Here is a 55897-nt window from a genome sequence, read left to right as displayed (position 1 = left end):
GTCGGCCTCGTCCTGGCCGCCGTCCTGCACTTCCTGCGCGACGAGGACAAGCCCCATCAGGCGGTCGACACACTGATGGACGCGCTCCCCTCCGGCAGCCACCTCGTCCTCTCGCACGGCACTGCCGACTTCATCCCCGCCGAGGTCCGCGACCGCGTCACCGGCATCTACGACAAGGCCACCGCCCCCCTCGTCGGCCGCACCCGGGACGAGGTCCGCGCCTTCTTCGACGGCCTCGACCTCCTCGACCCCGGCATCACCACCGTCCCCCTCTGGCGCCCCGACACCGCCCCCGCCTCCGGCGCCGACCGCGTCAGCATCTACGGCGCGGTGGGTCGCAAGCCCTGACAGCTCCCCGGAACGAATATACCGACCGGTCTACAGATTCATCCCGGGGCGACGGCGGGGGCGACGGCGGGCGCGGGTAGGCCCAGGTGGGGGTGGGTGGAGCGGCGCCGGGGGGCTGGCTGGAGTCGCTTTAGGGGGGTTAATACCACCGACCGGGGCCACCACGTGCGGTTACTGTCGTCGGGACGGCTCCGGACGGGGGCGGTCATCAGGGGCTATCGCGCAACAAGCAGCGCAGGACACATGGGGGACGAACATGGGCAGGTACCACCGTTTCGCGGGGGCTCTCGTGGTCGCCGGGCTCTCCGCCGGGGTGCTCAGCGCCTGCAACCCGATCGGGACCAACTTCACCGACGACGCCACCGTCACGGACAAGATCACCGGCATCCGCCTGGACAGCGACGCCGGGGAGGTGACCGTGCGCGGCAAGGCCGGCGCCACCCAGGCCGCCGTCCACCGCAACATCACGTACCGGAGCGGCAAGCCGGGCGCGAGCACCCGGGTGGACGGCGGCCTACTGGTGCTCGGCGGCTGCGGACGCAACTGCTCGGTGGACTACACCGTCGAGCTGCCGCCGGGGCTGCCGATCACCGGGGGGACGTCGGCGGGCGGGATCAAGCTCACCCAGGTCGGCGACGTCTCGGTGCACACCAGCTCCGGCGACATCACGCTCGACGACGTGGCCGGGCCGGTCGACGTGCGCACCGACAACGGTGAGATCAAGGGCACCTCGCTCAAGGGTGACCGGGTCAGCGCCAAGACCGACAACGGCGGGATCAAGCTCACCCCCGGCAAGGCCCAGAACATCACGGCGAAGACCTCCAACGGCGAGATCAACGTGACCGTGCCGACCGCCTCCTACCACGTCACCGCCTCGACCGACCTGGGCGAGAAGCACATCGGCGTCCAGAACGACCCGAACGGCCAGTACAAGCTGGACCTCGGGACGAACATCGGCGAGATCACCGTCAAGACGGGCTGACCGCCCCGGCCCCGCCGGGGGGCGTAGCGGGGCCGGGGGCAGGGGTGGTCAGAGACCGACCTGGACCTCGGCGCGGTGCCGGATGTACTCGTCGGGGTGCGCCCTCGCGATGGCCACCGCGGCCTCCACCAGGGCGTGCAGCCGCGACGGGTAGGCACGCGGCACCAGGGGCAGCCCGGGGAGGATGCAGCGCCGCACGTCCAGGTCCTCGTTGGCGACGAACTCCCGCAGCGCGGCCTCGTACCAGGCGTCCCGCACGGTCGACCCCTCGTCGGCGGCGGCCGTGCTGCGGCCGTCCCCGACCGACAGGGACGTCCAGTACCAGGCCCGGGCGGCGCCGGCGCGCTCGGCGTCGGTGCCGGTGTGCAGGTAGCCGAGCAGGGTCAGCCGTACCCGGCGCTGGCCGAAAGCGAGCAGGGCCGGCTCGACGAAGCGCCGGTTGAAGCTCGGGTTGGGGTCGTAGACCGCCGCCTCCAGCAGTGCCTCGAAGTACTCCTCGGGCAGGTCGGTACGCCCGGAAAGCGCCTTGTGGACCTCCCACCGGGCCGCGCTCGGGAAGTCCGCCCCGTGCGCGGCCTCAGCCCCGAGCAGGCGGAGCAAACGCGTCAACCGCAGGTCGAACTCCTGCGATCCGTCCGCCGTGCGCCCGGGCAACGGCTGGAGAATCCGCACCTCGCCTGCCGTGTCCTTGGTTTCCACGAACACCCTCCTCATCCTGAGTCATCGGCAGACTACTCGCTGATACACCAGTTCGGAGGTCGTTTTCGGGCAGGCTGGAATTCAGATCACCGACATATGGCCGGAGTTTGACGGTCGATCAGTCCTGCTACCGCCGCAAACCAGGCGAGTTGGACGGACGGATCGGCAGGCGGGCCGGCGGACGGGTCGGCGGGCGGGCCTTCGCCGGTCAGGCCGGACGGCCCGGCGGGACCAGGCCGGACTGGTAGGCGATCGCGACGAGTTGGGCCCGGTCCCGGGCGTCCAGCTTGGCCATCGCGCGGTGGACGTGGGTGCGGACGGTGAACGGGCTGACGAACATCCGCTCGGCGATCTCCTCGTTGGTGAGGCCGGTGGCGGCCATCGACATCACCTCGCGCTCGCGCGCGGTGAGCACGGACAGCCGCTCGGCGGTGCCGCCGGCCGCCGGATCGGGCTGGGCGAGGAGTTGGTCGATGACGGCCCGGGTGGCGGCGGGCGAGAGCAGGGCGTCCCCGGCGGCGACGGCGCGGACGGCCGCGAGCAGTTCCGCCGGGTCCGCGCCCTTGCCGAGGAAGCCGCCGGCGCCGGCCCGCAGCGCCTGGGCCACGTACTCGTCGATCTCGAAGGTGGTGAGGATCAGGACCCGGGTGCCGGCCAGTTCCTCGTCGCCGCAGATGGCGGCCGTCGCGCCGAGGCCGTCGGCGCCGGGCATGCGGATGTCCATCAGGACGATGTCGGGGCGGGTGGCGCGGGCGAGTTCGACGGCCTGGTGGCCGTCGGCGGCCTCGCCGACCACCTCCATGTCGTCCTCGGCGTCGATCAGCACCCGGAACGCACCGCGCAGCAGCGCCTGGTCGTCCGCGAGCAGTACCCGGATGGTCATGCGTGGTCCTTGTCTACTCGAACGGCACGGTCTTCCCGGCCGGCCCGGTCCGCCCGTACGGCACAGCCACCGCGACCGGCGCCGTCGTCCCGGGCGCCGGTGCGCAGCGGAAGTTCGGCGGTGACCAGGAAGCCGCCGTCGGGCCGGCTGTCGGCGGTGAGGCGGCCGCCGACCGCGCCGGCCCGTTCGCGCATGCCGATCAGTCCGAAGCCGCCCTCGCCGGGGGCCGGGTGGGGCAGCAGGGCCTGCCGGGGGCGGGCGCTGGTCGGCGGGCGTCCGTTGGCGACGCTGACGGCGACCCGGCTGCCGCTGTAGGCGAGGGTGATCTCGGCGCCGGCGCCCTGGGCGTGCTTGGCGACGTTGGTCAGGGACTCCTGGACGATCCGGTAGGCGGTGAGGTCCACGCCGGGCGAGAGCGCGCGAGCCTCGCCCTCGACGGTGAGCCGCACCGGCAGGCCGGTGCGTTCGAAGGCGTTGATCAGCTCGGGAAGCCGGTCGAGGCCGGGGGCCGGTTCGAGTGGCGCGGGCTCCTCGGCTCGGCGCAGCAGGCCGACGGTGGCGCGCAGCTCCTGGAGCGCGGAGCCGGTGGCGTCGGTGATGTGGCTGAGCACCTCGCGCGCCTGGGTGGGGTGGCGGTCCATGAGGTAGACGGCGATGCCGGCCTGGGCATTGGCGAGGGCGATGTGGTGGGCGACGACGTCGTGCAGGTCGCGGGCGATCCGGATCCGCTCGTCCGCGACCCGGCGGCGGGCCTCCTCCTCGCGGGTGCGTTCGGCGCGTTCGGCGCGTTCCTCGATGGCGGCGAGGTGGGCGCGGCGGTTGCGGATGGAGTCGCCGAGGGCGCCGGGCAGCAGGGCCCAGGCGAGGACACCGATCCGTTGGCCGATCGGGCCGCCGCCGTCGCCGATCAGCGACGTGCCGGTGAGCAGGACGGCGGAGGCGATCGAGGCGCGCAGGGCGGTGGCGCGGTCGGTCCGGACGGCGAGGAAGTAGAGGGCGAGCAGCAGCGGGGTGGCCAGCCCGGGGGTGAGGCGGGGGGTGGTGAGGATGAGGGCCATCGTGCAGATCAGCGTGATGACGACCACTGCCCGCGGGTGCCGGCGGTGGGCGAACACGGTGACGGCGGAGACCAGCGCGATGGTGGCGCTGAGCGGCCTGAAGGAGATGACGTGGCCGGTCTGGTCGACGGTGACGCCGATGCCGGTCATCGCGATCAGCACGGCGCCGCCGACGGCGTCGAGCAGCCGGGGGTGGTCGCGGCGCAGCCGCTGCCAGGTGTCGCTCATCGTGGTGCTCTCCGGGTCGGGGGTGCCCTGGCGGCACCCTCGCCGGGTTCTGCCAGTTCGTGCCGAACCGCGCCCTGCCGGGCGGGGTGGGCCGGGTCGGGGGCCGCCGTGTGCGTGGCGGACCCCGACAGCAACGGTAACGGTAGGGATCGAACCATTGTCCGGGCCGGGGCCCGCCCCGTGGATCGGGACGGGCCCCGGCTGGTCCGCGGGGGGTCGGCCCTAGACGCCGACGGACTCCCGGACCGGGGCCGGTTCGGGGGCGGCGGTCTGCAGCTTGCTGCCCTCGACGTCGATGTCCGGCATGAGCCGGTCCAGCCAGCGCGGCAGCCACCAGGCGTGGCGGCCGAGCAGGGCCAGGACGGCCGGGACGATGGTCATCCGGACCACGAAGGCGTCGAAGGCGACGGCCGCGGCGAGGCCCAGACCCATCATCTTGATCATCGGTTCGCCCATGCCGATGAAGCCCGCGAAGACGGCGATCATGATGAACGCGGCGGCGGTGACCACCCGGGCGTTGTGCCGGAAGCCGGTGACGATGGCCTCGTCGGGCTGCTCGCCGTGGACGAAGCCCTCGCGGATCCGGGTGACCAGGAACACCTCGTAGTCCATGGCGAGGCCGAAGACCACGCCGACCATGAAGATCGGCATCATGCTCATCACCGGGCCGGTCTGTTCGACGCCGATCAGGTTGGCCAGCCAGCCCCACTGGAAGACCGCGACGACCGCGCCGAGCGCGGCGGCCACCGAGAGCAGGAAGCCGAGCGCCGCCTTCAGCGGGACGAGCACCGAGCGGAACACCACCAGCAGCAGGACGACGGCGAGGCCGACGACCACCGCGAGGTAGGGCACCAGCGCGTCGGTGAGCTTCTGCGAGACGTCGATGTTCATCGCCGTCGTGCCGCTGACCAGGATCGTCGCCCCGGTGGCCGTCTTGAGGCCGGCGGCGTGGCCGCGGATCGCCTGGACCAGGTCCTTGGTCTCCGCGGCGCTCGGACCGGTGGACGGGACGGCGTTCAGCAGGGCGGTGTCCCCCGCCTTGTTGAACATCGGCGGGGTGACGGAGACCACGCCGGGCAGCGCGGAGACCGTCTTGGCGACCTCGCTCGCGGCGGCCTTCGGGTCGGGCGTGCCCTTGACGTCGACCATGACGGTCAGCGGCCCGTTGAAGCCGGGGCCGAAGCCCTCGGACAGCAGGTCGTAAGCGCGGCGCTGGGTGGTGGAGGTCGGCTTCGACTCGTCCCCGGGCAGGCCGAGCCGCAGGTCGAGCGCGGGGGCGGCGAGCACCCCGAGGCCGATCACGCCGCCGAGCAGCACCGCGAGCGGGCGGCGCAGCACGAACTTGGCCCAGCGGGAGCCGCCGTTCTCCTTCTTCGGCTGGACGGCGCCCTTGCGGGCCTTGCGGGGCAGCACCCGGCGGCCGATGAAGCCGAGCAGCGCGGGGACCAGGGTGAGCGCGACCAGGACGGCGATGACCACCGTGCCGGCCGCGGCCATGCCCATCTTGGCGAGCATCGGGATGCCGACCACCGAGAGCCCGGCCAGGGCGATCACCACGGTGAGCCCGGCGAACACCACGGCGGAGCCTGCGGTGCCGACGGCCCGGCCGGCCGCCTCCTGCGGGGTGCGGCCCTCGGCGAGCTCGGCCCGGTAGCGGGAGACGATGAACACCGCGTAGTCGATGCCGACCGCGAGTCCCAGCATCATCGCCAGCGTGCTGGTGGTGGACGACAGGCCTAGCGTGCTGCCGAGCCCGGTGATCAGGGCCATGCCGAGGCCGACCCCGATCACGGCGGTGAGCAGCGGCAGGCCTGCGGCCACGAGTGAGCCGAAGGTGATCACCAGGACGACCGCGGACAGCGCCATGCCGATCATCTCGCTGCTGCCGCCGGCCTCGGGCTTGGCCATCAGCGCGTTGCCGCCGACCTCGACCTTGAGCCCGGCGTCCCGCCCGTGCTGGGCGGCCTGTTCGAGGGCCTCGGTGGCGCCCTTGGACAGCTCGCCCGCCTTCACGGAGTAGCTGACGGTCGCGTACGCGGTGGTGCCGTCCTTGGAGACGGTGTTGGCCTTGAACGGGCTGACCGCGCCGGAGACCTCGTCGGCGTGGGCGAGCTCGGCGACCGTCCGCTCCACCGCCTGCTGGTTGGGCTCGGCGGTGATCTTCTGCCCGGACGGGGCGACGAACACCAGGCGGGCCGAGGCGCCGTCGGCGTGGCCGCCGGGGAAGCGCTCGTTCATCAGGTCGAAGGCCTTCTGCGCCTCCGTACCGGGCATCGCGAAGCCGTCGTCGGGTGCGGCGGGCGCCTTGGCCGCCAGGACTCCGCACACCGCCAGCACGGCGACCCAGAGCAGGGTCACCAGCCGGCGTCGGACGAAGGCCCAGCGGCCCAGGCGGTACAGGAACGTGGCCACGGAAGAGTGGACTCCTTCGAATCTCGGTCAGAGTGCGCACCGCGGCCGCCCCGGCGCCTTTCGGCGCGGACCGCCCGCAGCATGACCCATCCTTGACGGCCGGCCCCTCCTCCGTCGTCGTCCCTGCGCAGGCCGTTTGCGTACTGCGGACGCAGTACGGCCCCTCCCCGGACGGCGGAAGCGCATCAGCTGTGGTGGGAGCGGTCGGGCGCACTCCCGGCGGTGGCGACGGGGCGGTGGCGGGGCAGCGGCAGGGCGGCGACGGGGCCGGGCGTCGTCACCCGGGCGGGCGGCGACGACGGGCCGCGGCCCGGCGGGCGAAGTAGCGTGATGTGCCGGGACCGACACTTTTCGTACGGTTCGGACCCATCTGACCCGATCGGTGCTGACCCCAGCCCGCCGCCGGAGGTGCCCATGGGCGTTCCAGCCGCCCGCATCGTGTTCGACGAATCCGACCGCGCGGCCGTCGCCGAGGCGGTGATGGAGATGCTCACCACGGGCGCCCTCACCCTGGGCCCGTGGACCGAGCGCTTGGAGCAGGCCTTCGCCGCCGAGCACGGCGCCTCGCACGCCGTCGCGGTGAGCAGCGGCACCGCGGCGCTGGAGGTGATCCTGCGCACGGTCGACGTCCGGGGCCGCGACGTCGTCGTACCGGCCGTCACCTTCTACGCGACCGCCGGCGCCGTCCTGCACGCCGGCGGGCGCCCGGTGATCGCCGACGTCGACCCGGCCACCCTGGCGCTCTCCCCCGAGACGCTGGAGGCGGCCCTCACCCCGGATACCGCAGCCGTCGTACTCGTCCACATCGGCGGACTGATCACCCCCCGGGTCGAGGAGCTGCGCGCGCTCTGCGACCGGCACGGCGTCCCGCTGGTCGAGGACGCCGCGCACGCCCACGGCAGCAGCCTCGACGGGCGCTGCGCCGGGACGTTCGGCCTGGCCGGGGCCTTCTCGTTCTACCCGACCAAGGTCACCACCAGCGGCGAGGGCGGCCTGATCCTCACCGAGTCGCCCGAGCTGCGCGACGAGGCCCGCACCTACCGCGACCAGGGCAAGGGCTCCTTCACCACCAACCACCACGTCCGGCTCGGCCACGCCTGGCGGATGAGCGAGCTCAGCGCGGCCGTCGGCGCCGTGCACCTGCGCCGGCTCAAGGAGTTCATCGAGACCCGCCGGGCCGTCGCCCGCCGCTACGACGAGGCGCTGGCCGGGCTCGACGGCCTGGAGCCGGTGCTCGAACCGTCCGGCTGCCGCGGCAACTACTACAAGTACGTGGCGCTGCTGCCGCCCGGGGTGGAGCGCGCCGCGTTCAAGCGGGCGGTCGCCGAGGAGTACGGCGTGCGGCTTTCCGGCGAGGTGTACGACCTGCCGCTGCACCTGCAGCCCGTCCTCGCCCCCTACCGGCGCGGGCCGCTGCCGGTCGCCGAGGACGTCTGCGCGCGGCAGGTGTGCCTGCCGGTGCACTCCGACATGACCGGGGACGAGACGGAGCAGGTCATCGAGGCCGTCTCGGCGGTGCACCGGAGACTCGCCGGATAGCCGGGGCGGGGTCGACCCGACCAGGCGGGCGCGCCGAGGCGCTCGACACGGAGTGCGAGAAGGCGCTCGACACGGAGCCCGACAAGGAGAGAGATCGTGCGGATAGCCGTCACCGGGGGATGCGGATTCATCGGGTCACACGTCGTGGACCACCTGATCGCGGCCGGCCACGACGTCCTCGCGGTGGACACGACCGACAAGTACCTCAACCCCGACGCCGAACACGCCCGGCTCGACATCCTCGACCTCGCGGCCCTCACCTCCGCGTTGGCCGGCAGTGAAGTGGTGTACCACCTCGCCGCGATGGCCGACGTCGAACAGGTCTCCGCCGACCCGGTGCGGGCCGTGCGGACCAACATCGACGGCACCGAGGCCGTCCTGGAGGCCGCCCGGCGCAGCGGACTGAGCCGCACCGTGCTGGCGAGCACCGTCTGGGTCTACGGCGCCGCTCTCACCGACGAGCAACTCGACGGCGGAGAGCAGGAGTTGGACGAGCACGTGCCGATCGAACTGGAACACAGCGGCCACCTCTACGTGGCCACCAAGCTCGCCGCCGAGATGCTGGTGCACAGCTACCGCGAGCTGTACGGGCAGCACTTCACCATCCTGCGCTACGGCATCCCGTACGGGCCCCGGATGCGCGACGAGCTGGTCGTCGCCCGGTTCGTCCAGGCCGCGCTCACCGGGCGGCCGATCACCATCGCCGGCGACGGGCGGCAGAGCCGCAACTTCGTCTACGTCGAGGACCTCGCCGACGCCCACGTCCGGGCCCTGTCCCCCGCCGCCGAGGACCGGACCTTCGCCCTGGAGGGCTCCACCGCCGTCTCGGTGCGCGACATCGCCGACACCGTCGACGACCTGCTGGGGCCGGTCTCGATCGAGCACATCGACGGCCGCAAGGCCGACTACACCGGGCGGCGGATCTCCTGCGCCCAGGCCAAGCGCCTGCTCGGCTGGTCTCCGCACACCAACTTCGCGGACGGCGTGCGGAGTTACGCCGACTGGTACCGGGCCGCCGCAGCCGCCTCCGCCGCCTCCTGAGCGGGCCGCCCGATGCCGCACGCCCTGCTCGTCTCCGGCTCCCTAGGCCAGGGCCACGACGTGATGGCCCAGGCCTGCGCCGACACCCTGCGGGCCCGCGGCTGGACCACCCACACGGTCGACGCGATGGCCCTGCTCGGGCAGCGCTCCGGCGCCGCCGGGGAGGCCGTGTTCCGGCGGCTGCTCGACCTGCCCGGCGTGTACGACGCCTTCCACTTCTCGGCGTTGCGGCCCGGCGCCCGGCTCGCGCTGCTCGCCGACGCGGCCGCCCGCAGCCGGCTCGTCCCGGCGCTGCGCCAACTGGTCGCGGCGCAGCGGCCGCAGCTGGTGGTCTCCGTGTTCGCCACCGCCACCTCGGCCGTCAACCGGCTGCCGCGACGGGACTTCCGGCACTTCGTGTTCTGCACCGACGTGACGCCGCACCGGCTCTGGGTGCAGGAGGGCACCGACCTCTTCCTGGTCACCTCCGAGGTCGCCGCCTGCGCCGTGCGCCGCTACCGGCCGGACGCCGCCGTCACCGTCCTGCCCGCTCCGCTGCGGGAACCGTTCTACCGGCCGCCCGGCCGGGCCGAGGCGCGTGCCGAACTGGGCGTCCCGGCGGGCGGGCGGTGCGTGCTGCTGATGTCCGGCGCCTGGGGGCTCGGACCGCTCGCCCGCACCGCCGCCTCGCTCGCCGCCGCCGGTCCGCACGTGCTCGCCGTCGCCGGGCGCAACCGGGAACTGGAACGGCGGCTGCGGGCCGCCGCCCGCCGGGAGCCGCGCCTGCACCCCTTCGGCTACACCGACCGGGTCCCCGCCCTGATGGCCGCCGCCGACCTCGTCGTCACCAGCTCCGGCGACACCTGTAGCGAGGCCCGCGCCCTCGGACGGCGACTGCTGCTGCTCGACGTCGTCCAGGGCCACGGCCGCGACAACCTCCAACACGAGCTGGAACTCGGCCACGCCGACGTCGCCTCCGCCCACCCCGCCGAAGTGGTCCGCAACGCCCTCGCCGCCCTCGCCCGCCCCGCGCCCGCGCCCTCCCCCGGCGCCACCCCGGAGCGCTGGCGCACCGGGTTCACCGCGGCCCTGGCGCAGGTGGGGCTGGCGTAGCCGAGCGCCGGGGCGAGCCATACGGGAGTCCCGGCCGGGGTGGAGCCGTGCACCCGGGCGGGGGCCGGGGCCGGAGTTCGCTACCTGGCGCATACCTGTTCCATACGAGTCCTTTACACTCTCCGAAGCCTCCGGACGGCCCCGGACAGCGGCCTCGCCCGTCGGCAGCGGCGGCCGTCCAGCCCAGGCCGGAGCACCCACCCCGGGGTGCCGCTCTCCCCGGGGACACACTCCTGCTCGAAGGAACCCCCTCGTGACCCCCGACCCGCACCGGCCGCCCGGGCCCCAGGCCGTACCGCCCCGCACCACGGCCAACCGGCTCGTCCGAGCCGCCACCCTGCTGTTCGTACCGCCGCTCGCCGCGATCTGGCTGTGGCGCTCCCGCCGCCTGCACGTCGCCGCCAAGGTGGCGCTGACCTTCTGCTGCCTGATCGGCTCGCTCTTCTGGTTGGGCGTCATCACGGGGCCGAAGCCGGAGAAGGCGCAGCCGGTCGCGGCCCCGGCGACGACCGCCGCTCCGGCTCCGACCGCTACGGCTACGGCTACGGCTACGACGGCGGCCACCCCGGCCGACGCCGGGTCCCCGACGCCGGCCCTGAGCGCGACTCCGACTCCGAGCGCGACTCCCACTCCCACTCCGACTCCGAGCGCCGTGTCGGGTGTCATGCCCGACGTCGCCCAGCACACCGCCGGGGAGGCGCGTGCCCTACTGGTGGCGGCCGGTGTCGCAGCCGACCGGATCCAGGAGCACAGCCGCTACCTGGACCTAGCGCTGCCCGCCGACCACGACGCCTGGGTGGTGTGCGCGAACGTGCTCCAGCCCGGGAGCAAGCTGTACCCGGCGGCCTCTCCCGCGCTCCAGCTGGTGAAGCCGGGGGCTTCGTGCCCGGCGGACCGGTACGCGGCGCTCTACGCGGACGAACGCAACGACCCGTCCAGCCCGAACCACCAGGGCAACGCCGGCGGCAGTTCCACTGGCGGGTCGTCGGGCGGAACGTCGGGCGGAACGTCAGGCGGGGGCTCGGACGCGAACTCGGACGGGGCGTCGGGTGGCGGTTCCCAGGGCGGTGCCGGCGGCAGCGCCTACTACAAGAACTGCGACGCGGTGAAGGCCGCCGGCAAGGCCCCCCTGCACCGGGGCGACCCCGGGTACCGATCCGGCCTGGACCGCGACAACGACGGCGTCGCCTGCGAACGCTAGAAGACGCCGAGCAACGCCACACGGCGAAGCCCCGCCTCGGTCGAGGCGGGGCTTCGCCGTCCGCCCGGCGCTCGGCGGCGGGCGCGATGCCGTCAGCCGCGGGCGGCCCCCGGGACGGCGTGGTCGCGGAGCGGGCCGAGGGTGAGGGAGTGGGCGCGGCAGTGGGCGGCGATCAGCGGAAGGGCGGCGAGGGTGGCCCGCCAGGAGTCGGGGGCGGAGGTGCAGTCGGAGTCGTGCAGGAGGAGGGTCGCGCCGCCGGTGAGGCCGGGGCGGGCGGTCGCGTAGACGGAGGCCCCGGTCGCCTCCGCCGTCCAGTCCCGGCCCCAGGCCGTCCACAGCACCGGGCGCAGGCCCAGCCGCCGGGCGGCCAGGGCCGGGCCCGCCGTCAGCACCCCGTACGGCGGGCGGTACCAGTGCGGGCGCACCCCGCACAGCGCGGTCACCGCCTCGGTCGCGTGGCGCAGTTCGCGCAGGTCACGGGCCGGGGCCGGGTACCACTGCGGCCGGTGGTGCCAGCCGTGGACGGCCACCTCGTGGCCGCGCAGCACCAGCTCCCGGCCGAGGGCGGGGGCGCGCTCCAGCATCGAGCCCAGCAGGAAGAAGGTCGCCCGGACACCGTCCAGGGCGTCCAGCGCGTCCAGGATCTCCGGGGTGCTGCGCGGGTCGGGGCCGTCGTCGAAGGTCAGGGCGACATGGTGCGGGTCGGCGCCGTGGCCGGCGGTTCGGCGGGCCAGCGTGCGGCGCAGCGCCGGGAGGCGCACCGCCGCCGGGGCCAGGTGCCCGAACTCCGCCGCAGCCGCCGTCACGGTTGCCGTCGCGAGCACCCGGGTGGCCGTGTTCACCGGGCTCACCCGAAGCGGGAGGCCATGCGCCGGAACACGCCCGGTGCCACGCCGTGGATCCGGGCCGGGAAGCCGAGCCAGTGCGGCACGAAGAGCCGGTCGCGCCCGGTGGTGATGGTCGCGACCACGGTGTCGGCGACCCGCTCCGCCGGGACGGGCCGTGGCCGCTCCCGCTGGTAGGGGGTGCCGCGCCGGTCGAAGAACGGGGTGTCCACCGGGCCCGGCAGCACCAGGCGCACCCCCACCCCGGTGCCGCGCAGCTCGTACCAGAGGCTCTCCGCGAACATCGCCAGCCCGCCCTTGGTCGCCGCGTACCCCGACTCGTCGCGCACGCCGACCTGGCCGGCCATCGAGCCGAGCAGCACGATCCGGCCCCGGCGGCGCTCCAGCATGCCCGGCAGGAGCAGGCGGACCAGCCGCAGCGGGGCGGCGAAGTTGACCTCGATCATCCGGTCCAGGACGTCCGAGGGGGTGTCCGCGAACGGTCCGCGCCACCCCAGGCCCGCACTGGCGACCAGCGCGTCCACCCGGCCGGCCTCCGCGAGGGCCGCCTCCGCGAGCCGGCTCGGGCCGTCCGGCTTGCTCAGGTCCTCGGGCAGGACGCGGCCGCCGGTCCGGGCGGCGACCTCGTCCAGGCGGGCGCCGTCCGTACCGGACAGCAGGGTCCGCCAGCCGGCGTCGGCCAGGCGGACGGCCGTGGCCAGGCCGATGCCGGAGGACGCGCCGGTGACGAGCACGACCGGAGGGTCGGCGGGCCCCGGCCGTCGGGGGCCCGGCTGGGCTTCGTCCGCCATCGCGCACCTGCCGCTCCGTGGGCGTGTCACCGTCCGATTTGTCCGGCAAGTCACCTTCGCACGGCGGCGCCACCCGGGCTACCGGGGCGGGACGGCCGGCTCCGCGTCCGCCTCCGGGTCCGGGCCCGGTTCAGGGTCCCGGTCCGCCGAGCCCGGCCGCGCGGCGGCCACCTCCGCGGACTGCCCCTCCAACTCCCCGAACCTGGACAGCAGGAAGGTGCCGCCCACCGCCACCGCGAAGCCCGCCAGCGCGCACCACTCGAACCCCGGACGCGCCGCGTCGCCCAGCGCCGCCACGCCCACCAGCGCCGGGCCGAAGGTCTCGGCGACCGTCCCGGCGGCGGTCGCGGCCGTGACCGTGCCGCGCTGAAGCGCCAGCGCGTACGCCAGGTAGCCGCCGAGGCCGCCCACCGCGAGCGCGTACGCCGCCGGGTCGGTGAGGACGGTGACCAGGCTCGACGCGTCCATCACCCGCACCGCCAGGCTCGTCACCCCGAACCCCACCCCCGCCAGCAGCCCCAGCCCGGCCGCCGCCACGGTACCGGCCCGGCGCACCAGGACGAGGGTCAGCAGCAGCATCACGGCGGTCGTCGCGAGCAGCGCCCAGTGGAACAGCGGCGGGGCGTGCTCCCGGCCCTCCCGGCCCGACCCCGACGCCAGCAGCGTCAGGCCGACCACCACGGCGACGATTCCCGTCACGTCCCCCCGGCGCAGCCGCGCCCCGAGCAGCCGGACGGCGGCGAGCGCCGTCACGGCCAGGCTCGCGTTGGTGACGGCCTGCACGAGGAACAGGGGCAGGCTACGCAGCGCCACGATGCTCAGCGCGAAACCGACGATGTCCAGCACCGTGCCGAGCAGGAACTCCCACGACCGCGCCAGCGCGGCCAGCAGCCCCGCCCGCACCCGGTCCGCCTGCGGCGCCGACCGCGCCCCGCGCGCCTGGAACACCGCCCCGAACCCGAAGCAGACGGTCGCGACCAAGGCGGTGGTGAGTCCCAGCAGCATGCCTCTCCCAGCCTCACGGGCAGCATCGATCCACCACCAGTCTGTCCCCGGGACGGCGGGGCCGCACGGGTGGAGGGGGTTGGGTGGCGACCGGGCAGGGGCGACCGGGCGGGCGGGGTCAGGGCTTGAGCGCCACGGCCGCGTAGGCGGCGGCCTCGGGGGCGGTGGCCGGCGGGTCGGCGGGGGTGGGCCGCCAGTGGGGGGTGGGGACGGTACCGGGGGCGATGAGGCTCCAGCCGTCGAAGAAGCGGGTGAACTCGGGGAGCGTGCGGGCCTGGGCGGCGGTGCCGGCGGATTCGTAGATCCGGACCAGGCCGGCGATCTCGGTCGGGGCGAAGTCGGGGGTGACATGGGTCATCACCAGGGCGCTGCCGGGGGCGAGGGCCGCTTTGAGGTGCTCGACGAGCTCGTGGGCGCCACGGGTGTCGGGGACGAAGTGCAGGAGGGCGTTGAGGGAGAGCGCGACGGGCCGGGTGAGGTCGATGGTGTCGCGCAGGCCGGGCGAGGCGAGGAGGCGGGCGGGGTCGGTGACGTCGGCCTCGACGTAGGCGGTGCGGCCTTCGGGAGTGCCGGTGAGCAGCGCCTGGGCGTGTGAGAGCACGATCGGGTCGTTGTCGGCGTAGACGACGCGGGCGCACGGTTCGACGCTCTGGGCGACCTCGTGGAGGTTGGGCGGGGTGGGGATGCCGGTGCCGATGTCGAGGAACTGGTCGATGCCGGCCCGGGCGAGGGCGCGGGTGGAACGGTGGACGAAGGACCGGTTGGCGCGGGCGGCGACGCGCAGCCAGGGTGCGACCGCGAGGGCGTGCCCGGCGGCCTCGCGGTCGGCGGCGAAGTTAGTGAAGCCGCCGAGGTAGTAGTCGTACATCCGGGCCGAGTGCGGCATGTTGAGCCGCAGGTCGACTCCGTCGTAGAGGCTCATCGCGTTCCCCCTCGGCGTCGCGGACACCTGTCGATTGGTGCCCACCGTATCCGGAGGTCGAGCGCGGACCGCCGCGCTCCAACCAGTCGGGCGATCCCATGGGATGACGATCTGTATTCGGGATGCGGCCTGGAGTGACGAGCCGGATGGACTGAGGATGGGCGCAGACAGCCCGAACCTCGAGTGGCCCGCCGAGCTGCCGGCGGCCACGGAAAGCAGGCTCGATGACGATCGACAGGGACGCCCCCGTGCGCGGGTACCGGGGAGGGCCGACGCTGGAGCGCGCCGACGGCGCGGAGTCGGACCGGGAGGCCGGTGGCGACCTCGGCCTGCGGCTGGACCTCACCTACGCGTCGTTCTGCGAGACCCATGAACCCGCTTGGCACGCTCTCGCGTTGACCAGGATAGGCGGCCAGGCGGACGCCGCACTGGTGGTCGAGGCCGTGAAGGCGGACCTGGCCCGCTGCTGGCCTCAGGTGCTGCGGTTCGAGGAGCCGGCCGCGTACGCCTGGCGGTTGGCGAACCGGCACGTCTCGGACTGGATGTCCGCCGAGGAACCGGTGGCGGTGGAGGCCGTCACCTTCGCCGCGGTGATCGGCGCGTTCAAGCAGGTCGCGAACGGGCTGCTGCACAGCGAGGCGGACGAGGTGCGGCTGTACGCGGCGATCCTCGAACTCCCGGACCGACAACGGGATGTGATCATCCTGCGGTACCTGCTGGGCCTGCACGTCAAGGTGATCGCGGCCTACCTGGGGCGGCCGGTGGCGACGGTGCACTCCAACCTGCGGCACGCGCGGGAGCGACTGGCGCGCCGGCTCGGCGTGGGCGAACTGCCCGACCGCTCGGGCGAACCGGCCGACCGAGCGGGTGAACCGGCCGACCGAGCGGGTGAACTGCCGGACCACGCGGGTCAGCTGTGACGCCCGGGCAGGAAGCGGACCCGCCCGACGGGGCGGGCACGAGCGACAGGACGGGTACGAGCGGCGAGGCGGGTACGAGCGGCGGGGGGCGTGCGGTGGTCCACGTGCCCCGGCCGGAGCGCGCGCACGCCGAGCGCATCGCAGCACTGCGCCAGGCCCGGCTCACGGCCGCGCCGACACACCTGCCGTCGGAGTTCGAGCAGGCCGCCTTCGAACTGGGCCTGGTGGTGGCCCTGGTACTGGGCGCACCGGACGCCTCCCGGGGGCTCGACCTCCTGGTGAACGCCCGCCGGATCCAGCCCGAGGGCGCGGAGGTGTTCGCCGCGCTGCTCTACGCGACCGGGCGGGAGGAGGGCGCCGAGTTCTGGTGGCGCTTCGCCGCCGGATCGGGCTGCGGCACGGCGGCGTACTGCCTGCACCTGCACCATCTGAAGCTCGGCGAGAACGACGACGCCGACTACTGGCGGGCCTGGTCGGACCAGCTGGTTGCGGCCGGACGCCCCTCCGGGCCGATGCCGTTGCGGATGACCAGGCCGCTACTGCCGGACGACGTGCGGCGCGACATCCTGTCCCGGGTCCACCACGGGCTGGCGCCGCAACTGCCGCCGCGGCTGGTCGCGGTGATCGACCGGCTGCCGTTGCAGGGCGACGAGGACGAGGAGGAGGTGCCGAGCCCGTGGGGGCTCACCTCGGGGGCGACCTCGGAGTGTTCGTGGGATGTCCGGTGGGACGGCGAGGACCCGTTGGAGTGAGCCCGCCCGCGCCTGCCCGTGCTCCCCCGTTCAGGTGAGCACCGCCTGCCGGGCGGCGATGTCCGGGTCGCGGCCGCCGCCGGAGGTGACGGCCTCCGCCCCGGAGCCGGTGTGCCGGACGACGTAGTGGTGCGGCGCCATCGCCGTGTCGCGGCCGGGCAGAGCGGCGACCACCGCGTGGTGGGCGACGGCCGGGGTGAGTTCGCGGTCCGCGCTGGTCAGCCTGGCGGTCAGCCTTCCCTCGTCCAGCGCCAGCTCGATCTCCGCCCGCGCGCCGAGGGCGGCCTCCAGCAGGTCGCGAACGGCGGCCAGGTCGATCCAGGAGCCGTCGACCAGGTGCCACTCCCCGCTCCGGTCGGGGGTCGGCACGCCGCCGACGCCGGGCAGGGCGTCGAGCGGCACGGGCCCGCGGGCGGCGGCGGCCAGGACGGCGAGCAGCGCCCGCGCGAACCGGTCGGTCTCGTCCGGGTCCAGCACCTGCGGGCAGCTGATCAGGGCGAAGTCGAGGCTGCCGCTGATCCGCAGGATGGTGAACATCAGCCGGATCGGCAGCTGTGGGGCGGGCAGCCGGGTCAGTTCGGGGTCGGCGGTCGCGGCGGGTTGGGCGTCGGCGACGGCGGCGGGGATGGTCAGGCTCAGGTCGTTGACCACGACGTGGCGGGGGAACCGGCTGCCGCGCAGGTGGGCGCAGTCCTCGATGAGCCGCCAGACCTGTTCGGCGTCCAGGGTGCTGTGCCAGTAGGCGCTCAGCGAGGCCGCCTTGGCCCGGCCGATCAGCTGGTCGAGGTCGGCAGTCCCGGTGTCGAGCAGGATCAGGGCGTCCTGCGCCAGGGTGCCGACGTGGTCGACCAGGGCGGCGCGCTGACGGTTCGCGGAGAGCGCCGAGAGCGCCAGCCCGGTGCGGCCCGACCGGTGCGCGACGAGCGCGGCGAAGGCGGCGAGCAGGACGACGGACGGGCTCGCGCCGGTGCGGCGGCAGACGGCGGCGAGGTCCTCGGCGGCGGTGCGGGAGCGGACCAGGACGGCGGAGAGGTCGTGCGGGGGGCCGGTGATCCGCGCGTCGGCGAACACCACCTGCGGGCCGGTGGCGAGGCTGCGGGCCCAGTACCGCAGGGCGGCGGCCGACTTGCGGCGGCCCTGCGCGCTCCGTTCCGCGTCCGCGATCCGCAGCGGGGTCGGGGCGGTGACCGGCGGGAGGTCCTTGCCGGCGGCGAGGTCCAGCCAGTCCTGGATCAGCAGCACGGTGGCAGCGCCGTCGGCCCCCGCGTGGCAGACCACCGCGACCAGCCGCAGCAGTCGCTCCCCGTCCGCGACGAGGGTGAAGCGCAGCCGCGGGGCGGCCGCCAGGTCGAACGGAACGGCGACGTCGGCCCGACCCAACTCAGCTGCGAGCGCGTCCAGTTGGAGGTCGCTGCGGTCGCCCGCCTCGATCACGGTGACGGTGAACCGGCCTTCCGGGTGCACCACCTGGCGCTCCGGGAAGCCGTCCGCGCCGGGGCCGGCGGGGAAGGAGGTGCGCAGCGACTCGTGCCGTTCGACGAGTCGGCGCAGGGCGGCCAGCCCAGCGGACACCGAGGTGCCGTCCGGGACGGGCCAGAGCGAATCCTTGTTGATCTGCTCGGGGGCATCGCGCCCGATGCACCGGATCATGTTGTCCTGGCCGAGCGTGAGCGGCCCCGAATCGACAGCCGCACCACCGGCCGAGCCGTCGGCCGAGGCCGCGTACCGGACCTCGATCCGTCTACTGGTCTGTGTCTCGCCGTACGGGGTCACGTCGTACGCGCCTTTCGGCTCGCCGGGGAAGGGTTCAGCGGGGGTGCGATCGGGACGCTACCAGCGACCTCGCACACTGGTCCAGCACACCGATGGTTCGTCAATTCCCGTGCGAGACAGGAGAGTTGGCATGAACCGAACCATGACTACGGAAGGGTCAACGCGCTCAGCACGCCGAGCCTGCGGTCCAGGTCGGCGACCAGGACGGGGCGCCCCTGCGCCCGCCAGGCGGGCAGCTGCTCGGCGAGCTGCGCCCAGGCCCCGGTGAACGGCTGGGCCGCCGAGCCCTCGGCACCGGCCAGCCCGGGGCCGAGCACGAGCGCCGGGTCGGGCCCCAGCTCGGCGGCCCGGGCCCGCACCACCGCATCCGACAGCTCGGCACCGGGCATCTGGTGGACGGTCATGTCAGGCCCGGGGGCCTCCTCGCAGACCAGCACCACCACACCGTGCCGCTCCGGCAGCGCCACCGGCGCGGCCGGCTCGTGGTGCAGCGCGGTCTGCTCGGCGAGCACCACGACCGCCCGGCGGCAGGATCCGGTGCGGTGGTAGTCGACCGCGAGGCGCAGCGCGGTGAAGGCCGCTGCGACGCCCTGGTCGCAGACCGCGAAGGCGAGCGGCGTGCCCGGACAGGATCGGCTAAGCGCCAGCGAGGACGGCGCACCCGGTCGGACGTCCGGGGTGTCGAAGGCCAGGATCAGCAGGTCGACGGGCTCGTCCTCGGCGAGCGCCTCGCGCACCAGGCCGGCGGCCAGCTCCTCGTAGGAGTGGCCGACGCCCTCGCTCAGCAGGTCCTCGCGCAGCGGCAGGCCGTAGGGGCGGACGAGGTCGGAGACGAACACCCGCAGGTCCGGATGGAGCGAGGCCTCCGAGCGGCCGTCGAAGCGCCGCGCGAGCGCCCGGGTGATCCGCAGGCCGTGGTCGGCCACCTGGTCAGTCCTCGGGGATGACGTGTCCGGCGACGTAGTCGGCCAGCTTGGCGACCGAGCGCAGGTCGTCCTCGGTGATCTGCTCGACGTCCACCTGGATGTCGAGCGACTCCTCCAGCTCCAGGATGAGCTCGATGGTGCCGGCGGAGGTGAGGCCGAGGTCGTCGAAGAGGCAGGCGTTCTCGGGGATCTCGGGCAGTTCGCGCTTGAGGACTCGGGGCAGCAGCTCGCCGATGCCGGTGCGGATCCGCTCGCGCAGCTCGGGGTCAGTGGTCTGGACCACAGGTTCTGACATGGGTGTCCCGTCCCGTCGTACGTGGGAGAGTGGTCTGGCGTGGGAAAGACGGACGAAGCCGACGCTTCGTCAGCAGCGGACCGCCATCGCGGAGAAGGTGGCTCCGACACCGGCGGCGGCGATCAGGTAGTGGTCGCCGCGGCGCAGCAGCCCCCGCGTGGTGGCGGTGTGAAGATTGATGAGGCTGTCCGCAGCGAAACTGTGCCCCACCGACAGCACGTTGTCCAGCACCACCTTGTCGAGCGGATAGCCGATCCGGCGCGCTATCATCCGCCACGACGCCTGGTTGACGTTGTGCGGAAGCACCGCGGCCAGGTCGGAGAGGTCCAGACCGGCCTCGTCCAGGGCGGCCTCGATCGCCTCCACCATCACGTTGGGGTACTCGCGCTGGTAGCGGGCCAGGAGGTCCGCGTCCTCGGCCAGCCGGCCGTCGAACTCCGGGCGCTGGCGCACCGCGAAGGAGAGCACCCGGTGGCGCTCGCCGTCGGCGCTCACCAGACAGGCGGCCGCGCCCTCGGCGAAGATACCGGTCTCGGGCACCACCTGGGCGTCCTTGGTGAAGGTCTTCTCGCCCGCCAGGATGAGCGCCAGTGCCCGCGGGTCGGGCTCGGCGGCGAGCAGCCGGCCGGCCAGGTCGATGGCCAGCAGGCCCACCGCGCACGCGTGGTGGGTCACCGTGAAGGCGTTGGCGTGCGCGAGGCCGCGCGGGGCGAGCAGGTCGTGCAGTGGGTTGAGCGGGTAGGGCACCGCCACCGGCATGCTGCGCGCGTGGATCACGAAACGGACGTCCCGTTCGCGTCCGCGCAGCTCAGGCAGGTTGTCGAGGGCGGAGTCAAGCAGGTCGGGCAGCGTCCCGGACGGGTCCAGACGTAGCTGGTCCAGTCCGTGGAAGCGGCGGAAGAGTCGAAGTTGACGTGGGGTCAGGCCGATCCGCTCACCAACCGCCTCGATGGGCACGGCGTGCGGGGGGAGGTGAACGGCCACTGCCTCCAGTGCTGTCACGCGGGCTAGTATTCCGACGCCCGCCTGGTCGCACAAGTGATCTCGGGCCCTTCACCGTCGCGTTCGTCTCCGAGGCCGCCGGATCCGCCTGCGGGGCCTACGCGTTCACCCCCGTGCCGTCGAGCAGGTGGGAGACCCCTTCGATGTCCGATGCCATTTCTCACACGTCGTCCGACCGTGAACCGCAGCACCCCGCCGCGCCGTTGCACCCCGAGCTGGCCGCGCTGCTGGCCGAGGCCGCCGGGGCACCGCCCGGCTGGGCCGACCGGCTGACCCCGGACGCCCGGCTGGACGGCGACCTGCTGCTCGACGAGGGCGAACTGGCCGCGCTCGCCGGGCGCCTGCGCGAACGCTTCGGCCCGGCGGCCGACCTGGCCCGGCTGCGCGCCGGGCTGGACCTGGCCGCCCTGGAAGCGCTGACCGTCGCCGACCTGCAGAAACTGATCCCCGAGGAGCGTGCGCGATGACCCGGTTCCTGCTGGTGATGCCCCCGTTGACCGGCCACGTCAATCCCGCGGCGGGCATCGCCGCCGAGTTGACCGCGCGCGGACACGACGTCGCCTGGACCGGCACCGAGTCGGTGCTGCGCCCGCTGCTCGGTCCCGGGGCCCAGGTGCTCGGCACCGGCACCCGGGCGTTCCGGGCGCAGGGCGGGCACGGGCTCGCCGCGCTGCGTTCGCTCTGGGAGGGCTTCATCGTCCCGTACGCGCGGTTCACCGCGAAGCCGCTGGACGCGATCGTGCGGGAGTTCCGACCGGACGTCCTGCTCGTCGACCAGCACACCCCGGCGGGCGCGCTGGCCGCCCACCGGCACGGCCTGCCGTGGGCGAGCTTCGCGCCCGGGGCGATGGAACTGGGCCGCCCGTACCGGGCGCTGCCGCAGGTGGAGGCCTGGATGACCGGCCTGCTGCGCGGGTTGTGGGAGCGCGCCCGGCTGCCCGTGCAGGAGTACGTGGACCCGCGTTTCTCCCCCGCCCTGGTGCTGGCGACCACTGGTCCCGCGCTGACCGGTGACGACGCGCCGCCCCCGCACCACGCGCTGGTCGGGCCGGTCCACTCCGTTCGGCCGGCCGATCCGGACTTCCCGTGGGAGCGGCTGCTGCCCGGGCGCCGGCGGGTGCTGGTCACCATGGGCACACTGGCCGGCGAGCTGGGCGCGGACTTCCACGCGCGGGCCGCCCGGGCGCTGGAGCTGTGCGGCGACGACGTGCAGCCGGTGTTCGCCGCCCCGCGCGAGCTGCTGCCCGAACTGCCGCCGCAGGCCGTCGCGGTGGACCGGGCGCCGGTGCTGGAGCTGATGGCGCGCGGCGCGCTGGACGCGGTGCTGTGCCACGGCGGGATGAACACCGTCGGCGAGGCCCTGACGCACGGCCTGCCGCTGGTCACCGCACCGATCCGGCACGACCAGCCGTTCGTCGCGGCGCAGGTGGCGGCGGCCGGGGCGGGGCTGCGGGTGCCGTTCGCCCGGGTGACGCCGGAGCGGCTGGCGCGGGCCCTGCGGGCCGTCCTGGACACGGCCGACTACCGGCGCAGCGCGGTTCGGGTCGGCGAGGCGCTGCGCGCGGGCGGCGGGGCGGCCACTGCCGCGGACCGGCTGGAGGCCCTGGCGGCCCGAGCCGGGCAGGACTTCCGACAGCCGCTGCCGGGGACCCTGTAGCAGACCGGAAGATCAACGTCCATTGGTCTAGGCCATTGTCTCCGGGCCTGAGTTCGGCCTAGGGTGGCGCCCAGCACCGCCTTCGCAGGTGCCGAGCACCGCCTTCCCAGGTGCCGTGGCAGCCCATCCCCGCACGGGAGTTCCGGTTGATCGAGACCACGGGACTGCGCAAGTCCTATCGCAAGAAGACCTCCCGCAAGAGCGGCGAGAACCCCACCGTCGACGCTGTGCGCGGCATCGACCTGTCCGTCGACGCGGGCGAGATCTACGGTTTCCTCGGGCCCAACGGCGCCGGGAAGACCACCACCCTGCGCATGCTGGCCACCCTGATCCGCCCGGACGGCGGTCAGGCCAGCATCGCCGGGGCCGACCTCTTCACCGACCCGGCCGGTGTACGCCGCCGGATCGGCTACGTCGCCCAGGGCGGCGGCACCACCGACACCGTCAGCGCCCGCGAGGAGCTGGTGCTCCAGGCCCGGATGTACGGCGTCGCCAAGGCGCAGGCCGTCCAGGCCGCCGAGGGCGCGCTCAAGGCCTTCGACCTGGCCGAATTCGGCGACCGCCCGTGCGCCACCTACTCCGGCGGCCAGCGCCGCCGGGTGGACATCGCGCTCGGCGTCATCCACGAGCCCCGGGTGCTGTTCCTGGACGAGCCCACGGTCGGGCTGGACCCGGCCAGCCGGGCGTACGTGTGGGAGGAGATCCGCCGGCTGCGCACCGAGGGCATGACCGTCGTCGTCACCACGCACTACCTCGACGAGGCCGACGCCCTGTGCGACCGGGTCGCGATCGTCGACCACGGCCAGGTGGTGGCCGAGGGCACGCCCGAGGTGCTCAAGCGCGAGATCTCCGGCGACGTCGTGCTGCTCGGGTTGGAGCCCGGAGAGGGCGTCGCCGAGCGGGCCGCCGAGGTGCTGCGCCCGCAGCCGTACCTGCACCGGCTGGAGTTCAGCGGGGAGGACGGACTGCGGCTCTACCTGGAGGACGGCGCGGCGGCCATCCCGCAGCTGCTGCGCGCGCTGGACGGGGCGGGCGTGACGCCCGGCACCGTCCAGCTCCAACGCCCCAGCCTGGACGACGTGTTCCTGGCCCGCACCGGCCGTTCGCTCCAGCAGTCCTGATCCGCCCATTCCTGGGGAGACCATGAAGCTCGCCCGCGACACCTGGCTGGTCTTCCAGCGCCAGGTGCTGCTGATGATCCGCACCCCGATCTGGATCGCCGTCGGGATCATCCAGCCCGTGTTCTACCTGCTGCTGTTCGCCCCGCTGTTGAAGAAGGTGCTCGCCCCCGACGGTGCCAGCAGCTACGCCGACGCCTACCAGGTGTACGTGCCGGGCCTGCTGGCGGTGCTGTGCATCTTCGGCGGGCTGTTCACCGGCTTCAGCCTGCTCGGCGAGCTGAGGGCCGGCATCATCGAGCGCTCCCGGGTGACGCCGGTGAGCCGGCTGGCGCTGCTGCTCGGGCGGGCGCTGCGGGAGATGGTGGCGCTGCTGGTGCAGGCCGTCCTGATCACCCTGATCGCGCTGCCGTTCGGGCTGCGGGTGAGCCCGCTGAACCTGCTGCTCGCCTACCTGCTGCTCGGGCTGCTGGCGCTGATGACCTCGGCGATCTCCTACGGCATCGCGCTGATGGTGCCGACGGACGCGGCGATGGCACCGGTGGTGAACACCATCGCGCAGCCGATCGCGCTGCTCTCGGGGGTGCTGCTGCCGCTCACCCTGGCGCCGCACTGGCTGCAGCAGACCGCCAAGTGGAACCCCTTCTACTGGGCGGTGGAGGGCATGCGCGCGCTGTTCTCCGGCCACCTCGGGGACAGTGCGGTGTGGCAGGGCCTGCTGGTCGTCGTGGTGATGACCGTGCTGTCGGTGTACTGGTCGGCCCGGTTGTTCTCCACCCGGGTGCGCTGAGACACGACGCACGAGGACGGGGACACGTGCACGAGGAGGGGCCCGGCTCACGAGCCGGGCCCCTCCTGCTGTTGCGAGCGTCGTTCAGGAAGCGATCGCCCGGGAGGCGATGAACGCTGCCAACTTTGCCACACCGTCGATAATCTGAGTCTGTGTCAGCGAACTGATCGAGAGCCTCAGGCGGTGCTCCCCGCCGCCCGCCGGGTAGAACGGCGCCATCGGCGTCCACAGCACCCCGTACCCGCGGGCACAGCGCTCCATCGCCGCGTCGTCGGCGGCGAACGGGACGGTCAGCACGGCGAAGAAGCCGCCCTCGGGCCGGTTCCAGGACACGCCCGAACGGCGCCGCTCGGAGGCCGGGAAGTGCCGGTCCAGCTCCCGCAGCAGGGTGTCCATGCCCGCCGCGTAGTGGGCCGTGGCGGCGGCGTTGGCGGCGCGCAGCCGGCAGTCGTGGCGCAGCAGCATGCCGCCGATGACGGCCTGGCTGAGCGCGGGCGTGTTGACCGTCGTCATGCTCTTCAGCTTGGCCAGTTCGTCCGCCAGCAGGGTGCGCCGCCCGCCGGGGCCGGCCACCTCCTGGTCGGCCACGACGTAGCCGAGGCGGGCGCCGGGGAAGCAGGTCTTGGCGAAGGAGCCCAGGTAGACCACCTGGCGGCGGCGGTCGAGCGCCTTGAGCGTCGGCCGCTCCCCCGGGTCGCGGGCGAAGAAGCCGTACGGGTTGTCCTCGATGACGAGCAGGCCCTCCTCGGCGGCCGTCTCCAGCAGCCGGGTGCGGGCCGCGACGGGCATGCTGGTGCCCGAGGGGTTGGCGAAGTCCGGGACGACGTAGAGGGCGCGCGGGCGGCGGCCCTCGGCCCGCACCGCCCGGGCGGCGGCGCGCACGGCCTCCGGGTCGGGGCCGCCGGCCGGGCCCTCGGGGACGGGGAGGGTGGTCAGGTCGAGCAGCCGGGCGGCGCCGGTGACCCCGACGTAGCAGGGCGAGCTGACCAGCAGGACGTCGTCCGGGCCGGCGCACAGCGCGCGCAGGGTGAGCAGCATGCCCTCCTGGGCGCCGACCGTCAGCACCAGGGCCTCGGGGGCCACCGCCAGGCCCTCGTCGTTGGCGAGGGTGCGGGCGACCAGGTCGGCGATGATCCCCTTGGTGGGGCCGTACTGGAACAGCGCGGTGCGCACGGCGTCCCGGTCGAGGCCGCGGGCCGCCAGGTGGGCGAGGTAGGTGTCCAGGTAGGCGGGGACGTCCTCGGGTTCGAAGAAGCCCTCGTAGGGGCGGCCGGGGGCGAAGGAGACGGCGTCGGGGTAACGGGTGGTGACCTCGTTGAGGAAGGTCATCGCGTCCAGCAGCGGGTCGGCCAGGCTGGCGTGCAGGTCGGCCAGGGGCAGGGGCTCGGGCGCGCTCACCGCAGGGCCTCGCGCAGCCGCTCGGCGGCGTAGCGCTGGGCGTCGGCGGCCGCGTCCAGGGTGCCGGTCATGGCGAAGAAGCCGTGCGGCATGCCGGCGTAGCGGCGGCGCTCCACCGGGACGCCGGCCGCGCGCAGCGCCTCGGCGTACTGCTCGCCCTCGTCGCGCAGCGGGTCGTACTCGGCGGTGATGACGGTCGCGGGCGGCAGTCCGGCCAGGCCGGGGGCGCGCAACGGGGAGGCGTGCGGGTGGGCGCCGTCGGCGGGGTCGGCCAGGTAGTGGCCCCAGTACCAGGCCACCGAGCGGCGGTTGAAGAGCATCGGGTCGTCGTGCTCGCGCAGCGAGGGGGTGTCGGCGGCGTGGTCGGTGTTCGGGTAGACGAGCAGTTGGTGGCGCAGGGCCGGGCCGTTCTCGTCGCGGGCGATCAGGGTGAGGGCGGCGGTGAGGTTGCCGCCGGCGCTGTCGCCGCCGACGGCGAGCCGACCCGGGTCGACGCCGAGCTCGCCGGCGTGTGCGGCGAGCCAGTACAGCGCGGCGCGGCAGTCGTGGACGGCCGCGGGGAAGGGGTGTTCGGGGGCGAGCCGGTAGCCGACGGAGGCGGTGACGCAGCCGGCCGCGTTGGTCAGCCGGCGGCAGATCGCGTCGCTGGTGTCCGGCGAGCCGAGGGCCCACCCGCCACCGAACAGGTACAGCAGGGCCGGTAGTTGACGGCCGGGCGGCTCGGGGCGGTAGAGCCGCAGGGCGAGTTCGCCGCCCGGGCCGGGGATACGGTGCTCCTCGACGGCGGCGACCGGCTCGGGGCTCCCGGCCGCGGCGCGGATGTCGGCGAGGTCGGCGGCGCGGGCCTCGGCCAGGGTGAGGGTGTAGAGCGGCGGCGCACCGCCGCTCGCGCGCCGGGCGCGCAGCGCCTCGGCCTGGGGGTGCAGGGGCATGGGTGGTCCCGTTCGGTACAGATCCGGTGCGGAGGCGTCGGCGGGCGGACTCAGGGCCTGAGGACTTCAGGATCCAGGGGTCCATGGGCCTGAGGACACGAGGGCCTAGCGGTCGGCTTCGACGTAGACGGTCTCGTCGGTGCGGAACGCGGTGTCGAGGTCGGCGACGTCGGGGCGGGCGCCCTGGCGGTAGGCGCAGTGGCGGATCCGCTCGGGTTCGAAGCCGGCGAGGGTGAGGACGTGGCGCAGCTCGTCCAGGTCGTAGATCCACTGGTGCCCGTAGTGGCGGAAGATCTGGTTGACCAGGAAGGCCGGGCGGGCGGGCATCGGCGGGCCGAAGCCGAGGGTGGTGAGGCGGCGGCGGTGCTTGGCGAGGAAGCCGTCCTCGTTGGCGTAGCCGGCCAGGTAGCGGGCGAGGTCCGGGGTGGTGAGGCGCAGCACGCCGCCGGGGCGCAGGACGCGGCGCACCTCGCGCAGCCAGCCGACCGCGACCGGCATGGTGACGTGCTCGATCAGGTGCTCGGCGTAGACCCAGTCGACGCTGGCGTCGGCGAAGGGCAGCGGCCGGCCGATGTCGAGCTGGGTGAACCAGCGGTCGCCGTCGACCCGGTAGAGGGTGCCGGGTTCGGTGGCGGCGTCGGGGCTGCGCAGGGTGGTGAGGTCGGTGCCGAGTCCTTCCGGGTGGGCGGTCCGGAAGGCGGCGAACTCGATTCCGGTGAGGCCGAGTTCGCGGAATCCGGCGTGGTCGCGGGGCAGCCCGCCGGGGTGCGCTTCGAGCGTGTCGCAGGTGGCGACCTGCTCGCTGAAGGCGTCCAGGCGGGTGGCGAGGCCGTCGGGGTCGTCCCAGTCCCAGCCGGGGAAGGGGTCGTTGCGTTCGGTCTCGGGGGTCGGTTCGGTCATCTGTTGTTCTCCATCCAGTACGGACAACGTGGTGCAGGCGGTGCGCGGTTCAGCCGGCCGGGCAGGGCCAGGGGGCGAGGGCCGTGCGGTCCAGGTCGGCGAGCCGGGGGCGGCCCAACAGGGCCATGGTGTGCTCCAGTTCGTCGCGCAGCAGGTCGAGGACTCGGTGCACACCCGCCTCCCCCTCGGTGGCGAGGCCCCAGAACACCGGACGGCCGACCAGGACGGCGCGGGCGCCGAGGGCGAGCGCGACGGCGATGTCGGCGCCGGTGCGCACCCCGCCGTCGAGCAGCACCGGCAGGTCGGCGGGTACGGCGTCGACGACCTCGGGCAGTGCGGCCAGGGAGGGCAGAGCGCCGTCGAGTTGCCGCCCGCCATGGTTGGAGACCACGACGGCGTCGGCGCCGTGCTCGGCGGCGAGCCGGGCGTCCTCGGCGGTCAGGATGCCCTTGAGGACCAGCGGCAGCCGGGTGCGGGCGCGCAGCCAGTCGAGGTCGGCCCAGGTCAGGGTGGGGTCGAACTGTTCGCGGGCGTGCTCGGCGATGCCCGAGCCGCCGTCCGTCGCGCGGTGGCTGGCGGACATCAGGTCCTGGTCCAGGTTGACGGCGCGGACGGCGGGCGGGATCGCGAAGCCGTTGCGCAGGTCGCGCAGGCGGCGGCCGATCCTGGGGGCGTCCACGGTCAGGACGAGCGCGCGGTAGCCGGCCGCCTCGGCGCGTTCGACCAGGGCGGCGAGCGCGGCGCGCTCGCGCAGCCAGTACAGCTGGAGCCAGAGCGGACCGGTGGCGGCGGCCGCGATCTCCTCCAGCGTGCGGCTGGCGAACATGCCGGCGACCAGCAGGGCCCCGGCGCGGCCGGCGGCGCGCGCGGTGGCGGTCTCGCCCTCCGGGTCGACCAGCCGGTGGTAGGCCATCGGGGCGATGCCGACCGGCAGGCCGAGCGGCGCGCCGAGCAGCGTGCTCGCGGGCGAGCAGTCGGAGACGTCGACCATCGTGCGCGGGCGCAGTGCATAGCGCGCGAACATTTCCCGGTTCGCCGCCACGGTGCGTTCCGTGCCGCTGCCGCCTTCGATGAAGTCCCATATTTCCGGGGAAAGTTGCGCGCGCGCGGCGCGCTCCATCCCGGCCAGCGTGAGTTCTCCCACGGGCATCCTCGATTCCGGGCGGCCACGCGTGGACCAGCCCCGGTTCGGCAGCGTAGGAGCAACAACCACATTGGTATAGACCTTGATTTGACCAAACGTCTGTGCAATCGTCTGGCAACGGAATTGACCGTTTTGGTTGTGAACGGCGTCCATGTCAAATCCCCTCACTTGTGTGGAGCGGTGTTGACCGGCATTTCCCCCTCTTCACTTCCGCCTTCCTCACCGCCGCACGCCGACGCCCCGGACGCCTGGGTCGACCGGCTGTTGCTGGCCGGTCCTGGAGGCGAGGAGTGCCTGCATCTCGGCGTACCACTCGACCGGGACGCCCTGCGCGCCCTGGTCGACGAACAGGCCGCGCACCTCGCCGCGGCCGGACTCGGCCCCGGCGGCACGGCCGCGCTACGGCTGCCGCCCTCGGTGGCGTTCGTCACGGTGCTGCTGGCGTGCTGGCGGCTCGGCGCCCAAGTGGCTCTGCTCGACCACCGATTGACGGACCACGAGGTCGACGCGGCGGTGGCGCGGCTGGCCCCGCAGGTCCTGGTAGGCTCCGCCCACCGGCCCGCGGCGGCCCTGCGCGGCTTCTCCGAGGTCGAGCCGGTGGCCGTCCGGCTGCCGGAAGGGCGCCCGGCCCGCACCGGGCACGCGCTGATCCAGCTCAGCTCCGGGTCCACCGGCCCGGCCAAGGTCATCGCCCGCACGGCCTCCGACCTGCTCCGCGAACTCGACTGCTACCACAGGCTGGTGGAGTTCCCCGGCGAGGGCGAGCGGGTCGTCCTGCTGTCCTCCGTGGTGCACGTGCTCGGCCTGGTCGGCGGACTGCTCAACAGTCTGCACGCCCGGGCCTCGCTCACCGTGCCCGAGCGGATGACGGCGGCGGGCATCCTCGCCGCGGTCGCCGCCGGCGACCGGCCGACCACCGTCATCGGAGTGCCCTTCCACGCCGAACTGCTGGCCGGCGCCGTCACTCCCCCGGCGCTGCCGGGGCTGCGGCGGATGATCGTGGCCGGCGAGCTGGTCCGCCCGGGCCTGCCCGCGCTGTTCGCCGACCGCTACGGCGTCCCGCTCGGCACCATGTACGGGATGACCGAGACCGGGGTCATCGCCACCGACCTGTCCGGCACGCTCCACCCGGCCAAGCAGCCCGTCCACGGGATGCGGCTGCGGCTGGTCGCGGGCGAACTGCGAATCGGCGCGGAATCCTCGCCCTACCCGGGGCTGGACGACCCGACCCGCTGGTCGGACGGCTGGCTGCACACCCGCGACGCGGCCGAACTCGACCCGGCCACCGGCCTGGTCACCGTCCTCGGCCGCCTGGACTCGCAGGTCTCGATCGGCGGCCTCAAGGTCGACCTCACCGAGGTCGAGCAGACGCTCACCGCGCTGCCCGAGGTCCGCGAGGCCGTCGTGGTCTTCGAGGACGGCGCGATCGAGGCCTACCTCGCCACCGAACCCGACGCCGACCTCGCCCTCATCCAGGACGGGCTGACCCGCCGGCTCGCCGCCTACAAGCGGCCGCGACGGCTCGCCCTGCTGCCCCGACTCCCCCGTACCGCCACCGGAAAACTCCTGCGCGACCCGGCCGCCCTGCGCAGCACCGCCACGGCCGCCGCGCTCTGATCCACCGCACGCACCCCGACAAGGAGCCACACCATGCAGGACCGCGTCCGCGAGTTCGTCCTCGCCTCGCTCACCGAGATGCAGTACGACGTCTCCGAGGTCACCGGGGACACCGACCTCGGCCCGGCCGGGCTGGACCTCGAATCGCTCGCGCTGGCCGAGCTGTCGGTGCAGGTCGAGGACGAGTTCGGGATCAAGTTCGACCTCGACGAGATGGAGACCACCGCGCTGATGACGCTCGACGAGTTCACCGCCGACGTCGTCAAGCGGATCGCCGCCAGCGCCACCGCCACCGCCGCCACTGCCACTGCCACCGCCGGCAGCCCGGCGTGAGCGGCTCCGCCCTCCCCGACCGGGCCGAGGTCCGCGCGATGCTGGCGGCGTTCGGGCAGCGCGCCGCCGACACCGTGCCCGACGACCTCGGATCGCTCGAACTCACCTGGCTCATAGCCGAGTTCGAGCAGCGCTACGGCATCCAGGTGGACCTCGACGACGACCGCTTCGGCGCCGTCCGGACGGTCGACGACGCCACCGAGCTGCTGCGTTCGGCCGTCCTGGCCGAACGTGTGGGCGCCCGGCCATGACCACCGGCGCGCCCTCCGCACACCGGCCGCGCGGCCGGCCGGTGGTCACCGGGCTCGGCGTGCTCAGCGCCGCCGGGCGCGGACTCGGCCCGCTGACCGAGGCCGCCGCCCACGGCAAGACCGCCTTCGGCCCCGTCACCCGCTTCGACGTGAGCGCCCGCCGCGCCACCCGGGCCGCCCTGCTGCCCGACGACGTGCCGCTCGCGCACACCTTCCCGCTGGCCCGCGCGGTGCTCGACGCCGTCGGCCAGGCCTGCCGCCAGGCCGGACTGACCGCCGCCGACGGCGCGGACACGCCCGTCCTGCTCGCCCTGCACAGCGACGAACGGACCAGGGGCACCGCCGACGCGGTGGCCGCCGGCGTCCGCGCCGCCTGGGGCACCGCGGGCGTCACCCGGGTGTACACCGGCGCCTGCGTGGCAGCCGCGACCGCCGTCGCGGACGCCGCGGCGCTGGTCGCCACCGGGCGGCACGAGCGGGTCCTGGTCGCGGCCGGGCACCTGGTCGAGCCGGGCGTGTTCGCCGTCTTCGACGCCGGCCGCGCGCTGGCCCGGGACGGCGAGCTGCGCCCGTTCAGCACCGGCCGCACGGGCACCCTGCTCGGCGACGCGGTCGCCGCCGTGCTGGTCGAGGCCGCCCCGGCCGCCGAACGGCGCGGCGCCACCGCCCTCGCCCGGCTGGCCGGCTGGGGCCGCGCCGGGGACGCCCACCACGTGTGCCGCCCCGAACCGGACGGCGCCGGAGTCGCCCGGGCCGTCGAGGCCGCGCTCACCCGCGCCGGCGTCGCCCCGGCCGAGGTCGGCTACGTCAACGCCAACGGCACCGGCTCCACCCTCGCCGACCAGGCCGAGGCGAGCGCGCTGCGCCGGGTCTTCGGCGCGCACACCGCCGAACTCCCGGTCAGCTCCAGCAAATCCGTCCACGGGCACGCCCTGGAAGCCTCCGCCCTGCTCGAACTCGCCGTCACCATCGGCGCGTTGGGCACCGGCCTGCTCCCGGTCAACGCCGGCTGGCTCGGCCCGGACCCGGACGTCGGCCTGGACCTCGTCCTCGACGGCCCCCGCGCCGCCCGCCCCCGCTACGCACTCAGCCTCAACTCCGCCTTCGGCGGCGCCAACACCGCCCTGCTGGTGGCCCCCGCATGACCGGCCACCGGCCCCCGCCCGCCGTTCGACGGCGCCGACCCCGTACCCCGGCACCCACACCATGACCACCGACGCCACAGACCCCGACGCCACGAACTTCGCCGCACCCGCGCCGGCCGCCGCCCGGCTGCGGGTCCTCGCCGAGGCCCGCCGACCCGACCCCGGCTCGGCCGACCCCGACCTGGCCGGCCCGCCGCCACCGCTGCCCGGCTTCGCCGCCTCCGGCTTCAACCCGCTGGTCGCCGACACCGCCGACCGCTGCCTGCGCGCCCACCACGGCGCCCCGCCCGCCCCCGGGCGAACCGCACTGCTGCTGGCCAGCGCCGGCGGCGACCGCGCCACCGCGCGGGCCATCGACCGGAGCGCCGAACCCGGACGGCGCCCCGCACCCCTGTTGTTCTTCCAGTCCAACCCCAACGCCGTCCTCGGGCACATCGCCGCCCGCTGGGGCCTGACCGGCCCCGTCGTGGCGATCAGCCCGGCCCGCGCCGTCCCCGGGCAGGTGCCCTCGGACGCGCTCGACCTCGCGGCGCTGCTCCTCGCGGACGGCGACGCCGACCAGGTGCTGGTCATCGCCGCCGAACCGGGCGACGCCGAACCGGGCGACGACGGACCGGGCGAGGCCGCCGGACACGCGGTGGCCGTCCTGGTCACCGGCTGACGTCCCGGTCATCGGCCGAGTCACCGCCTCAGTCACCACCGACTGAACCGTCCGGCCACCGCCGGCCGTACCCACGAACGAGGCCCGACGACTGAAGCAGCCGCACCCGGCAGACCAGCACCCAGGCCCCGTCACCCACCCAGGCCCCGTCGCACCCGCCGACAGCCCACCGACACCCGCCGACACCCTTCGCCGCCCGCGCGGCCGCCCGACCCACGCCAACCGATCAGCCGCCCGGGCCGTCTCCGGCCCCGAGGGAGGGATCCACCCCGTGACCATCCGCAGTGTCCGCAGCCTGATCGCGGACGACCCCGACGTGGGCGCCGGCAACGTCCTGACCGCCCGGCTCGCACTCGGCCTCGGCCTCGACGAACCGCTGCTGACCTTCGACACCCCGGTGGACGACCACCCCGCCTGGCAACCGCTCACCCTGCGCGAACTCGACCGCGCCGTCCGGGCCCGCGCCGCCGCGCTGCACGCCCTCGGCATCACCCGGCGCGACCCGGTGGTGGTCTTCGCGAGCGACGCCGCCGACCACGTGCTCGCCTTCCTCGCCCTGACCCGGCTCGGCGCCATCCCCGCGCTGCTCAACCCCAACGTGGACGGCGAGCGGGCCGCCCGCTACATCGCCCGCCTCGGCGCCGTCGGCGTCCTCGCCGACCCGGCCCACCTGGCCGCGCTGGCCGGCCACGACCCCGGCGCGCCGCTGCTGCCCGAGATCTCCACCCTCGGCGCGGGCGACCCGGACGCCGCCCCCGAGCCGTACCGGCACTGGTCCGGCGACCCGGTGGCGATCACCCACTCCTCCGGCACCACCGGAATGCCCAAGGCCGTCGTCCACTCGCACGCGAGCCTGTACGCGGCGATCCGCCACCGGCTGCGGCTGCCCCGCCCGCAGGGCCAGGACCGGATGCTCAGCGCACTGCCCGCGCCGCACGCCGCCACCCTGATCGCGCTCAACCTGGCGCTCAGCTCGCACACCGAACTCGCCGTGCTGTCACGGCAGTCCGGCGCCGGGGTGCTGGACGCGATCGAGCAGTGGCGGCCCACCGGGGTGATCGGCTTCGCCGCCACCTGGGCCGAACTCGCCCACCACGACCTCGCCGCCCGGGACCTCGCCACCGTCGCCCTGTGGTGGAACACCGGCGACTGCGCGCACGAGGTGCACATCCGCCGCCTGATCGCCACCGGCAGCCGGGAGTCCGTCACCCGCGCGGGCCGCACCCGGACGCCGGGCTCGCTGTTCGTCGACGGCCTGGGCTCCACCGAGATGGGCCACTCGCACTTCTTCATCACCCACGGCCCCGGCACCGAGCGCTACGGGCGCTGCGTCGGGCGCCCGCACGCCTTCGTCGACTGCGAGGTGGTCGGCCCGGACGGCGAGCCGCTCGGCCCCGGCGAGGTCGGCGAACTCGCCACCTCCTCACCGACCCTGGCACTCGGCTACTGGAACGACTCGGCCACCACCTTCCGCACCCGGATCCGCGGCCGCTTCCTCACCGGCGACCTGATGTACCGGGACGGGGAGGGCTACTACTACCACGTCGACCGGGCCGTCGACTCGGTCGAACTCGGCGACGGCAAGCGGCTGTTCACCGCCATGTCGGAGGAGCGGGTGCTGGCCGCCCGCCCGGACGTGGCGGACTGCACGGTGGTCGCCGTGCGGGACGGCGAGCGCGTGGTCACCGACGTGCTGCTGATCCTCACCGCCGACGCCGACCCGACCGCCGACCGGACCAAGGACGTCATCGCCGCCCTGGACGAGGCCGCCGCCGCGACCGTACGCCAGGTGCTGGTCGTCTCCGGGGACGACATCCCGCTCGGCCCCACCGGCAAGGTCCGCAAGGTGCTGCTGCGCCAGCGCTACCTCGACGCCGCGGCCGGTGCCCGATGACCCGCCGCGAGGGCGCCGTCGTCACCGGCCTCGGCCTGGTCTCGCCGCTCGGCCGCAAGCCCGCCGAGGTGTTCGACGCGCTCAACGCCGGGCGCTCCGGACTGACCGCCGTCCCCGAGGGCCACGCCGCGCACGGCTGGCTGCCCGCCGCCGGGATCGCCCCCGCCGTGGACGGCCGCGAGGTGCTGCCGCCCACCGAGACCCGCTGCGTGGACCGCTTCGTGCTGCTCGCCCTGGCCGCCGCCGACGACGCGCTCGCCGACGCCGGCCTGGTCGTCGGCCGGGACGCCGACCCGCACCGCACCGCCGTGGTGCTGGCCACCGGCGGCGGCGGACTGGAGACCTTCGAGCAGCAGTCGCACCGCCGGCTGGAACGCGGCCGCCCCGGCGTCAGCCCGTACCTGCTGCCGGGCATGCTCTCCAACATGGCCACCGCCCGGATCGCCATCAAACACGGCATCCGCGGCTACAGTTCGGCCGTGGTGACGGCCTGCGCGGCCGGTGCCCAGGCCGTCGCCGAGGGGCTGCGGCTGATCCGCTCCGGCGACGCGGACGTGGTGGTGTGCGGCGGCACCGAGTCCTCGCTGCACCCGACCATCGCCGCCGCCTTCACCAACGCCCGTGCGCTCGCGCAGGGTTGGGAGGATCCGGAGCAGGCGAGCCGACCCTTCGACACCCGCCGCAACGGCTTCGTGCTCGGCGAGGGCAGCGCCGTCCTCGTCCTGGAACGCGCCGACCACGCCGACGCCCGCGGCGCCGCCGGGTACGCGGACGTCATCGGCTGGGGCGCCTCGACCGACGCCCACCACCCGACCATGCCCCGCCCCGACGGCTCCGGCGCCGCCGACGCGATGCGCTCCGCGCTCGCCAACGCCGGCCTGGCACCGGGCGACATCGACTACGTGAACGCCCACGGCACCGGCACCAAGCTCGGTGACGTGGCCGAGACCGCCGCCCTGCGCGCCGTCTTCGGCGCGCACCCGCCCGCGGTCAGCTCCACCAAGGGTGCCACCGGCCATCTCCTCGGCGCCGCGGGCGCGTTGGAGGCGGCGGTGACCGCCCTGGCGGTGGCGAGGGGGACGCTGCCGCCGACACTCAACCTGACCGACCCCGACCCGGCCTGCGACCTGGACCACGTCCGGGGCGGGGCCCGGTCCGCACCGGTGCGCGCCGCGCTGAGCAACGCCTTCGCCTTCGGCGGCCACAACCTCAGCCTGATCCTCGGCCCGGCGTCCACCCGGGCCGCCAAGTAGCGCGCCGATCCACGCCCTTCCATCCCTCCGGGGGAGATCCCGTTGTCCATCCAGTCCATCACCCACGTCGAGTTCCACTGCGCGGACGCCGACAAGACCGCGGCCGGGCTCTGCGCCGACTTCGGCTTCGCCGCCGACGCCCCGGAGACCGCACCGGACGGCGCCCGCACCATCCGGCTGCGCCAGGGCTCGATCCGGATGCACCTGGCCTCCGCCGCCGACCCCGACCACCCGGTGGCCGGCTTCGTCGCCCGGCACGGGGACGGCGTCGCCGCCCTCGCCCTCGCCTGCACCGACCCGCAGGCCGCGCTGGAGCGCGCCGAGCGGCACGGCGCCCGCGTGCTGGACCGGGCCGGCCGACTGATCGCCGGCTTCGGCGACACCGCGCTGAGGTTCGTACCGCCGCGCCCGGCCGAACCCGCCGACGAGCCGGGCCTGCTGGACGCCCTGGACCACGTCGCGATCTGCGTCCCGGCCGGCGAACTCGCCGACGCCGTACGGTTCTGCGAGGCCGCGCTCGGCTTCCACCGGATCTTCGGCGAGTACATCGAAGTCGGCCGGCAGGCCATGGACTCCAGCGTGGTGCAGAGCGCCTCCGGCGAGGTCACCTTCACCCTGATCGAGCCGGACACCACCCGACGGCCCGGCCAGATCGACGAGTTCCTGGCCTCCCACGACGGCGCCGGAGTGCAGCACCTGGCCTTCCGCACCGGCGACATCGCCACCGCCGTCCGCACCGCCCGGGCCAACGGCGTGGAGTTCCTGAGCACCCCGGGCACCTACTTCGACGCCCTGGCCGAGCGGTTCGGCGAGACGGCGATCCCGGTGGAGACCCTGCGCGACCTGCACGTGCTCGTCGACCAGGACCACGGCGGCCAGCTGTTCCAGATCTTCGTCCGCTCCACCCACCCCCGGCGGACGTACTTCCTGGAGCTGATCGAGCGCCAGGGCGCCGGCACCTTCGGCACCGCGAACATCAAGGCCCTGTACGAGGCCGTCGAGCGGCAGAGCTCCGACGCCGCCGTCTGACCGCCGCCCACACCTCAAGAAGGGGCACACCCCATGACCACCGCCGTCGAGTTCCGCCTCAGCGAGGCCGAACACGCCCTGCTGCCCACGCCCGAGGAGGTGGCCCACTACCGCGAGCACGGCTGGTACCTGTCCCGGAAGCTGTTCAGCGACGAGGAACTGGACACCCTCCAGGCCGCCACCGAGCTCTACTACGGCGGCCACCGCGACCGCGAACTGCCCGCCCGCCCACCGCGCCTGGCCGCCTGGGATCCCTCGCAGGGCCCGATCCAGCGGCACAACGACTACGTGCACTACGAGAGCGACGCCATCGGCGCGATCCTGCGCAAGCCGCTGATCGGCGCGGTGGCCGCCCTGCTGGCCGGCGCCGAGGAGATCCGGGTGTTCCAGGCGACCCTGATCTACAAGCCGCCGGTGCCCGGGGAGCCGAGCAACCAGGTGCCCTGGCACTTCGACAAGCACTACTGGCAGACCTCCACCTCGGAGGAGATGCTCACCGCGTTCATCCCGTTCCACGACTGCCGCGAGGAGAACGGCACCATCACCATGGTGGACGGCAGCCACCGCTGGCGGGAGCTGGACTCCGGCGAGGACTCCACCCGCCACTTCGCCGACCGCGACCGCACCCAACTCGACGACATCCTGGCCGCCAACGCCGCCCACAACGGGCAGCAGGTGCGCACCGTCCCGATGCACATCCCGCGCGGCCACATGTCCTTCCACCACTGCCGCACCTACCACGGCAGCGGCCCCAACCTGGCCTCCTTCCCCCGCCGGGCCGTCTCGCTGCACCTCCAGGACGGCGCCAACGAGTACCGCCGCCACACCCGGGCGGACGGCGGCCCGGTGGTGTACAACCACGACGTGCTGGTGCGCCGCACCGCCGACGGCCGGCCCGACTACGCGGACCCGCAGTTCTGCCCGACCATCTGGCGGGGGGCCCGGTGACGGCTCCCCCGGCGACCCTGCCCCCCGGCACCGCGGCCCCCGGCAGCGCGCCGCTGGACACGCCGGCCGAGCGCTACCGGATGCTGCGGCTGATCCGCGGCTTCGAGGAGCTGGCGCTCGGCCTGGTGAAGGCCGGCGCGATCCCCGGCGGCATCCACCCGTACATCGGGCAGGAGGCCGTCGCGGTCGGCGTCTGCTCGGCGCTCGGCCCCGCCGACCGGCTCACCAGCACCCACCGCGGCCACGGCCACGTGCTCGCCCGGGGCGCCGCACCGCACCGGCTGCTCGCCGAACTCGCGGGCCGCGTCGACGGGTTGAACGGCGGCCGGGGCGGCTCGATGCACGCCGCCGACCTCTCGCTCGGCATCCTCGGCGCCAACGGCATCGTCGGCGCCGGCGCCCCGATCGCGGTCGGCGCCGCCTGGACCGCCCGCCAGGCCGGGGACGGCCGGGTGGCCGTGGCCTTCTTCGGCGACGGCGCGCTCAACCAGGGCGTGCTGCTGGAGTCGTTCAACCTCGCCGCGATGTGGCGCCTGCCGGTGGTGTTCGTCTGCGAGAACAACGGCTACGCCACCACCCTGCCCGCCGCCACCGCGGTCGCGGGCAGCGCGACCGGGCGGGCCGCCGCCTTCGGCATCCCCGCCGAGGAGGTGGACGGCATGGACACCGAGGCCGTCCGCGCCGCCGCCCTGCGCGCGGTGGAGCGGGCCCGGTCCGGCGGCGGCCCCGGCTTCCTGGAATGCCGCACCTACCGCTACGAGGGCCACCACACCATGGAACGCCGGATGAAGCTGCACTACCGCACCCCCGAGGAGGTCGAGGCCTGGCGCGCCCGCGACCCGCTCCCCCGGGCCGCCGCCCAGCTGGAGCAGCCCGCCGTCGCCGAACTCGACGACGCGGTGGCCCGCCAGCTCGCCGCCGCCGAGGAGTTCGCCCTCGCCTCCGAACACCCCGACCCGGCCGGCGCGTTGGACCACCTGTACGCCGACGGCCTGCGGCCCCGGGCCGGGGCGGTGGCATGACCAGGCTCTCGTACACCAAGGCCCTCAACCGGGCGATCGCCGACGAACTCGCCGACGACCCGGCGGTCTGCGTCTTCGGCGAGGACATCGGCGCCGGGATGGCCGGCCCGACGCTCGGCCTGCTGGACCGCTTCGGGCCCGAGCGGATCGTCGACACCCCGCTGTCCGAGCAGGCCTTCACCGCCATGGCGATCGGCGCGGCGCTCACCGGGCGGCGCCCGGTGCTGGAGTTCCAGATCCCCTCGCTGCTGTTCCTGGTCTTCGAGCAACTCGTCAACCAGGCACACAAGTTCTCGCTGATGACCGGCGGGCAGGCGAGCGTCCCGCTGACCTGCCTGGTGCCCGGATCGGGCTCCCGGGACGGCTGGGCCGGGCAGCACTCCGACCACCCGTACAGCCTGTTCGCGCACGCCGGGGTGAAGACCGTGGTGCCCGCCACCCCGACCGACGCCTACGGGCTGCTGCGCTCGGCGATCCGCGACCCGGACCCGGTCGTGGTGTTCGCGCCCGCCGCCGCCCTCCCGGTGCGCGAGACCGTCACCTGGGACCTCGCGCCGATCCCGCTCGGCCGGGCCCGGATCCACCGCCCCGGCACCGACGTCACCGTGGTCGCCGTCGGACACCTGGTGCACGACGCGCTCGCCGTGGCGGACGAGGTCGCCGAGGACATCTCGGTCGAAGTCCTCGACCCCCGCACGCTGTACCCCCTAGATTGGGCCGCGCTCGCAGCCTCGCTGGAACGCACCGGCCGGCTGGTCGTCTTCGACGACTCCAACCGCAGCTGCGGCTTCGCCGCGGAGGTGCTGGCCACCGCCTCCGAGGAGATGCGCCTGATCGCCCCGCCCCGCCGGGTCACCCGCCCCGACGGCGCCGTCCTGCCGTTCGCCCCCGCCCTCGACCGCGCCCTCCAGCCCGGCCGCGAGCAACTGCGCCATGCCCTGCACGCCGTCCTCAAGCACCCCTGAGCAGAAGGAGCCGCCTTGTCCACCAACCGCTACCACTGGGACCGTTCGCACCCCGGCCTGACCAGCCTCCAGCAGGCCATCGACCCGCTGCGCCGCGAGGTGGTCGGCCACAGCGTCTACGGCGGGCTGACCAGCATCGGGCGCGTCCGCACCTTCCTGGACAGCCACGTCTTCGCGGTCTGGGACTTCATGTCGCTGCTGAAGAGCCTGCAACGCGACCTCACCAGCGTCGAGGTCCCGTGGGTCCCGAGCGGGCCGACCGCCAGCCGCCGGCTGATCAACGAGATCGTGCTGGTCGAGGAGAGCGACGAACTCGGGGAGGGCTACACCAGCCACTTCGAGCTGTACGTCGAGGGCATGCGGCAGGCCGGCGCCGACCCGGGCCCGGTGGAGGAGTTCCTGGGGCTGCTGGGCACCGGCACCGCCGTCCCGCAGGCGCTGAAGGCCGCCGCGGTGCCGCAGGCCGCCGTCGACTTCACCGGCACCACCTGGTCGATCATCGAGAACGCGCCGGTGCACTGCCGGGCCGCCGCCTTCGCCTTCGGCCGCGAGGACCTGATCCCGGACATGTTCGCGCAGGTGGTCGGCATCGACGACCCGGACGGCGTGCTCACCGTCTTCAAGGACTACCTGGCCCGGCACATCGAGGTCGACGGCGAGCAGCACACCCCGATGGCGATGCAGATGCTGATCGACCTGTGCGGCGACGACCAGGCCAAGTGGGACGAGTGCGCCGAGACCGTCCGCACCGCGCTGCGCGCCCGGGTGCAGCTGTGGACGGCGATCGAGGCCGCCTTCGCGTAGCGCGGCCCAGGCGCGGCTCAGGCGCGGCTCACCCCGCGCGTCGCGGTACGACTCACGCCACGTGCGGTACGGCTCAGATCACCTTCGGGACGGCGGCGGCCGACGCGGGCAGTTCGTCCGCCGCCCTCCGGAAGCGGTGCAGCGCGGCCCGGCCCTCCGCCCCCCGCACCCGGGCGGCGAGCCGGGCCGGCAGCACCACGGTGGTCAGGCATCCGGTGCCGCCGAACCCCTCGACCGTCCAACTCACCCAGGGAAGCGGATAGTTGGCGGCCGGACTGAAGAACACCGGCCGGTGCCCCTGGAAGCTCACCCGATAGGCCCCGAACCGGCTCCAGTTCGAGAAGCTGAACCGGCGCTCCTGCGGGTCGAAGCCCAGCGGCACGCAGTCCCGCAACCGGGAGCGGCCGAGCGAGGCCAGGAAGCCGAGATTGGAACGCAGGTTGAGGTGGGCGGCCGGGAACTCCTCGACCGCCGCCCGCAGCGCGCCCGCGAGCGCCGCCGGGCCGTCCTCGGGCCGGTGCGACACGTGGACGTCGCCCAGCAGGTTGCCCACCAGGGCGGGTGAAAGTCCGAGCCAGCGCCGGGCGTTGACCGGTACGGTCAGCCAGCGCTCCGCCTCGTCGCCATCCAACTCCCTTATGGTGCTGACGACATGGGCGCATAGCACGTCACCGGAGGAGAGCCGTCGGCCGGCCGTCTCGCTGAACTCCGCGCGCATCCGCTCGACTTCGGCGTCCCCGAAGTAGATCTGGACGGTCCGGTTGGCCCGCGGACCGACCGCCACCTCGCGGGCCAGCAGCTGCGCCTGCGCCGTCGAGGGCACCCGGAAGCCGGGCCGTCCGCAGTCCTCGGCGGGGAGCACCCGGTCCAGCAACTCGTCCTGATCCTCGACCAGTTCGGCCTCCGGCAGCTCCTCGTCCTCGACCGCCGCCGACCAGATCCGCAGCAGCAGCATGAAGCTGTGCAGATCGCCGATCGCGTGGTGCCAGGAGCAGCCCAACACCGTCCCGCCGTCTCCGGTGCGGGTGACCCGGACGGTGAGCAGCGGTACGCCGCCGCCGCGCGCGGCCGGGGCGTCCACCGGATCGACCAGTTCGGAGCCGGCGGCCGTCACCCGGCCCATCGCCTCGGCGAGCGTGCCGTCCACGGTGTAGACGTCCAGCGGGACGCCGGAGTCGTCGCAGACCGCTTCGAGGGCGCCTCCCCCGCCGGTGCGCAGCCGCCCGGCGAACACCGGCACCCGGTCGAGCGCGCGGGCCAGTCCGGCGGCCAGCCGGTCCTCGTCCAGCGCCTGGTCGAAGTAGAGCACGACCGAGACGGCGAGGTCCGCCAGCATGGTGTCCATCAGGCCGCAGTGCAGCACCGTTCCGGGGGCACGGCCGGCCCTGACAGTCCGGGATCTTCGCAACACCGGCCAACTACTCATGCGTTCCGTCCCCGATTGTTCGGCGGGTGGCGTGCGGGCACGCCGAACGATAGTGCCGCGCCGTCACAGTGGTCCAGTCCAATCCCGGGATCCGGAAAGGCCGCTGGACTGCTGCGGCGATAGAATGCCCAGCATGGGAGAGCGCCCGGGCGCACCCACCGCGCCGCCCCTCGTCCTGGTCACCGACACCGGGTCGCTGCTGATCGACCCGGCCCTGGCCTACCACCTCGGCCGCGACCCGACCAGCGAGGTCGTCCTGGACGACCCCCGGGTCTCCTGGCACCACGCCGTGCTGCGGGCCACCGACGGGCACTGGCTGCTGGAGGACGCCGGCAGCACCAACGGCACCTACGACCAGGGCCGCCGGGTCGAGCGCGAGGACATCGGCCCCGGCACCCGGCTGCGCTTCGGCGACCCGGCCGACGGCCCGTCCGCGACCTTCGCCGGCCTGCCCCGCCCCGACCCCGGCGAGCGGCCCTCCCTGCTCGCCCCGCAGGCCTCCGGCACCTTCCGCAGCCCCAGCTCGGTGCTCCAGCTGCCCGGCCGCACGGTCCGGATCGGCCGCTCGCACGACAACGACCTGGTCCTGGACGACCTCGTGGTCTCCCGCCACCACGCCGAACTGCGCGAACTGCCCGGCGGCGGCCACGAGATCGTCGACCTGGACAGCCACAACGGCACCTACCACAACGGCCGCCCGGTGCAGCGGGCAGCGGTCGGCCCGGCCGACATCGTCGGCATCGGCCACTCCGCGCTCTGCCTCGCCGACGACCACCTGGTCGAGTACACCGACACCGGCGAGATCTCCCTGGACGTGCGGCACCTGGTGGTCCGGGTCGGGTCCGACCACCGGGTGCTGCTGGACGACGTGAGCTTCCCGCTCGCCGAGAAGGCGCTGCTGGCGGTGGCCGGCCCGAGCGGCGCCGGCAAGTCCACCCTGCTCAACGCACTCACCGGGCTGCGCCCCGCCGACGAGGGCACCGTGCTGTACGACGGGCGCGACCTCTACCGCGACTACGCCGAACTGCGCCGCCGGATCGGCCTGGTGCCGCAGGACGACATCCTGCACACCCAGCTCACCGTCCGCCGCGCGCTCGGCTACGCCGCCGAGCTGCGCTTCCCCGGCGACACCGCGAAGCACGAGCGGGAGGCCCGGGTCGTCGAGGTGGTCCACGAGCTGGGTCTGGCCGGCCGGGCCGACCAGGTGATCGGCAGCCTCTCCGGAGGCCAGCGCAAGCGGGTCAGCGTCGCGCTGGAGCTGCTCACCAAGCCCTCGCTGCTGTTCCTCGACGAGCCGACCTCCGGTCTGGATCCGGGCATGGAGCGCTCGGTGATGCACATGCTGCGCGGGCTGGCCGACGACGGCCGGACGGTGGTCGTGGTGACGCACAGCGTGCTGAGCCTGAACGTGTGCGACCGCCTGCTGGTGCTCGCCCCCGGCGGCCGGACGGCCTACTACGGCCCGCCGGGCGAGGCACTGGCGTTCTTCGGCTTCGCGGAGTGGCCGGAGGCCTTCGAGGCCTTCGAGAACGAGGACCACGAGGCCTGGCAGCGCCGCTTCCGCACCTCCCCGCAGTACGAGCGGTACGTCGCCGCCGAGGCGGTGTCCCTGACTCCGGCCGCGGCACCGGGAGCGCCGGGGGCAGCGGGGCCGGCAGCGGAGCCGGCGCGGGCACCGGTGGCCGGGCGGGACCCGATCGGCTGGGAGAAGCCGCAGGGCTGGTTCTCCCAGCTGGGCACCCTGGTACGCCGGTACACCGCGGTGCTCGCCGCCGACCGGCTGTTCCTGACCATCATGGTGGTGCTGCCCTTCGTGATCGGCCTGATGTGCCGGGTGATGGCCGGCTCCCGGCTCACCCCGGACAACGCCGTGAACTGCCTGCTCACGCTGTGCATCGGCGGCCTGCTGACCGGCGCCGCCAACTCGGTGCGCGAGGTGGTCAAGGAGCGGGCGATCTACCGCCGGGAACGCGTGGTCGGACTGTCCAGATCCGCGTACCTGGTCTCCAAGGTGGTGGTGCTCGGCACGGTCACGGCCGCCCAGGCCGTCGTGCTGACCGTGGTCGGCCTGGCCGGGGTGGACCTCTCCTGGGCGGTGCCGACCGGGGTGGTGATGCCGCAGCTGCCCGAACTGATCATCGCGGTCGCGCTGCTGGCGTTCTCGGCGATGATGCTCGGCCTGGTGGTCTCGGCGATCGTGGACAAGGAGGAGGCCACCATGCCGCTGCTGGTGCTCCTCTCGGTGGTGCAGATCGTCTTCAGCGGCCTGATGCTCAAGCTGCACGGCGTGCCCGGGCTGGAGCAGTTCGCCTGGCTGATCCCGTCCCGCTGGGACATGGCCGCGATGGCCCGCACCGTCGAGCTGCACGGCATCTTCCCGAGCTCGATCACCGCCGACCCGATGTTCCGCCACGAGCGCGCCGGCTGGCTGCTCGACATCGCGGTGCTGCCCGGCCTCGCGGTCGCGTACGGGCTGCTGGTGCTGGCCCTGCTGCGGCGGCACGAGCCCGCGATCATGCGGCGCTGAGTCCCGAACAGCGGCCCCGGGCCCCGGCCGACCAGCGCCGGTACAGTGGGAAGCGACCTGTGGTGCGAGTCCCATCGCTATGACCGCGCGCAGCCGCGGGCTCGCGCGGCGGAGGAAATGTAGCCGCCCATGGACGAGTTCGCGTTCCGCCCCACCCACGTCGCCCCACCGGCCGGGATGGCCACCTGGGCGGCCCCGGACCCGGCCCGGCCCGCCACCCGGCTGGACGCGCTGCTGCCGGTGCGGGTGGTCGCCCGGCAGGGCGACTGGGCGCAGATCCTCTGCTCCAACGGCTGGACGGCCTGGGTCGACGGCCGCCTGCTGGTCGCCCTCCCGGAGCCGCCGCCCACCGCCGAGGGCCCGCCCACCCGGACGGCGGACCCGCGCCCGGCGCTCGTGGAGGCCGAGGCCGCGGTGGCCCGCTACCGCGCCCTGCTGGAGGACCTCGCGGCGGGCGCCCTGGACCTGGAGGCCTTTCGGGAGCGGACCCGTGGCCTGCGGATCGGCCTGGTCGTCGACGCCGAGGCTCTCTGGGTGTTCGACGCGGTGCGCGACCGCTGGTGCTACTGCGACGGGCTCCAGCTCCAGACGTACGCGGCCACCGACCGGCCGGTGCCCGGGCCGTCGCCCACACCGCCCCCCGCCCCGTCGCCCGCCCCCGCCGCCCCGCCGGGGCCCGCGCCCGGTCCGTACGCCCCCACCCGGCCGGGCGCGCCGTGACCCCGGCCGAACGACCTCCCGAACGCCCCCTCGACCGGCCGGCCGCCCAGCCCGCGGCCCAGCCGGCCGAACGGGTGCCCGGAGACCGCCCCGACCGCCCCGGCCATGCCGACCAGCCGGACCACCCCGACCGGCCGTCCGCACCCGGCCTGCCGGCCGGCATGGTCGGGCGCCGGATCGCGGGCTACCGGCTGGAGCGCGAGATCGGCCGCGGCGGCATGGCCGTGGTGTACCGGGCCAAGGACCTGCGGCTCGGTCGGACCGTCGCGGTCAAACTGCTCGCCCCCGAACTGGCCCGCAACGAGGTGTTCCGGCAGCGCTTCATGCACGAGTCCGAGGCCGCCGCCGCGATCGACCACCCGCACATCATCCCGGTGTTCGAGGCCGGCGAGCACGACGGCATCCTGTTCATCGCGATGCGCCACGTCGAGGGCGGCGACCTGCGCGGGCTGATGAACCGGGGAGGCCCGTTCTCGGCCGAGCGGACCGCCCGACTGGCCCTGCAGATCGCCTCCGCGCTCGACGCCGCGCACGACCACGACCTGGTCCACCGGGACGTCAAGCCCGGCAACGTGCTGGTCGCCGCCGGGACGGACAGCGAGCACCCCGAGCACCTGTACCTGGCGGACTTCGGCCTCACCAAGAAGTCCCTCTCGCTGAGCGGCCTGACCAGCGTCGGCCAGATCGTCGGAACGCTGGACTACGCCGCGCCCGAGCAGATCTCCGGCAGGCCGCTGGACGGGCGCTGCGACCAGTACGGCCTCGGCTGCGTGGTCTTCGAGATGCTCGCGGGCTCCCCCCCGTTCCGCCGGGAGAGCGACGTGGCGCTGCTCTGGGCGCACCTCAACGACCCGCCGCCCACCTTGCGCGACCACCGCCCCGACCTGCCCGCCGCCGTCGAGGCGGTGGTCGCCCGGGCGCTCGCCAAGGCCCCCCAGGACCGCTACGCCAGCTGCCTGCAGTTCGTCGCCGAGCTGCGCGCGGCCACCGCCGTCGTGCCCGGCCACGGCGCCGCGCCAAGGGCGTGGAGCGGGAGCGGGAACGGGCCGCCGACCCGGGTCGTCCAGGCGGTCGTCCCCGGCCTCGCCGCGGCGGCCGTCGTGCCCGAGCCGCCCGCGTGGGCCGCCCCGGTCGTCCACCCGCCGCCGTGGTGAGCGCCGTACCGTCCACCGCCCCCCCCGGAAGCCGAACCCCAGGAAGCCGACCGCCATGAACGCCGTGAGCCAGGTCTTCGCCGTGATCGCCGCCGCGGTCCACCTCCTCGCGTGGCCGCTGGAGAGCTTCCTGTACGGCCACCCGCGGGTGCGCTTCCTGCTCACCGGCAGCACGGCGGACGCGCCGGAGGTCCGACTGTGGCGCTTCAACGTCGGCTTCTACAACCTGTTCCTGGCGCTCGGCCTGGTCGCCGGACTGGTCCTGCTGCACACCGGGCACGCCGCCTCCGGCCGCGCCGTGATCAGCTACGTCGCCGCGTTCATGGTCGCCGGCGGGGTCACCCTCTTCGCCTCGGAGCCGAAGGTCTGGCGCGGCGCCCTCGCCCAGGCGCTGCCGGCGGCGGCGATCCTCATCGCCGAGGCGTTCTGAGCGCGCGCCGCCCGGCAGCCGTCAGCCCGCCCCGGGCACTTCCTTGCCGCCGGGCACTTCACCACCCGAGACCTCGCCGCCGGGGACATCGCCGCTGGAGACCTCGCCCCGGCGGGCGGTGCGGGCGGCCAGCAGGGCGCCCAGCGCGCCGGTCAGCAGGCCCCAGCCCGCCGCCAGCGGGACGGCCGTCCACAGCACCGGGCGCAGGGTGAGGCTGCCGCCACCGAGGCCGGCCAGCGGGTTGGCCCCGCCGAGGAGCGAGCCGATCAGGTCGCCGAGGCCGCCCTGTCCGACGCCGACGCCGAGCACCGACAGCCCGTAGTCGGCGTCCGCCCTGGTCCAGAGCCCGACCAGCAGCACCGCCACCGCGCCGGCCAGGGCGAACCGGACGGCGTGCTGCCAGAGCCGGACGGTGCGCGGCGAGCGGTACGCGGCGAGGAAGCCGGCCGCGAGCAGCAGCACGGCGGCCAGCGGCAGCAGCCACCAGCTGCGCGCGTCCTGGTCGGCGAGGGTGCCCAGGCTGATGGTGGCCTGCTGCCCGTCCGGCGCCCGCAGCACCTCGGCGAGCGGCCTGGGCACCGGCAGGCCGAGCGCGCCGCTGAGCCGCCCGTGCCACTGCGCGCCGAGCCCGACGCCGAAGGCCAGCCAGACCAGGTCGGGCAGGGCGAGCAGCAGTACGGCCAGGGTCTGCCGGGCGTTGCCGTGCACGATCGCGGTCAGCACCCCGGCCGCCAGCCCGATCACCAGGTACGCCAGCAGGACCAGCCAGAGCGCGAACGCGGCCGGGCGGACGGCCAGTTGGTAGGGCAGCAGAACGCGCGGCAGCGGCGCCCGCCGGGACACCGCGAAGGTGCCCGCGAGGACGACGAGCAGCCAGGCCAGCCCGATGCCGACCGTGCTCGGGGCATCCGCGTGGAAGCCGACCTCCGGGGTGAGCCCGAGCGCGCCGCCGATGGTCTGCGCCAGGTCGCCGCCGAGCGGGACGTCGAAGGTGTGCCGGGCGCCGAGGGTGAGCAGCGCGAGGGCGACCAGCCAGATCACCACCGTGCGGGCGATCCGGCCGAGCAGTTCGCCGCCGCCGGCCACCGCGCGGAAACGCAGCTGACGCAGGAACACCTCGGCCATCACCACCGCGCCGGCCAGCGAGACGGACAGCGGCATGGCGCTGATCCCGGCATCCACCGCGGCGAACTGCCCAGCCCCACCGTCGAGTTGGACGGATCCGCCGACGGCCAGCGCCACCGCCCCGGCCAGCACGGCCGGGAAGCCGCCGCCCGGGAGGTCGTCGGCGCCGGCCAGCCAGAGACCGAGCGCGGCCACCGCCGCCATGGCGGCGAACCCGGCCAGCACCACAGCCAGCGCGTCCAGCCAGCCGCGCAGGGCGCCGGGCGGGCCCGCGACCCGGGTGGTGGGCTGCTGCATGGCGCCTCCTCGGTGCGTCGGGCTTCGCGTTCCAGGGTGGCCGACAGCGGGCGGGCACGCTCGGCGACGGCCCCCGCACCTGCTGTTGCGGCAGGTGGGGAGCCGGGGGGAGGCCAGTGGCAGGAGCTTCCCGGGTCGGCGCGTCCGTCGGCCGCCTGCGAAACGGAGCCTCGATGAGTTCCCAACCGCCGCCGTCCGGCCCGCCGAGCGAACCGCCCCACGGCCCCCCGTCCGGCCCGCTGGCCGGTCCCCCGTCGGGCGGCGGCCGGTTCGGGCCGCCGTCCGGGGCATCCGGCCCGTCCGGTCCGTCCGGCCCCCCGTCCGGGCCGCCTGGTCCGCCCGGCCCGCCCTCCGGGGACGGTCGGGGGCCGCACACGCCGTGGTGGCGCTCCGGGCGGGGGCTCGCGTTGGCCGCCGGCACGCTGGCGGTGGCCGCGGTGGCCACGGTGCTGATCGTGAACAGCCAGGGTGGTGGTCACCACGACACCCTGCCGGCCGCCAACGAGGTGGCCCTCCAGGCCCCGGCCGACCCGGGGCCGGACCCGTTCACCCCATCGGTGGAAACCCAGGGGGTGAGCGCCCCCGCCCCTGCCCAGGCGCCGCAGTCCGGGCAGGCGCCGCAGTCCGCCCAGGCAGCGCAGTCCGGGCCGGGCGGCCGGTCCACGGCCGCCTCCCCGGCGGTGATCCACAGCGTCGAGGGCAGCTCCGCCGGGCTGTACGGCGGGACGATGACCAAGCCCAGCTGCGACACCGAGCGCCTGATCGGGATGGTCTCCAGCGGGGACGCCGGCCGCGCCTGGGCCTCCGCCGCGGGCGTCCAGCAGTCCGACGTCCCGTCCTACCTGCGCTCGCTGACCTCGGCCTACCTGCGGGTGGACACCCGGGTCACCAACCACAACTACAAGAGCGGCGCCGTCGTCGAGTACCAGTCCGCGCTCCAGGCCGGCACCGCCGTCCTGGTGGACGCCCAGGGCGTGCCCCGGGTGCGCTGCTCCTGCGGCAACCCGCTGAAGCCGCCGGTGCTGGTGAGCGACGCCAAGTACACCGGGAAGGCATGGGCCGGCTTCCACCCGACCACGCTGGTCGTCGTGGTGCCCGCGCCGCAGCCGGTGACCGAGATCATCCTGGTGAACATCGAGACGGGCGGCTGGTTCTCCCGGCTGACCGGGCGGATCGACGTGGTCGACCGGAACGTCGGACCGCCCAAGGGGCCGCTGGCGCCCGGCATCCCGCCGCCGGGGAAGATGACGCCCACCACGCCGGCGGGCACGGCCTCGACGTCGCACTCGACCTCCGCCTCGACCTCCGCCTCGACCTCCGGGGCGACCTCCGGGTCCGGCTCGGCGACGACCTCGGGTTCGACCTCCTCGGGAGCGACGTCCTCGGGCGCCTCGACCGGGACGGGCTCCGCCTCGGCAACGTCGTCCACCTCCTCGGGCGCCCCGACCGGGACGACCAGGTCGACCGGCACCGCGTCCGCGTCCACCGGCTCCTCGGCCAGCTCGTCCACGGGGTCGTCCACCACCAAGACGCCGACCCAGACGCCGAGCACCAAGGCCCCGGAGAGCACGACCGGCTCCACCGCGACGAACACCACCAACGGCACCACCGCGACGACCACCGAGCCCCCGAAGACCGCGACGGCCGGGAGCGCCACCCCCAGCTGATCCGCCCGACTCCCCGGCACCGCCCGCCGCCCATCCGCCGCCGGTGGCGGCGCACCTCAGGGCAGCAGCACCTCGGCGTCCTCGGGCCCCAGCGCCCGGCCGCCGGCCACACGGACCTCCATCGCCTCGATCGGCGCGCCCGTCCCGCGTTCCACCAGCCGGGCGCGCGGCTCGCCCTCAGCGAAGAACCACTGGTCGCCCCACTGCCGCAGCGCCGTGATCACCGGGAAGAGGGCGCGCCCCTTCTCGGTCAGCACGTACTCCTGGTACGGGCTGCCGTCGGCGGCCGGCGCGAGCGCGAACACCCCGTTGGCGACCAGGTTGGCGAGGCGGGCCGAGAGGATGTTCCTGGCGAGGCCCAGGTTCTTCTGGAACTGGCCGAAGCGGCGCAGCCCGTCGAAGGCGTCGCGGACGATCAGCAGCGTCCAACCGTCGCCGACGACGTCGAGCGGGCGGGCGACCGGGCAGGTCGACTCCTCGTGCGTGGTGCGCTTCGGCACTTCTCCCACCTTCCACCGGTCGGCGCCCAGCCTATCGGCGAGTCGCGCGGTTGCTTATTGAAACCACATTATGCCAGGGTGGCGTGGTAGCACTTTGAAACCAGTCGGCCGTGCCCGCCACCAGGAAGACCCGCCCATGACCTCGCCCACCCGCGCCACCGCCGCCGAAGCACCCTCACGTGGCCTGCCACCCGCCGCCGCCTGGCTCCTCTCCGTCGCCTGCGGCCTCGCCGTCGCCAACGTCTACTACTCACAGCCCCTGCTCGACCTCATCGCCGCGGACTACGGCATCGACCCGGCCACCATCGGCCTCGTCGGCACCCTCACCCAGACGGGCTACGCGCTCGGCCTGCTGCTGCTCGTCCCGCTCGGCGACCGCGTCAACCGCCGCACCCTCACGACCGCCCAGCTCGGGCTCTCCGTGCTCGCCCTCGCCGCCGTCGCGCTCGCCCCCTCCGCGTTGCTGATGCTCGCCGCGATGGCTGCCGTCGGCGTCCTCGCGGTGGTCGCCCAGGTCGTCGTCGCGTACGCGGCCTCGCTCGCCGCGCCCGCCGACCGGGGCCGGGTGGTCGGCACCGTCACCAGCGGCATCGTGGTCGGCATCCTGCTCGCCCGCACCGTCGCCGGCACCATCGGCGACCTGGCCGGCTGGCGCGCCGTCTACGTGGTGTCCGCCGTCGCCACCGGCGCGATGGCCCTCGCCGTCGCGGTCGTCCTCCCGGCCGAACGCCACCGACCGTCGGCGCAGACCGAGCAGACCTCGCAGACCGCACGGATCAGCTACCCCCGGCTGATCGGCTCGGTGTTCACACTCTTCGCCGAGGAGCCCGTGCTCCGCGCCCGGGCGGTCCTCGCGCTGCTCACCTTCACCTCCATCACCGTCCTGCTCACCCCGATGGTGCTCCCGCTCGCCGCCCCGCCGTTCAGCCTCAGTCACACCCAGATCGGGCTGTTCGGCCTGGCCGGCGCCGCCGGAGCCCTGGGCGCCGGCCACGCGGGCCGCCAGGCCGACCGCGGCCGGGCCGAACGCACCGCCGGCATCGGCCTGTTGGCCATGCTCGCCGCCTGGATCCCGGCGGCCCTGCTGCCGCACTCGGTGTGGTGGCTGGTGCTCGCCATGGTGGTGATCGACTACGGCCTGCAGTCCGTGCACGTGGTCAACCAGCACCTGCTGTACCAGGTCCGCCCCGAGGCGCAGAGCCGGCTCACCGCCGGGTACATGCTCCTCTACTCCGCCGGCTGCGCGGCGGGCGCGATCGGCTCCACCGTCGTCTACGAGCGCTGGGGCTGGACGGCCGTCTGCCTCCTCGGCGCGGCCACCAACCTGGCCGCACTGCTCTACTGGCTTGCCAGGAAGCAGAATTGACGAAACCCCCGAACCGCTCCTCCCCCTGATCCGACGGCGCGTCACGAGGCGGGTATCGTCCCGGCCATGAAGGCAGTGTTACGCCGGGTGTGGTCCCTTCCGTTGGCGGGCGCGGTGGTCTCGCTGCTGGTGCTCTGCTGGAGCCTGTTCGCCGCGTCCGCGCAGTGGCGGGCCGCGAACCGGATAGACGCCGCGCCGCTGCGGGTGGACGGGACGGTCAGCGCCGTGGCCCTGCGCAAGGGCGGCTGGCTCTACACCGTCACCTACCGGGTGGGGGATCGCGACTACCGCACGTCGGCGCTCGGCCTCAAACGGGTCGAGAAGCCGCACGTCGGGATGACCGTCCCCCTGGAGGCGGCGGCGGACGACCCGGCCACCGTCCGCGTGGCCGGTGACCACTACCCCAACGACGACATGCCCGCGACCTACGTGCTGGCCGCGGTGGGCGCCACGGCGGTCCTGCTGTGGCTGGTCGGCCTGCTCGTCCAGCGCGCCCGGGGCCGGACTCCCCTCCCGTGACGGCCGGTTCGGCCGCCGGGCCGGTTCGCCCGCCGCCTCGTGGGTGCGGCCGCGCGGCGCCCGCCGCCGCCCGTCAGTCCACGCAGGGGATGCCGCCGGCCTTGACGGCGGGGCCCTGCATGGGGAGGCCGGCGGCGGGGTCGGTGGTCGCGTCGCCCGGCCCGGTGGCGGCGGCGGCGGAGGGGCTGGGGGTGCGGGTGACGGCGAGGGTGACGACGATGTGGCCGGGGGCGACGACGGCGGCTGCGGTGGCGGTGACGCCGTAGCGGGTGGCGAGCTGCTGGGCGTCGGCCTTGGCGCCGCTGCCGTAGGTGACGGTGGTGGCCCTGGTCCTGGCGGCGGCGTCGCCGATCTTCCCCGGCTGGTAGCCGAGTTCGGTGAGGGCCTTGGACTCGGTGGCGGCCGCGCCGGCGCCCGCGACGGCGTTGACGTCCACGACGGCCCTGGTCACGGTCGGGGAAGCCGCGGACGGCGAGGGGGTGGCGGTCTCGGCGGCCGTCTCGGTGGGCGCGGGGACGGCCTGGACGGGGGCCGGCTCGCGGTTGAACAGCTGCCGGACGATCTTCTTGATCAGCTCCGGGTTGACGGTGTTGACCTCCTGGCCGCCGACGGTCTTGAACCCGGTGATCGGCAGGGTGTTGAACTCGACGTTCCCGCCGGTGAGGTTGGGCGCCTGCTGGGCGAAGTCAAGGATGTTCCACTCGTTGTCGATGACGACGTCCTTCTTCACCACCCCGAACAGCTTCTGCATCTGCCCGAAGTCGTTAAGGATGCCCTGCTGCTTGAGCCGGTACTCGACGGAGGAGATGAACGCCTGCTGCCGGTGGGTGCGGTCGAGGTCGCCGTTGGCGAGGTGGTGGCGCTGGCGGACGAAGGAGAGGGCCTGGGCGGCGTTGAGGGAGCTGATGCCGGCGGGGAGCTTGAGGCCGGTTCCGCCGCCCTCGTGGGCGGCGGTACGGGCGATGATCGGATCGTCGACGGGGTGGTTGAGGCAGACCTGGATCGGCTCGACGGCCTTGGCGATGTCGTAGAAGCCGATCAGGTTGACCTCGGCGAAGTGGTCGATCGGGACGTCGAGGAAGCTCTGCACGGTCTGGATGGTGGCGGAGCGCCCGGCTTCGCGGCTCTGCCGTTCCAGGTCGGCCTTGGAGAGCCCCTTGCCGGCGAGTTTCTGCTCGGCGGCCACCTTGGCGATGCCGTAGGCCTCCTTGATCTTGTGCATCTTGCCGTCGGCGCCGGCGGTCTGCACGTAGTCGTCGCGCGGGACGGACAGCGCGGTGACCTTGCCGCCGTTGGCCGGGATGTGCAGGACGATCAGGGCGTTGGTGTTGTAGCCGCCGATCTCGCTCGACCCGGCGTGCAGTTCGTCCTCGACGAACTGCTTGGGCAGGTCGTTGCCGTCCATGTCCTTGCGGCTGTCGAGGCCGATCAGCAGCAGGTTGACGGACTTGTCGAGGTGGGGCGGGGCGTTCTTCTTGGCCTCGCTCAGCGCGGTGGACTTGGTCATGCCGTCGTCGAGGCTGCGGTACTCGTACCAGGTGAAGCCGCTGGCACCGAGGACGGCGACGGAGACGGTGCAGGCGAGGGTGCGCCCGGCGACGGTCAGCGGGGCGGTGCCGCGGCGCGGGGCGCGGCCGCGCGGGCGGAGGCGGGCGGCGCGATCAGCCACGACGGCTCCTTCCGGTCGGGGTGCCCGCACTGCGGGGCCGTCGGCGGTCGAGCGCGACGCGGACCGCGACGACCAGCAGCGCGACCCCCACCGCCGCCGCCATCACCGGGAACGCCCCCACCACCCACCGCAGCGCGCCGGTGCCGAGCTGCTTGCCCTGGTACGCGTCCCGGTTCGCCAGGTACTCGATGCCGGCGGCGCCGAGCAGCACCACGAGCGGGGCCGCGGTGACGACCCACCAGCGGCCGGCCCGGCTGCACAGCGCCGCCGCGGCGCCCGTCCCGCCGACCGCACCGACCGCGAAGAGCACGCCGACGCCGGGGCCGCCGAGTTCGTCCGCGACACCGCCGAGGACGGGCAGGCCGACGGCGGTGAGCAGCACCGTCAGCCGGCCTCCCCGGCGGGCCTGCGGCCGGCGGCGGGAGGCCGCGGTCCGTGGCGGGCGGGCGGCGGGTGGCGCGGCGGGCTCCGCCCGGTCGGCCGCGCGCGAGCGCTGCGCGGGCAGGGCGGGGTCCTCGGTGCGCGGTCCCGCGTCCTGGTACGGCGTTCTCGCCCGCTGCCCGGCCATGCGCACTTCCCTCGCTCGTTTCGGCTGCCGCGGCGCGTGCGCGCCGCCGTGCGTGCCGGGACGCGTTCCGTCCTGGTGGCGGTTCCCAACTTCTACAGTTCTGTAGAAGTTGGGCTGGAGCATACAAACCCATTTCAGCAAAGTCATCCGCCGTCCTTCGGCAGCGGCCGAGCGCCCGGTGGGCCGTCGTTAGGATGGTCATGATCCCCCGCCACGTCGGCACACCATCAGGAACGCGTCAGAGGAGCAGAGCGTCACCATGTTTGAGAGTCTGAAGAACCTCGCGGACAAGGCCACCGACCTCGCCCGCGAGCACAGCGACGTGCTCGGGCAGGGCCTGGACAAGGTCGGCGACGTGATCGACGACCGCACGGACGGCAAGTACAGCGGCCAGATCGACACCGGCGTCGAGAAGGCCAAGGGCTTCCTGCGCAACCTCGACGGCGAGCAGAAGCCGGCCGAGTAGCCTGCCACCGGGCACGGTCGCCGGCGCGATCGGCAGTACGACGGTCGAACAAGGACACGGGCGCACGGGGAGGGGTCGGCAGCGATGAGCGAGGGGCAGCAGGGGTCGCGCTGGGGACGCTGGCTGGTCGTCGGCGTACTCGTCGCGGCCGGGTGGGGCATCGTCCACGGCGGCGACCACCCCACCACGGCGTCGTCCGACGCCTCCCCGTCCGCGACCCCCTCCCCGGACGGTGCCGCGCCCTCCGCGTCCGCGTCCTCCCCGTCCGAGTCCGCCTCGACCGCGCCGTCGAAACCGTCGAAGCCGTCCGGCCGCTACGACCCCGCCGACTACGCGGCCCCGGTGCGCCGGTACGCCGCCGAGGCCGGGGTCAACCCGCAGCTGCTGATGGCGATCCTCTACAACGAGTCCTACAAGCCGCACGACCCGGAGCTCGAACGGGCCTGGCAGCGCGGCAAGCCCGAAGCCTCGTTCGGCATCGCCAACATGCACCGCGCCGCCTTCGACGACACCAAACCCGGCCGCCCCTTCGCCGACCGCAAGTGGGAGGAGCTGCCGGACGACCGCGACCTGGCCGTCCAGGCCGCCGCCTGGCACCTGCACGACCTGGCCGGGCAGCTCCCGGCGCGGCCGAGCGCGCCGCTGAACCACGACGAGCTCCTCGCCCTCGGCTACAACGCCGGCGCGGGCAACATGCTGGCCTTCGCCCGCGGGGTCAAGGTGGGCTCCCAGGCGCAGTCCTACCTCGACCGGCTGCACGACAACTGGGCCAAGTCCGGCACGGCCGTCCAGTAGCGGGGGGGGGGGGGGGGGGGGGGGGGGGGGGGGGGGGGGGGGGGGGGGGGGGGGGGGGGGGGGGGGGGGGGGGGGGGGGGGGGGGGGGGGGGG

54 protein-coding genes (1 of these 54 cut by a window edge) are annotated in these 55897 nt (G+C 74.5%); 33 read left to right on the top strand and 21 right to left on the bottom strand.

Annotation, left to right across the window (positions count from 1 at the left end):
• Positions 1-348 carry the end of an SAM-dependent methyltransferase gene (locus AC07BF_RS18980; RefSeq protein WP_363582587.1) on the top strand. 483 nt of this gene lie to the left of the window's left edge, so 348 of the gene's 831 nt are visible here — the last part of the coding sequence; its start codon lies off the left edge, out of view; it ends in the stop codon at positions 346-348.
• Between the two features lie 256 nt (positions 349-604).
• Complete coding sequence (locus tag AC07BF_RS18975; protein WP_363582585.1) at positions 605-1330, top strand: DUF4097 family beta strand repeat-containing protein; 726 nt, start codon at positions 605-607, stop codon at positions 1328-1330.
• A gap of 48 nt (positions 1331-1378) precedes the next feature.
• Here AC07BF_RS18975 and AC07BF_RS18970 read toward each other — a convergent pair whose 3' ends face one another.
• The 4 genes from AC07BF_RS18970 to AC07BF_RS18955 all read right to left on the bottom strand — a co-directional run bounded on the left by AC07BF_RS18970 (position 1379) and on the right by AC07BF_RS18955 (position 6610).
• On the bottom strand, positions 1379-2029 hold the full coding sequence (locus AC07BF_RS18970) for a hypothetical protein (RefSeq protein WP_363582583.1): 651 nt from the start codon (positions 2027-2029) through the stop codon (positions 1379-1381).
• 208 nt (positions 2030-2237) lie between these two features.
• Positions 2238-2912, bottom strand: coding sequence for a response regulator transcription factor (locus AC07BF_RS18965; protein ID WP_363582581.1), 675 nt, complete (start codon positions 2910-2912; stop codon positions 2238-2240).
• The gene (locus AC07BF_RS18960) at positions 2909-4198 is read right to left on the bottom strand and encodes a sensor histidine kinase (protein WP_363582579.1); all 1290 of its coding nucleotides are present in this window, start codon (positions 4196-4198) and stop codon (positions 2909-2911) included. The genes AC07BF_RS18965 and AC07BF_RS18960 overlap by 4 nt, the downstream gene beginning before the upstream one ends.
• Positions 4199-4420: 222 nt before the next feature.
• Positions 4421-6610 carry an MMPL family transporter gene (locus AC07BF_RS18955; RefSeq protein WP_478333626.1) on the bottom strand — a complete coding sequence of 730 codons (2190 nt, stop codon included), beginning with the start codon at positions 6608-6610 and terminating at the stop codon, positions 4421-4423.
• A gap of 414 nt (positions 6611-7024) precedes the next feature.
• On the opposite strand from AC07BF_RS18955, the gene AC07BF_RS18950 reads away from it, so the two are divergent.
• The 4 genes from AC07BF_RS18950 (at position 7025) to AC07BF_RS18935 (ending at position 11483) form a co-directional block, all read left to right on the top strand.
• Complete coding sequence (locus tag AC07BF_RS18950; RefSeq protein ID WP_363617160.1) at positions 7025-8149, top strand: DegT/DnrJ/EryC1/StrS family aminotransferase; 1125 nt, start codon at positions 7025-7027, stop codon at positions 8147-8149.
• Between the two features lie 96 nt (positions 8150-8245).
• Entirely contained in the window at positions 8246-9190 is a 945-nt protein-coding gene (locus tag AC07BF_RS18945) for an NAD-dependent epimerase/dehydratase family protein (RefSeq protein WP_363582573.1), read from the top strand.
• Positions 9191-9202: 12 nt separating this feature from the next.
• Positions 9203-10282, top strand: a complete 1080-nt coding sequence (locus AC07BF_RS18940) for a glycosyltransferase family protein (RefSeq protein WP_478333625.1) — start codon at positions 9203-9205, stop codon at positions 10280-10282.
• 253 nt (positions 10283-10535) lie between these two features.
• A complete protein-coding gene (locus AC07BF_RS18935; RefSeq protein ID WP_478333624.1) occupies positions 10536-11483 on the top strand; it encodes an excalibur calcium-binding domain-containing protein in 948 nt (315 codons plus the stop codon).
• Between the two features lie 92 nt (positions 11484-11575).
• Here the strand turns inward: AC07BF_RS18935 and AC07BF_RS18930 are convergent, their stop codons facing one another.
• The 4 genes from AC07BF_RS18930 to AC07BF_RS18915 all read right to left on the bottom strand — a co-directional run bounded on the left by AC07BF_RS18930 (position 11576) and on the right by AC07BF_RS18915 (position 15046).
• Entirely contained in the window at positions 11576-12325 is a 750-nt protein-coding gene (locus AC07BF_RS18930) for a polysaccharide deacetylase family protein (protein WP_478333623.1), read from the bottom strand.
• A gap of 5 nt (positions 12326-12330) precedes the next feature.
• The gene (locus tag AC07BF_RS18925) at positions 12331-13062 is read right to left on the bottom strand and encodes an SDR family NAD(P)-dependent oxidoreductase (RefSeq protein ID WP_244293554.1); all 732 of its coding nucleotides are present in this window, start codon (positions 13060-13062) and stop codon (positions 12331-12333) included.
• A 135-nt stretch (positions 13063-13197) separates the two neighbouring features.
• Positions 13198-14124 carry a DMT family transporter gene (locus AC07BF_RS18920; protein ID WP_363582567.1) on the bottom strand — a complete coding sequence of 309 codons (927 nt, stop codon included), beginning with the start codon at positions 14122-14124 and terminating at the stop codon, positions 13198-13200.
• 118 nt (positions 14125-14242) lie between these two features.
• Entirely contained in the window at positions 14243-15046 is an 804-nt protein-coding gene (locus AC07BF_RS18915; RefSeq protein WP_363582565.1) for an SAM-dependent methyltransferase, read from the bottom strand.
• Positions 15047-15270: 224 nt separating this feature from the next.
• Here AC07BF_RS18915 and AC07BF_RS18910 point away from each other — a divergent pair, with 224 nt between their 5' ends.
• Complete coding sequence (locus AC07BF_RS18910; protein ID WP_363582563.1) at positions 15271-15966, top strand: RNA polymerase sigma factor; 696 nt, start codon at positions 15271-15273, stop codon at positions 15964-15966.
• Positions 15967-16061: 95 nt separating this feature from the next.
• Entirely contained in the window at positions 16062-16718 is a 657-nt protein-coding gene (locus AC07BF_RS18905; RefSeq protein ID WP_363582561.1) for a hypothetical protein, read from the top strand.
• A 30-nt stretch (positions 16719-16748) separates the two neighbouring features.
• Here AC07BF_RS18905 and AC07BF_RS18900 read toward each other — a convergent pair whose 3' ends face one another.
• The 4 genes from AC07BF_RS18900 to AC07BF_RS18885 form a co-directional block, all read right to left on the bottom strand.
• Positions 16749-18491: a condensation domain-containing protein gene (locus tag AC07BF_RS18900; protein WP_478333622.1), complete on the bottom strand. Its 1743-nt coding sequence runs from the start codon at positions 18489-18491 to the stop codon at positions 16749-16751.
• 146 nt (positions 18492-18637) lie between these two features.
• The gene (locus tag AC07BF_RS18895) at positions 18638-19417 is read right to left on the bottom strand and encodes a hypothetical protein (protein ID WP_478333621.1); all 780 of its coding nucleotides are present in this window, start codon (positions 19415-19417) and stop codon (positions 18638-18640) included.
• Between the two features lie 4 nt (positions 19418-19421).
• On the bottom strand, positions 19422-19712 hold the full coding sequence (locus tag AC07BF_RS18890) for a phosphopantetheine-binding protein (protein ID WP_478333620.1): 291 nt from the start codon (positions 19710-19712) through the stop codon (positions 19422-19424).
• A 69-nt stretch (positions 19713-19781) separates the two neighbouring features.
• Positions 19782-20714 (bottom strand): 3-oxoacyl-[acyl-carrier-protein] synthase III C-terminal domain-containing protein, encoded by a 933-nt coding sequence (locus tag AC07BF_RS18885; RefSeq protein ID WP_363582555.1) that lies wholly within the window; start codon positions 20712-20714, stop codon positions 19782-19784.
• Between the two features lie 143 nt (positions 20715-20857).
• On the opposite strand from AC07BF_RS18885, the gene AC07BF_RS18880 reads away from it, so the two are divergent.
• From AC07BF_RS18880 to AC07BF_RS18865, 4 genes are all read left to right on the top strand, one after another.
• The gene (locus AC07BF_RS18880; protein ID WP_478333619.1) at positions 20858-21181 is read left to right on the top strand and encodes a hypothetical protein; all 324 of its coding nucleotides are present in this window, start codon (positions 20858-20860) and stop codon (positions 21179-21181) included.
• On the top strand, positions 21178-22371 hold the full coding sequence (locus AC07BF_RS18875; RefSeq protein WP_478333618.1) for a glycosyltransferase: 1194 nt from the start codon (positions 21178-21180) through the stop codon (positions 22369-22371). Before AC07BF_RS18880 ends, AC07BF_RS18875 begins: the two co-directional genes overlap by 4 nt.
• A gap of 146 nt (positions 22372-22517) precedes the next feature.
• Positions 22518-23492 (top strand): ATP-binding cassette domain-containing protein, encoded by a 975-nt coding sequence (locus tag AC07BF_RS18870; RefSeq protein WP_363582550.1) that lies wholly within the window; start codon positions 22518-22520, stop codon positions 23490-23492.
• A gap of 22 nt (positions 23493-23514) precedes the next feature.
• Positions 23515-24279: an ABC transporter permease gene (locus AC07BF_RS18865; protein ID WP_363582548.1), complete on the top strand. Its 765-nt coding sequence runs from the start codon at positions 23515-23517 to the stop codon at positions 24277-24279.
• 84 nt (positions 24280-24363) lie between these two features.
• On the opposite strand, the gene AC07BF_RS18860 is transcribed toward AC07BF_RS18865, so the two are convergent.
• The 4 genes from AC07BF_RS18860 to AC07BF_RS18845 all read right to left on the bottom strand — a co-directional run bounded on the left by AC07BF_RS18860 (position 24364) and on the right by AC07BF_RS18845 (position 28659).
• The gene (locus AC07BF_RS18860) at positions 24364-25677 is read right to left on the bottom strand and encodes an aminotransferase-like domain-containing protein (protein WP_478333617.1); all 1314 of its coding nucleotides are present in this window, start codon (positions 25675-25677) and stop codon (positions 24364-24366) included.
• Positions 25674-26609, bottom strand: coding sequence for an alpha/beta hydrolase (locus AC07BF_RS18855; RefSeq protein ID WP_400984978.1), 936 nt, complete (start codon positions 26607-26609; stop codon positions 25674-25676). The genes AC07BF_RS18860 and AC07BF_RS18855 overlap by 4 nt, the downstream gene beginning before the upstream one ends.
• Positions 26610-26714: 105 nt before the next feature.
• The gene (locus tag AC07BF_RS18850; RefSeq protein WP_363582542.1) at positions 26715-27509 is read right to left on the bottom strand and encodes a class I SAM-dependent methyltransferase; all 795 of its coding nucleotides are present in this window, start codon (positions 27507-27509) and stop codon (positions 26715-26717) included.
• Positions 27510-27558: 49 nt separating this feature from the next.
• Positions 27559-28659 carry an alpha-hydroxy acid oxidase gene (locus AC07BF_RS18845; protein WP_400805801.1) on the bottom strand — a complete coding sequence of 367 codons (1101 nt, stop codon included), beginning with the start codon at positions 28657-28659 and terminating at the stop codon, positions 27559-27561.
• Positions 28660-28833: 174 nt separating this feature from the next.
• Here AC07BF_RS18845 and AC07BF_RS18840 point away from each other — a divergent pair, with 174 nt between their 5' ends.
• From AC07BF_RS18840 to AC07BF_RS18785, 12 genes are all read left to right on the top strand, one after another.
• Positions 28834-30270 carry a class I adenylate-forming enzyme family protein gene (locus tag AC07BF_RS18840; protein ID WP_400805803.1) on the top strand — a complete coding sequence of 479 codons (1437 nt, stop codon included), beginning with the start codon at positions 28834-28836 and terminating at the stop codon, positions 30268-30270.
• 33 nt (positions 30271-30303) lie between these two features.
• Positions 30304-30603: a phosphopantetheine-binding protein gene (locus tag AC07BF_RS18835; protein ID WP_478333616.1), complete on the top strand. Its 300-nt coding sequence runs from the start codon at positions 30304-30306 to the stop codon at positions 30601-30603.
• Entirely contained in the window at positions 30600-30854 is a 255-nt protein-coding gene (locus AC07BF_RS18830; protein WP_350885552.1) for an acyl carrier protein, read from the top strand. The genes AC07BF_RS18835 and AC07BF_RS18830 overlap by 4 nt, the downstream gene beginning before the upstream one ends.
• On the top strand, positions 30851-31999 hold the full coding sequence (locus AC07BF_RS18825; RefSeq protein ID WP_363632640.1) for a beta-ketoacyl synthase N-terminal-like domain-containing protein: 1149 nt from the start codon (positions 30851-30853) through the stop codon (positions 31997-31999). The genes AC07BF_RS18830 and AC07BF_RS18825 overlap by 4 nt, the downstream gene beginning before the upstream one ends.
• Positions 32000-32060: 61 nt before the next feature.
• Entirely contained in the window at positions 32061-32660 is a 600-nt protein-coding gene (locus AC07BF_RS18820) for a hypothetical protein (protein ID WP_363632638.1), read from the top strand.
• A 271-nt stretch (positions 32661-32931) separates the two neighbouring features.
• Positions 32932-34554: a class I adenylate-forming enzyme family protein gene (locus AC07BF_RS18815; protein ID WP_363582530.1), complete on the top strand. Its 1623-nt coding sequence runs from the start codon at positions 32932-32934 to the stop codon at positions 34552-34554.
• Positions 34551-35807 carry a beta-ketoacyl-[acyl-carrier-protein] synthase family protein gene (locus AC07BF_RS18810; RefSeq protein WP_363617211.1) on the top strand — a complete coding sequence of 419 codons (1257 nt, stop codon included), beginning with the start codon at positions 34551-34553 and terminating at the stop codon, positions 35805-35807. Before AC07BF_RS18815 ends, AC07BF_RS18810 begins: the two co-directional genes overlap by 4 nt.
• Before the next feature lie 42 nt (positions 35808-35849).
• Positions 35850-36836, top strand: coding sequence for a 4-hydroxyphenylpyruvate dioxygenase (hppD, locus tag AC07BF_RS18805; RefSeq protein ID WP_363582526.1), 987 nt, complete (start codon positions 35850-35852; stop codon positions 36834-36836).
• Positions 36837-36869: 33 nt separating this feature from the next.
• On the top strand, positions 36870-37784 hold the full coding sequence (locus tag AC07BF_RS18800) for a phytanoyl-CoA dioxygenase family protein (RefSeq protein WP_363582524.1): 915 nt from the start codon (positions 36870-36872) through the stop codon (positions 37782-37784).
• Positions 37781-38806, top strand: a complete 1026-nt coding sequence (locus tag AC07BF_RS18795) for a thiamine pyrophosphate-dependent dehydrogenase E1 component subunit alpha (RefSeq protein ID WP_478333615.1) — start codon at positions 37781-37783, stop codon at positions 38804-38806. The genes AC07BF_RS18800 and AC07BF_RS18795 overlap by 4 nt, the downstream gene beginning before the upstream one ends.
• Positions 38803-39771 (top strand): alpha-ketoacid dehydrogenase subunit beta, encoded by a 969-nt coding sequence (locus AC07BF_RS18790; protein WP_363582520.1) that lies wholly within the window; start codon positions 38803-38805, stop codon positions 39769-39771. Before AC07BF_RS18795 ends, AC07BF_RS18790 begins: the two co-directional genes overlap by 4 nt.
• Positions 39772-39786: 15 nt before the next feature.
• Entirely contained in the window at positions 39787-40575 is a 789-nt protein-coding gene (locus tag AC07BF_RS18785) for a DUF3050 domain-containing protein (RefSeq protein WP_363632634.1), read from the top strand.
• Positions 40576-40648: 73 nt separating this feature from the next.
• Here the strand turns inward: AC07BF_RS18785 and AC07BF_RS18780 are convergent, their stop codons facing one another.
• The gene (locus AC07BF_RS18780; protein WP_478333614.1) at positions 40649-41920 is read right to left on the bottom strand and encodes an acyltransferase; all 1272 of its coding nucleotides are present in this window, start codon (positions 41918-41920) and stop codon (positions 40649-40651) included.
• A 214-nt stretch (positions 41921-42134) separates the two neighbouring features.
• Here AC07BF_RS18780 and AC07BF_RS18775 point away from each other — a divergent pair, with 214 nt between their 5' ends.
• From AC07BF_RS18775 to AC07BF_RS18760, 4 genes are all read left to right on the top strand, one after another.
• Complete coding sequence (locus AC07BF_RS18775; RefSeq protein WP_478333613.1) at positions 42135-44528, top strand: ABC transporter ATP-binding protein/permease; 2394 nt, start codon at positions 42135-42137, stop codon at positions 44526-44528.
• Between the two features lie 129 nt (positions 44529-44657).
• Positions 44658-45248 carry a hypothetical protein gene (locus tag AC07BF_RS18770; RefSeq protein ID WP_478333612.1) on the top strand — a complete coding sequence of 197 codons (591 nt, stop codon included), beginning with the start codon at positions 44658-44660 and terminating at the stop codon, positions 45246-45248.
• Between the two features lie 161 nt (positions 45249-45409).
• Positions 45410-46402: a serine/threonine-protein kinase gene (locus tag AC07BF_RS18765; RefSeq protein ID WP_478317981.1), complete on the top strand. Its 993-nt coding sequence runs from the start codon at positions 45410-45412 to the stop codon at positions 46400-46402.
• Between the two features lie 55 nt (positions 46403-46457).
• Complete coding sequence (locus tag AC07BF_RS18760) at positions 46458-46832, top strand: DUF1304 family protein (protein ID WP_363617229.1); 375 nt, start codon at positions 46458-46460, stop codon at positions 46830-46832.
• A 21-nt stretch (positions 46833-46853) separates the two neighbouring features.
• Here the strand turns inward: AC07BF_RS18760 and AC07BF_RS18755 are convergent, their stop codons facing one another.
• A complete protein-coding gene (locus AC07BF_RS18755; RefSeq protein ID WP_478333611.1) occupies positions 46854-48254 on the bottom strand; it encodes a streptophobe family protein in 1401 nt (466 codons plus the stop codon).
• A gap of 407 nt (positions 48255-48661) precedes the next feature.
• Here AC07BF_RS18755 and AC07BF_RS18750 point away from each other — a divergent pair, with 407 nt between their 5' ends.
• Positions 48662-49921 carry a DUF6777 domain-containing protein gene (locus AC07BF_RS18750; RefSeq protein ID WP_478333610.1) on the top strand — a complete coding sequence of 420 codons (1260 nt, stop codon included), beginning with the start codon at positions 48662-48664 and terminating at the stop codon, positions 49919-49921.
• Between the two features lie 56 nt (positions 49922-49977).
• Here the strand turns inward: AC07BF_RS18750 and AC07BF_RS18745 are convergent, their stop codons facing one another.
• Positions 49978-50421, bottom strand: a complete 444-nt coding sequence (locus AC07BF_RS18745) for a winged helix-turn-helix transcriptional regulator (protein WP_400984987.1) — start codon at positions 50419-50421, stop codon at positions 49978-49980.
• Positions 50422-50557: 136 nt separating this feature from the next.
• On the opposite strand from AC07BF_RS18745, the gene AC07BF_RS18740 reads away from it, so the two are divergent.
• The gene (locus AC07BF_RS18740) at positions 50558-51787 is read left to right on the top strand and encodes an MFS transporter (RefSeq protein WP_478333609.1); all 1230 of its coding nucleotides are present in this window, start codon (positions 50558-50560) and stop codon (positions 51785-51787) included.
• 66 nt (positions 51788-51853) lie between these two features.
• Positions 51854-52306, top strand: a complete 453-nt coding sequence (locus AC07BF_RS18735; protein WP_478333608.1) for a hypothetical protein — start codon at positions 51854-51856, stop codon at positions 52304-52306.
• A gap of 73 nt (positions 52307-52379) precedes the next feature.
• On the opposite strand, the gene AC07BF_RS18730 is transcribed toward AC07BF_RS18735, so the two are convergent.
• Both AC07BF_RS18730 and AC07BF_RS18725 read right to left on the bottom strand, forming a co-directional pair.
• Positions 52380-53975 (bottom strand): LCP family protein, encoded by a 1596-nt coding sequence (locus tag AC07BF_RS18730; RefSeq protein ID WP_478333607.1) that lies wholly within the window; start codon positions 53973-53975, stop codon positions 52380-52382.
• A complete protein-coding gene (locus AC07BF_RS18725) occupies positions 53968-54543 on the bottom strand; it encodes a DUF6542 domain-containing protein (RefSeq protein WP_363582498.1) in 576 nt (191 codons plus the stop codon). Before AC07BF_RS18725 ends, AC07BF_RS18730 begins: the two co-directional genes overlap by 8 nt.
• A 259-nt stretch (positions 54544-54802) precedes the next feature.
• Between AC07BF_RS18725 and AC07BF_RS18720 the strand changes: the two genes are divergently transcribed.
• Positions 54803-55009 (top strand): antitoxin, encoded by a 207-nt coding sequence (locus tag AC07BF_RS18720; protein ID WP_280680643.1) that lies wholly within the window; start codon positions 54803-54805, stop codon positions 55007-55009.
• Positions 55010-55093: 84 nt separating this feature from the next.
• Positions 55094-55804 carry a lytic transglycosylase domain-containing protein gene (locus tag AC07BF_RS18715; protein WP_363632622.1) on the top strand — a complete coding sequence of 237 codons (711 nt, stop codon included), beginning with the start codon at positions 55094-55096 and terminating at the stop codon, positions 55802-55804.
• Positions 55805-55897 lie beyond the last annotated feature (93 nt).

It is taken from the genome of Kitasatospora sp. NPDC043950 (assembly GCF_056435345.1).
This window is presented reverse-complemented; position numbering and strand designations above follow the sequence as displayed.

Bases quoted from the DNA above. Each gene is read 5' to 3' on its own strand.
- AC07BF_RS18790 (WP_363582520.1), top strand. From the start codon at position 38,803: ATGACCAGGCTCTCGTACACCAAGGCCCTCAACCGGGCGATCGCCGAC.
- AC07BF_RS18765 (WP_478317981.1), top strand. From the start codon at position 45,410: ATGGTCGGGCGCCGGATCGCGGGCTACCGGCTGGAGCGCGAGATCGGC.
- AC07BF_RS18780 (WP_478333614.1), bottom strand. From the start codon at position 41,920: ATGGACACCATGCTGGCGGACCTCGCCGTCTCGGTCGTGCTCTACTTC.
- AC07BF_RS18920 (WP_363582567.1), bottom strand. From the start codon at position 14,124: ATGCTGCTGGGACTCACCACCGCCTTGGTCGCGACCGTCTGCTTCGGG.
- AC07BF_RS18850 (WP_363582542.1), bottom strand. From the start codon at position 27,509: ATGACCGAACCGACCCCCGAGACCGAACGCAACGACCCCTTCCCCGGC.
- AC07BF_RS18810 (WP_363617211.1), top strand. From the start codon at position 34,551: ATGACCCGCCGCGAGGGCGCCGTCGTCACCGGCCTCGGCCTGGTCTCG.
- AC07BF_RS18855 (WP_400984978.1), bottom strand. From the start codon at position 26,609: ATGCCCCTGCACCCCCAGGCCGAGGCGCTGCGCGCCCGGCGCGCGAGC.
- AC07BF_RS18755 (WP_478333611.1), bottom strand. From the start codon at position 48,254: ATGCAGCAGCCCACCACCCGGGTCGCGGGCCCGCCCGGCGCCCTGCGC.
- AC07BF_RS18965 (WP_363582581.1), bottom strand. From the start codon at position 2,912: ATGACCATCCGGGTACTGCTCGCGGACGACCAGGCGCTGCTGCGCGGT.
- AC07BF_RS18735 (WP_478333608.1), top strand. From the start codon at position 51,854: ATGAAGGCAGTGTTACGCCGGGTGTGGTCCCTTCCGTTGGCGGGCGCG.
- AC07BF_RS18845 (WP_400805801.1), bottom strand. From the start codon at position 28,659: ATGCCCGTGGGAGAACTCACGCTGGCCGGGATGGAGCGCGCCGCGCGC.
- AC07BF_RS18890 (WP_478333620.1), bottom strand. From the start codon at position 19,712: ATGTCAGAACCTGTGGTCCAGACCACTGACCCCGAGCTGCGCGAGCGG.
- AC07BF_RS18960 (WP_363582579.1), bottom strand. From the start codon at position 4,198: ATGAGCGACACCTGGCAGCGGCTGCGCCGCGACCACCCCCGGCTGCTC.
- AC07BF_RS18725 (WP_363582498.1), bottom strand. From the start codon at position 54,543: ATGGCCGGGCAGCGGGCGAGAACGCCGTACCAGGACGCGGGACCGCGC.
- AC07BF_RS18880 (WP_478333619.1), top strand. From the start codon at position 20,858: ATGTCCGATGCCATTTCTCACACGTCGTCCGACCGTGAACCGCAGCAC.
- AC07BF_RS18715 (WP_363632622.1), top strand. From the start codon at position 55,094: ATGAGCGAGGGGCAGCAGGGGTCGCGCTGGGGACGCTGGCTGGTCGTC.
- AC07BF_RS18865 (WP_363582548.1), top strand. From the start codon at position 23,515: ATGAAGCTCGCCCGCGACACCTGGCTGGTCTTCCAGCGCCAGGTGCTG.
- AC07BF_RS18775 (WP_478333613.1), top strand. From the start codon at position 42,135: ATGGGAGAGCGCCCGGGCGCACCCACCGCGCCGCCCCTCGTCCTGGTC.
- AC07BF_RS18720 (WP_280680643.1), top strand. From the start codon at position 54,803: ATGTTTGAGAGTCTGAAGAACCTCGCGGACAAGGCCACCGACCTCGCC.
- AC07BF_RS18760 (WP_363617229.1), top strand. From the start codon at position 46,458: ATGAACGCCGTGAGCCAGGTCTTCGCCGTGATCGCCGCCGCGGTCCAC.
- AC07BF_RS18915 (WP_363582565.1), bottom strand. From the start codon at position 15,046: ATGAGCCTCTACGACGGAGTCGACCTGCGGCTCAACATGCCGCACTCG.
- AC07BF_RS18940 (WP_478333625.1), top strand. From the start codon at position 9,203: ATGCCGCACGCCCTGCTCGTCTCCGGCTCCCTAGGCCAGGGCCACGAC.
- AC07BF_RS18910 (WP_363582563.1), top strand. From the start codon at position 15,271: ATGACGATCGACAGGGACGCCCCCGTGCGCGGGTACCGGGGAGGGCCG.
- AC07BF_RS18950 (WP_363617160.1), top strand. From the start codon at position 7,025: ATGGGCGTTCCAGCCGCCCGCATCGTGTTCGACGAATCCGACCGCGCG.
- AC07BF_RS18820 (WP_363632638.1), top strand. From the start codon at position 32,061: ATGACCACCGACGCCACAGACCCCGACGCCACGAACTTCGCCGCACCC.
- AC07BF_RS18875 (WP_478333618.1), top strand. From the start codon at position 21,178: ATGACCCGGTTCCTGCTGGTGATGCCCCCGTTGACCGGCCACGTCAAT.
- AC07BF_RS18740 (WP_478333609.1), top strand. From the start codon at position 50,558: ATGACCTCGCCCACCCGCGCCACCGCCGCCGAAGCACCCTCACGTGGC.
- AC07BF_RS18770 (WP_478333612.1), top strand. From the start codon at position 44,658: ATGGACGAGTTCGCGTTCCGCCCCACCCACGTCGCCCCACCGGCCGGG.
- AC07BF_RS18825 (WP_363632640.1), top strand. From the start codon at position 30,851: ATGACCACCGGCGCGCCCTCCGCACACCGGCCGCGCGGCCGGCCGGTG.
- AC07BF_RS18835 (WP_478333616.1), top strand. From the start codon at position 30,304: ATGCAGGACCGCGTCCGCGAGTTCGTCCTCGCCTCGCTCACCGAGATG.
- AC07BF_RS18800 (WP_363582524.1), top strand. From the start codon at position 36,870: ATGACCACCGCCGTCGAGTTCCGCCTCAGCGAGGCCGAACACGCCCTG.
- AC07BF_RS18975 (WP_363582585.1), top strand. From the start codon at position 605: ATGGGCAGGTACCACCGTTTCGCGGGGGCTCTCGTGGTCGCCGGGCTC.